This is a genomic window from Modestobacter sp. SYSU DS0904, from assembly GCF_054051115.1.
The window spans coordinates 1-49,962 of the sequence record NZ_JBJHAQ010000030.1; the positions used below are offsets into that span (position 1 = coordinate 1).

The 49,962-nt window shown below is 74.4% G+C and carries 48 protein-coding genes; 33 read left to right on the forward strand and 15 right to left on the reverse strand.

All coding sequences use genetic code 11. From position 1 onward, the window contains the following. Nucleotides 1-184: 184 nt before the first annotated feature. From fliG to ACI79U_RS16710, 23 genes are all read left to right on the forward strand, one after another. A complete protein-coding gene (gene fliG, locus ACI79U_RS16600; RefSeq protein WP_457069477.1) occupies nt 185-1,258 on the forward strand; it encodes a flagellar motor switch protein FliG in 1,074 nt (357 codons plus the stop codon). A gap of 118 nt (nt 1,259-1,376) precedes the next feature. Next, a complete protein-coding gene (locus ACI79U_RS16605) occupies nt 1,377-2,273 on the forward strand; it encodes a FliH/SctL family protein (protein ID WP_457069475.1) in 897 nt (298 codons plus the stop codon). A 56-nt stretch (nt 2,274-2,329) separates the two neighbouring features. Then, nucleotides 2,330-3,646 carry a FliI/YscN family ATPase gene (locus ACI79U_RS16610; protein WP_457069473.1) on the forward strand — a complete coding sequence of 439 codons (1,317 nt, stop codon included), beginning with the start codon at nt 2,330-2,332 and terminating at the stop codon, nt 3,644-3,646. Continuing rightward, complete coding sequence (locus ACI79U_RS16615) at nt 3,643-4,092, forward strand: flagellar FliJ family protein (protein WP_457069471.1); 450 nt, start codon at nt 3,643-3,645, stop codon at nt 4,090-4,092. The genes ACI79U_RS16610 and ACI79U_RS16615 overlap by 4 nt, the downstream gene beginning before the upstream one ends. Further along, complete coding sequence (locus ACI79U_RS16620) at nt 4,080-5,045, forward strand: NlpC/P60 family protein (protein ID WP_457069469.1); 966 nt, start codon at nt 4,080-4,082, stop codon at nt 5,043-5,045. Before ACI79U_RS16615 ends, ACI79U_RS16620 begins: the two co-directional genes overlap by 13 nt. Further along, nucleotides 5,042-6,394 carry a flagellar hook-length control protein FliK gene (locus ACI79U_RS16625; RefSeq protein WP_457069467.1) on the forward strand — a complete coding sequence of 451 codons (1,353 nt, stop codon included), beginning with the start codon at nt 5,042-5,044 and terminating at the stop codon, nt 6,392-6,394. The genes ACI79U_RS16620 and ACI79U_RS16625 overlap by 4 nt, the downstream gene beginning before the upstream one ends. A 13-nt stretch (nt 6,395-6,407) precedes the next feature. Next, entirely contained in the window at nt 6,408-6,917 is a 510-nt protein-coding gene (locus ACI79U_RS16630) for a flagellar hook capping FlgD N-terminal domain-containing protein (protein ID WP_457069465.1), read from the forward strand. A 27-nt stretch (nt 6,918-6,944) separates the two neighbouring features. Then, on the forward strand, nt 6,945-8,231 hold the full coding sequence (locus ACI79U_RS16635; protein WP_457069463.1) for a flagellar hook protein FlgE: 1,287 nt from the start codon (nt 6,945-6,947) through the stop codon (nt 8,229-8,231). Between the two features lie 177 nt (nt 8,232-8,408). After that, the gene (locus ACI79U_RS16640; RefSeq protein WP_457069461.1) at nt 8,409-8,696 is read left to right on the forward strand and encodes a flagellar FlbD family protein; all 288 of its coding nucleotides are present in this window, start codon (nt 8,409-8,411) and stop codon (nt 8,694-8,696) included. 3 nt (nt 8,697-8,699) lie between these two features. Then, nucleotides 8,700-9,470, forward strand: a complete 771-nt coding sequence (locus ACI79U_RS16645; RefSeq protein ID WP_457069459.1) for a motility protein A — start codon at nt 8,700-8,702, stop codon at nt 9,468-9,470. Next, nucleotides 9,467-10,441 carry a flagellar motor protein MotB gene (locus ACI79U_RS16650; protein ID WP_457069457.1) on the forward strand — a complete coding sequence of 325 codons (975 nt, stop codon included), beginning with the start codon at nt 9,467-9,469 and terminating at the stop codon, nt 10,439-10,441. Before ACI79U_RS16645 ends, ACI79U_RS16650 begins: the two co-directional genes overlap by 4 nt. A gap of 23 nt (nt 10,442-10,464) precedes the next feature. Beyond that, the gene (locus tag ACI79U_RS16655) at nt 10,465-10,938 is read left to right on the forward strand and encodes a flagellar basal body-associated FliL family protein (protein WP_457069455.1); all 474 of its coding nucleotides are present in this window, start codon (nt 10,465-10,467) and stop codon (nt 10,936-10,938) included. A gap of 182 nt (nt 10,939-11,120) precedes the next feature. After that, entirely contained in the window at nt 11,121-12,092 is a 972-nt protein-coding gene (locus ACI79U_RS16660) for a flagellar motor switch protein FliM (RefSeq protein ID WP_457069453.1), read from the forward strand. Then, nucleotides 12,089-12,832 carry a flagellar motor switch protein FliN gene (fliN, locus tag ACI79U_RS16665; RefSeq protein ID WP_457069451.1) on the forward strand — a complete coding sequence of 248 codons (744 nt, stop codon included), beginning with the start codon at nt 12,089-12,091 and terminating at the stop codon, nt 12,830-12,832. The genes ACI79U_RS16660 and fliN overlap by 4 nt, the downstream gene beginning before the upstream one ends. A gap of 5 nt (nt 12,833-12,837) precedes the next feature. Further along, nucleotides 12,838-13,266 carry a flagellar biosynthetic protein FliO gene (locus ACI79U_RS16670; protein WP_457069481.1) on the forward strand — a complete coding sequence of 143 codons (429 nt, stop codon included), beginning with the start codon at nt 12,838-12,840 and terminating at the stop codon, nt 13,264-13,266. After that, the gene (fliP, locus tag ACI79U_RS16675) at nt 13,263-14,090 is read left to right on the forward strand and encodes a flagellar type III secretion system pore protein FliP (RefSeq protein ID WP_457069449.1); all 828 of its coding nucleotides are present in this window, start codon (nt 13,263-13,265) and stop codon (nt 14,088-14,090) included. The genes ACI79U_RS16670 and fliP overlap by 4 nt, the downstream gene beginning before the upstream one ends. A gap of 24 nt (nt 14,091-14,114) precedes the next feature. Beyond that, entirely contained in the window at nt 14,115-14,390 is a 276-nt protein-coding gene (gene fliQ / locus ACI79U_RS16680) for a flagellar biosynthesis protein FliQ (protein WP_457069447.1), read from the forward strand. 7 nt (nt 14,391-14,397) lie between these two features. Beyond that, the gene (gene fliR, locus ACI79U_RS16685; protein WP_457069445.1) at nt 14,398-15,162 is read left to right on the forward strand and encodes a flagellar biosynthetic protein FliR; all 765 of its coding nucleotides are present in this window, start codon (nt 14,398-14,400) and stop codon (nt 15,160-15,162) included. A 25-nt stretch (nt 15,163-15,187) separates the two neighbouring features. Further along, nucleotides 15,188-16,321: an EscU/YscU/HrcU family type III secretion system export apparatus switch protein gene (locus ACI79U_RS16690; protein WP_457069443.1), complete on the forward strand. Its 1,134-nt coding sequence runs from the start codon at nt 15,188-15,190 to the stop codon at nt 16,319-16,321. Nucleotides 16,322-16,524: 203 nt separating this feature from the next. Continuing rightward, nucleotides 16,525-18,570: a flagellar biosynthesis protein FlhA gene (flhA, locus tag ACI79U_RS16695; RefSeq protein ID WP_457069441.1), complete on the forward strand. Its 2,046-nt coding sequence runs from the start codon at nt 16,525-16,527 to the stop codon at nt 18,568-18,570. Further along, complete coding sequence (locus ACI79U_RS16700; RefSeq protein ID WP_457069439.1) at nt 18,551-21,385, forward strand: hypothetical protein; 2,835 nt, start codon at nt 18,551-18,553, stop codon at nt 21,383-21,385. Before flhA ends, ACI79U_RS16700 begins: the two co-directional genes overlap by 20 nt. Beyond that, the gene (locus ACI79U_RS16705) at nt 21,382-21,627 is read left to right on the forward strand and encodes a hypothetical protein (protein ID WP_457069437.1); all 246 of its coding nucleotides are present in this window, start codon (nt 21,382-21,384) and stop codon (nt 21,625-21,627) included. The genes ACI79U_RS16700 and ACI79U_RS16705 overlap by 4 nt, the downstream gene beginning before the upstream one ends. A 195-nt stretch (nt 21,628-21,822) precedes the next feature. Then, nucleotides 21,823-22,749, forward strand: a complete 927-nt coding sequence (locus tag ACI79U_RS16710) for a hypothetical protein (RefSeq protein WP_457069435.1) — start codon at nt 21,823-21,825, stop codon at nt 22,747-22,749. A gap of 128 nt (nt 22,750-22,877) precedes the next feature. Here the strand turns inward: ACI79U_RS16710 and ACI79U_RS16715 are convergent, their stop codons facing one another. The 4 genes from ACI79U_RS16715 to ACI79U_RS16730 form a co-directional block, all read right to left on the reverse strand. After that, nucleotides 22,878-24,176, reverse strand: a complete 1,299-nt coding sequence (locus ACI79U_RS16715; RefSeq protein WP_457069433.1) for a PhoH family protein — start codon at nt 24,174-24,176, stop codon at nt 22,878-22,880. Nucleotides 24,177-24,517: 341 nt separating this feature from the next. Then, nucleotides 24,518-24,697 carry a hypothetical protein gene (locus ACI79U_RS16720; protein ID WP_457069431.1) on the reverse strand — a complete coding sequence of 60 codons (180 nt, stop codon included), beginning with the start codon at nt 24,695-24,697 and terminating at the stop codon, nt 24,518-24,520. 2 nt (nt 24,698-24,699) lie between these two features. Next, nucleotides 24,700-25,917 (reverse strand): DUF885 domain-containing protein, encoded by a 1,218-nt coding sequence (locus ACI79U_RS16725; protein ID WP_457069429.1) that lies wholly within the window; start codon nt 25,915-25,917, stop codon nt 24,700-24,702. A 26-nt stretch (nt 25,918-25,943) separates the two neighbouring features. Further along, nucleotides 25,944-26,723: an isoprenyl transferase gene (locus ACI79U_RS16730; RefSeq protein WP_457069427.1), complete on the reverse strand. Its 780-nt coding sequence runs from the start codon at nt 26,721-26,723 to the stop codon at nt 25,944-25,946. 114 nt (nt 26,724-26,837) lie between these two features. Between ACI79U_RS16730 and trhA the strand changes: the two genes are divergently transcribed. After that, a complete protein-coding gene (gene trhA, locus ACI79U_RS16735) occupies nt 26,838-27,668 on the forward strand; it encodes a PAQR family membrane homeostasis protein TrhA (protein ID WP_457069425.1) in 831 nt (276 codons plus the stop codon). 225 nt (nt 27,669-27,893) lie between these two features. Here the strand turns inward: trhA and ACI79U_RS16740 are convergent, their stop codons facing one another. From ACI79U_RS16740 to ACI79U_RS16750, 3 genes are read right to left on the reverse strand one after another with little or no spacing between them, the layout of a single operon-like run. After that, nucleotides 27,894-29,144, reverse strand: a complete 1,251-nt coding sequence (locus ACI79U_RS16740; RefSeq protein WP_457069423.1) for a geranylgeranyl reductase family protein — start codon at nt 29,142-29,144, stop codon at nt 27,894-27,896. A gap of 35 nt (nt 29,145-29,179) precedes the next feature. Beyond that, the gene (locus ACI79U_RS16745) at nt 29,180-29,764 is read right to left on the reverse strand and encodes a hypothetical protein (protein ID WP_457069421.1); all 585 of its coding nucleotides are present in this window, start codon (nt 29,762-29,764) and stop codon (nt 29,180-29,182) included. Between the two features lie 46 nt (nt 29,765-29,810). Then, nucleotides 29,811-31,817: a thioredoxin domain-containing protein gene (locus ACI79U_RS16750; RefSeq protein ID WP_457069419.1), complete on the reverse strand. Its 2,007-nt coding sequence runs from the start codon at nt 31,815-31,817 to the stop codon at nt 29,811-29,813. Nucleotides 31,818-31,947: 130 nt separating this feature from the next. Here ACI79U_RS16750 and ACI79U_RS16755 point away from each other — a divergent pair, with 130 nt between their 5' ends. Together ACI79U_RS16755 and ACI79U_RS16760 are read left to right on the forward strand one after the other, a co-directional pair. Further along, nucleotides 31,948-32,523, forward strand: a complete 576-nt coding sequence (locus ACI79U_RS16755; RefSeq protein ID WP_457069417.1) for an AMIN-like domain-containing (lipo)protein — start codon at nt 31,948-31,950, stop codon at nt 32,521-32,523. A 211-nt stretch (nt 32,524-32,734) separates the two neighbouring features. Next, nucleotides 32,735-33,304 carry an AMIN-like domain-containing (lipo)protein gene (locus ACI79U_RS16760; protein ID WP_457069415.1) on the forward strand — a complete coding sequence of 190 codons (570 nt, stop codon included), beginning with the start codon at nt 32,735-32,737 and terminating at the stop codon, nt 33,302-33,304. Nucleotides 33,305-33,308: 4 nt separating this feature from the next. On the opposite strand, the gene ACI79U_RS16765 is transcribed toward ACI79U_RS16760, so the two are convergent. The 3 genes from ACI79U_RS16765 to mca form a co-directional block, all read right to left on the reverse strand. Continuing rightward, nucleotides 33,309-33,812, reverse strand: a complete 504-nt coding sequence (locus ACI79U_RS16765) for a phosphate-starvation-inducible PsiE family protein (protein WP_457069413.1) — start codon at nt 33,810-33,812, stop codon at nt 33,309-33,311. A 66-nt stretch (nt 33,813-33,878) separates the two neighbouring features. Beyond that, the gene (locus ACI79U_RS16770) at nt 33,879-34,202 is read right to left on the reverse strand and encodes a hypothetical protein (RefSeq protein ID WP_457069411.1); all 324 of its coding nucleotides are present in this window, start codon (nt 34,200-34,202) and stop codon (nt 33,879-33,881) included. Further along, the gene (gene mca, locus ACI79U_RS16775; RefSeq protein ID WP_457069409.1) at nt 34,199-35,086 is read right to left on the reverse strand and encodes a mycothiol conjugate amidase Mca; all 888 of its coding nucleotides are present in this window, start codon (nt 35,084-35,086) and stop codon (nt 34,199-34,201) included. The genes ACI79U_RS16770 and mca overlap by 4 nt, the downstream gene beginning before the upstream one ends. A 150-nt stretch (nt 35,087-35,236) precedes the next feature. On the opposite strand from mca, the gene greA reads away from it, so the two are divergent. Further along, complete coding sequence (greA, locus tag ACI79U_RS16780; RefSeq protein WP_457069407.1) at nt 35,237-35,743, forward strand: transcription elongation factor GreA; 507 nt, start codon at nt 35,237-35,239, stop codon at nt 35,741-35,743. A 4-nt stretch (nt 35,744-35,747) separates the two neighbouring features. Then, nucleotides 35,748-36,095: an RNHCP domain-containing protein gene (locus ACI79U_RS16785; RefSeq protein WP_457069405.1), complete on the forward strand. Its 348-nt coding sequence runs from the start codon at nt 35,748-35,750 to the stop codon at nt 36,093-36,095. A gap of 151 nt (nt 36,096-36,246) precedes the next feature. Here ACI79U_RS16785 and ACI79U_RS16790 read toward each other — a convergent pair whose 3' ends face one another. The 4 genes from ACI79U_RS16790 to ilvA all read right to left on the reverse strand — a co-directional run bounded on the left by ACI79U_RS16790 (nt 36,247) and on the right by ilvA (nt 41,653). Continuing rightward, nucleotides 36,247-38,334 carry a M3 family metallopeptidase gene (locus tag ACI79U_RS16790; protein WP_457069403.1) on the reverse strand — a complete coding sequence of 696 codons (2,088 nt, stop codon included), beginning with the start codon at nt 38,332-38,334 and terminating at the stop codon, nt 36,247-36,249. A gap of 87 nt (nt 38,335-38,421) precedes the next feature. Then, entirely contained in the window at nt 38,422-39,234 is an 813-nt protein-coding gene (locus ACI79U_RS16795; protein ID WP_457069401.1) for an ABC transporter permease, read from the reverse strand. Next, nucleotides 39,231-40,247 carry an ATP-binding cassette domain-containing protein gene (locus ACI79U_RS16800; RefSeq protein ID WP_457069399.1) on the reverse strand — a complete coding sequence of 339 codons (1,017 nt, stop codon included), beginning with the start codon at nt 40,245-40,247 and terminating at the stop codon, nt 39,231-39,233. Before ACI79U_RS16800 ends, ACI79U_RS16795 begins: the two co-directional genes overlap by 4 nt. 179 nt (nt 40,248-40,426) lie before the next feature. Then, complete coding sequence (gene ilvA, locus ACI79U_RS16805; protein WP_457069397.1) at nt 40,427-41,653, reverse strand: threonine ammonia-lyase; 1,227 nt, start codon at nt 41,651-41,653, stop codon at nt 40,427-40,429. 75 nt (nt 41,654-41,728) lie between these two features. On the opposite strand from ilvA, the gene ACI79U_RS16810 reads away from it, so the two are divergent. The 3 genes from ACI79U_RS16810 to ACI79U_RS16820 all read left to right on the forward strand — a co-directional run bounded on the left by ACI79U_RS16810 (nt 41,729) and on the right by ACI79U_RS16820 (nt 45,971). Beyond that, nucleotides 41,729-43,216 (forward strand): sigma 54-interacting transcriptional regulator, encoded by a 1,488-nt coding sequence (locus ACI79U_RS16810; protein ID WP_457069395.1) that lies wholly within the window; start codon nt 41,729-41,731, stop codon nt 43,214-43,216. Between the two features lie 3 nt (nt 43,217-43,219). After that, nucleotides 43,220-45,214, forward strand: a complete 1,995-nt coding sequence (locus ACI79U_RS16815) for a VWA domain-containing protein (RefSeq protein WP_457069393.1) — start codon at nt 43,220-43,222, stop codon at nt 45,212-45,214. A gap of 292 nt (nt 45,215-45,506) precedes the next feature. Further along, nucleotides 45,507-45,971, forward strand: coding sequence for a GNAT family N-acetyltransferase (locus tag ACI79U_RS16820; RefSeq protein ID WP_457069391.1), 465 nt, complete (start codon nt 45,507-45,509; stop codon nt 45,969-45,971). Nucleotides 45,972-45,980: 9 nt separating this feature from the next. Here the strand turns inward: ACI79U_RS16820 and ACI79U_RS16825 are convergent, their stop codons facing one another. Further along, entirely contained in the window at nt 45,981-47,333 is a 1,353-nt protein-coding gene (locus ACI79U_RS16825) for a DUF2252 domain-containing protein (protein ID WP_457069389.1), read from the reverse strand. Nucleotides 47,334-47,419: 86 nt separating this feature from the next. Here ACI79U_RS16825 and ACI79U_RS16830 point away from each other — a divergent pair, with 86 nt between their 5' ends. Together ACI79U_RS16830 and ACI79U_RS16835 are read left to right on the forward strand one after the other, a co-directional pair. Then, nucleotides 47,420-48,436 (forward strand): SGNH/GDSL hydrolase family protein, encoded by a 1,017-nt coding sequence (locus ACI79U_RS16830; protein ID WP_457069387.1) that lies wholly within the window; start codon nt 47,420-47,422, stop codon nt 48,434-48,436. 110 nt (nt 48,437-48,546) lie between these two features. After that, entirely contained in the window at nt 48,547-49,767 is a 1,221-nt protein-coding gene (locus ACI79U_RS16835) for an acetyl-CoA C-acetyltransferase (RefSeq protein ID WP_457069385.1), read from the forward strand. The last annotated feature ends 195 nt before the right edge of the window (nt 49,768-49,962 follow it).

Below are 49,962 nucleotides of genomic sequence, written 5' to 3' on the forward strand. Positions count from 1 at the left end.
AGATTATAGATCGCCAGGCGCGCCCCCCCGCCCCCGCCGCCCCCCCCCCCCCCCCGCGCCCCCCCCCCCCCCCCCCCCCCCCCCCCCCCCCCCCCCCCCCCCCCCCCCCCCCCCCCCCCCCGGGGACTGCCGATGACGGGAGCGGGCGCCAGCGGGCGCTCGAGAGCACCGGGGAGAACCGACAGTGAGCATCGCGAGCGTGGAGCAGATGGCCGGCATGCCGCCGGCCGTCCGGACCGGGGCGGCCGTGACCCGCAAGGAGATGCCCGGGCTGCGCAAGGCGGCGCTCTTCCTGGCCCAGCTGAGCAAGGAGGAGGCCGGCACCGTGCTGGCCCAGCTGCGCCCCTCCGAGGTGGAGAAGCTCACCGGTGAGCTGATGCGCCTGACGGGGGTGGACGGCACCGACGTCGACGACGTGCTCACCGAGTTCCACACCCTGATGCAGGCCCGCCGGTTCGTCGGCACCGGCGGCGTCGACTTCGCCCGCGAGGTGCTCGCCGCCGGCCTCGGCGAGGAGAAGGCCGACGGCATCCTGTCCCGGCTCAACGTCGTCTACACGGAGCTGCCCTTCGCCTCGCTGCGCAACAGCGACGTGCGCCAGCTGGTCACCTTCCTCAAGGACGAGCACCCGCAGGTCATCGCCCTGGTGCTCGCCCACCTGCCCGCGCCGCAGTCCGCGGAGGTCCTGTCCGGCTTCCCGCCGGACCAGCAGGCCGACGTGGCCTACCGGATCGCGCTGATGGACCGCACCGCCCCGGAGATGGTCCGGATGGTCGAGGAGGAGCTCGGCCGCCGGATGGGCTCCCTGCTGGCCTACCAGGACATGGCCACCGTCGGTGGCGTGGACACCCTGGTCGAGATCATCAACCGCTCCCCCCGCCCGACCGAGCGCTCCATCCTGGAGTGGCTGGACAACAGCGACCCGGAGCTCGCCGAGCGGATCCGCTCGCAGATGTTCGTCTTCGAGGACATCGTCACCATCGACGACCGCTCCCTGCAGCTGGTGCTGCGCGACGTGGAGGCCAACGACCTGGCCACCGCGCTCAAGGGCGTCAAGCAGGACGTCCGGGACAAGGTGGTCCGCAACCTCTCCGAGCGCGCCGGCGAGAACCTGCTCGAGGAGATGGAGCTGCTCGGCCCGGTCCGCCAGCGCACCGTCGAGGAGGCGCAGGCCAAGGTCGTCGCGGTCATCCGCACGCTCGAGGAGCAGGGCGTGCTGACCATCACGCGGGGCGGTGAGGACGATTTCGTCGCGTGATGAAGGCCCCCGTCCCCCCCATGAAGGACCCTCCTCCCCCCCACCACTCGCAAGCTCGCGGCGGGCCCCTGCAGGAGGGCCGATCGACGCTCGGGGCGGGCCCCTGGACGGGGCCACCATGAGCGTTGCACCGAGCTCTCGGGAGTCGCTGCTGCTGCGCGGGTCGTCGGCGGCCGACGCCGTCCCGTACCAGCGCGCCACCGACGGAGCGCCCTGGGGGCGCCGCGCCCGCGACCAGCGGGCCGGCGCGCGCCCGGTCGTGCCCGCCCCGGCAGCACCGGCCGACGCCCTGCCGACCGACACCCTGGCGGCCGGTCGCACCGCGACCGTGGACGCCGGCCCACCGTTGACCGTCGACCCGGCGCAGGCACGCCCCTGGGCGCCGGCCGTCACCCCGGCCGACACCGTCGCGCAGCAGGCCGCGGCCCGCAGCGGCCCCCGCCTGGGCGAGGTCTACGCCGAGCAGCTCGCACGGCTGCGCGAGGAGGCCCGCCGCGAGGGCTGGGCCGCCGGGCACGCCGAGGGCCTGGTCGCCGCCGAGCAGGTCGTCGCCGCCGCCGAGCGCGCGGCCGAGGAGCGGCTGGCCGACGTGCAGGCCCGGTGGGAGCGGCGCCTGGCCTCGGCCACCGCGGCGCTGGGCGCGGCGGTGGAGCGGCTGGACGCCATCGCCGCCCCGGTGGTCGACGAGCTCCGGGACGACGTCCTGGACACCGTGGTCACGCTGGTCGGCGACCTGCTGGGCCGCGAGGTCGCCACCGCCGACGCCGCCGGGCTGGACGCACTGCGCCGGGCGCTGACGCTGTGCCCGACCGACGTGCCCGTCGTCGTCCGGCTGCACCCCGACGACCTCGCCGAGGTGCCCCCGGCCGCGCTGGCCGACCTGCCCCCGGCGGTCCGGGTCATCGGTGACCCGGACGTCGAGCGGGCCGGCGCGCTGGCCCAGGCCGGCACCCTGCGGGTGGACGCCCAGCTCAGCGCCGCCGTCGAGCGGGTCCGGGCGGTGCTGCGCTCGTGAGCCTGCTCACCGGCGGTACGGCCCCCTCGCAGGGGCCCGCCGCGAGCTCGCGAGGGGTGGGGGGCGAGGGGGTCCTTTCGCTGGTCGCCCGGGCCAGGGCCGCCGCCCGCCCGGAGACCTCCGGCGTGGTGACCGGCGCGATGGGCCTCACCCTCAGCGTCGAGGGCGTGCCGGCCGCCGTCGGGGACCTGGTGGAGGTCAGCTGCGGCCGGCGGCCGCTGCTGGCCGAGGTGGTGGCGGTGCAGCGGGAGCGGATGACCTGCATGCCCCTGGGCGACCTCTCCGGCGTGCACGCCGGTGCCCGGGTCCGCCCCACCGGGCGGCCGCTGCAGGTGCCGGTCGGCGAGTCGCTGCTGGGCCGGGTGCTGGACGGGCTGGGCCGGCCGATGGACGGCGGTCCCCCGCTGGGCTCGCTGGTGTCCTGGGTCGACCTGACCAGCGAGACGCCCAACGCGCTCACCCGGGAGCGGGTGCGCCGGCCGCTGGCCACCGGGGTGCGCGCGCTGGACACGATGGCGCCCGTCGGCCGCGGTCAGCGGCTGGGCATCTTCGCCGGCTCCGGCGTCGGCAAGTCGACCCTGCTGTCGCAGATCACCCGGGGCACCGACGCCGACATCCGGGTCATCGGGCTGATCGGCGAACGTGGCCGCGAGGTGCGGGAGTTCATCGAGGAGGACCTCGGCCCCGAGGGCCTGGCCAACAGCGTCGTCGTCGTCGCGACCTCCGACGAGCCGCCGCTGGTCCGGCTGAAGGCGGCCTTCGTCGCCACCCGGATCGCCGAGGCCTTCCGCGACCAGGGCCGCGACGTGCTGCTGATGATGGACTCGATCACCCGCACCGCGATGGCCCAGCGCGAGGTCGGCCTGTCCGCCGGCGAGCCGCCGGCGACCCGCGGCTACCCGCCGAGCGTCTTCGCGATGCTGCCCAAGCTGCTGGAGAAGGCCGGCACCAGCACCACCGGCTCGATCACCGGGCTGTACACGGTGCTGGTCGACGGCGACGACCACAACGAGCCGATCGCCGACACCGCCCGTTCGATCCTCGACGGCCACGTCGTGCTCAGCCGCCGGCTGGCCACCGCCGGCCACTTCCCGGCCATCGACGTGCTCGAGTCGATCTCCCGGGTGGCCACCGCGGTCGTCCCGCCGCCGCAGATGACCGACGCGCGGGAGCTGCGCCGGATGCTCGGGGCGCTGCGGGACGTCCGGGAGCTCATCGAGATCGGTGCCTACCAGCCCGGCACCGACCCGCTGGTCGACCGGGCCCGCCGGCTGCTGCCGGACATCGACGCGTTCCTGCGCCAGGCGACGTCGGACTCCACCCCTCCCCCTGAGGCGTGGGCCCGGCTGCACGGCCTGGTGTCCGCCGCGTGAAGCAGCCCGCCTTCCGGCTGGAGCCGGTGCTGCGCCTGCGCCGCATCGAGGAGCGCACCGCGGCGCTGGCCGCGGCCGCCGCCGCCCGCGACGCGGCCGAGGCGGCCCGGCGGGCCGAGGACGACGCCGAGGCGCTGTCCGCCCGCCGGCTGCCCGCGGCCGTCCCGGGCGCGGCCTTCATCGCCGCGATGGTCGCATCGTCGGCCGCGGCTGCCGATGTGTCTGCTGCACGGGCTCTCGCCGTCGCCCACGCGGAACAGGCCGAGCTGGTCCGGGCCCGCTGGACGGCGGCCGCCCAGCGCACCAAGGGCCTGGAGAAGCTGCGCGAGCGGCACCTGACGGCCGCCCGCACCGCCGCCGAGGCGGTCGAGGAGCGCGCGGTCGACGACCTGGTCACCGGCCGCCACACGACGAGGACGAGGGAGGAGGAGACGTGGAGGGACTGACCGCGGTCCACAGCCGCATCAGCGAGATCCATGCGCGGTTCCTGCGCACCCCGCCCAGCCAGGAGGCCGCGTGGGCCGGCGCCGCGTCGGCGGCCGGCCTCACCGGCACCTCCTCGACGGCCACCACGGGCCTCCCCGGATCGAGCGGCTTCGCCGCCACCGGCACCGGCGCGGAGGTCGTGGGCGCGGCGCAGAAGTACCTCGGCGTCCCCTACCGCTGGGGTGGCACCGACCCGAAGAGCGGGCTGGACTGCTCCGGGTTCACCCAGCGGGTCTACGCCGACCTGGGCGTCAGCATTCCGCGCACCTCGTCCCAGCAGGCCACCGCCGGCCGACCGGTCGCCTCGCTCGCCGAGGCCCAGCCCGGTGACCTGGTGTTCTTCGACAACTCCTCCTCCCGCGCCGGCATCGACCACGTCGGGCTCTACATCGGCGGCGGCAAGATGATCGCCGCGCCGCAGGAGGGCGACGTCGTCAAGGTGCAGGACGTCGGGAAGCCGACGGTGATCCGCCGGGTCCTGCCCGACGGCACCGCGCCCGCCACGACGGCGGCCGCCCGCACCACCGGCCTGGGCGGTGTCCCCTACGCCGACCTGTTCAGCGCCGCGGGCAGCCGGCACGGCGTCGACCCGGCCGTGCTGGCCGCGATGGCGAAGACCGAGTCGGGCTTCGACACCGCCGCGGTCTCCTCCGCCGGCGCCACCGGGCTGATGCAGTTCATGCCGGCCACCGCGCGCGGGCTGGGCGTCGACCCCAGCGACCCGGCGTCCGCCATCGACGGCGCGGCCCGCTACCTGGCCAGCCTGACCAAGCAGTTCGGCTCGACGGAGCTGGCCCTGGCGGCCTACAACGCCGGGCCGGGCACGGTGCAGCGCGCCGGTGGCATGCCGGCGATCGGCGAGACCCGGAACTACGTCCAGAAGGTGACCAGCGCCGCGGAGGCCTACCGATGACAGCGCCCACGTCCGCCCTGCCGATCACGCCGGCCGCCGGCCGCGCGGGCGGCGCCACCGGCGGGTCGGGCAGCGGCTCCGCCGAGCACGCCGCCGGCTTCGCCAGTGCCCTGGACGACGTCCTGCACGGCAGCGGCAACCCCACCCGCCGACCCGGTGACGGTGCCGGCGACGCATCCGGCGACGCGTCCGGCGACGCCCCCGGCGAAGGGACCGACGGCGAGCTCCCGGCGACGCCGGCCGCCGTCCCGATGGACGTGCCCCCGGGCCTGTGGGTGCTGCTCACCGCCATGGCGCCGCTGGCCACCACACCGGGCACCCAGCCCGAGGCCGCCGCTGCCGCCGCCGCGCTCATCGGTGCGGTCACCGGCACGGCTGCCACCTCGACGGTCCCGACCGGTGCCCAGCCGGCCGGCGGCCCGGCGATCGGTGCCCCGGGAACCGGTGCCCAGCCGATCGGTGCCCAGCCGGCCGGCGTCGACCCGACCGCCGCCGGGCCGGCCCTGCCGCTGCCCACCGGCGCCGACCCGCTCCCCGCGACCGCTGCGCCGTCGGCACCCGCCCCCGGCACGCCGGCCGCGCTGCTGTCCGCCCTCGGCCTGGCCGGTCCGGTCGCCGCGCAGCCGGGCAACGTCCCCGGCAATGCCCCGGGCCCCGGCGAGCTCCCGGCCGACCTGCCCGTCGTCGTCCTCCCGACCGCGGCGGGCGACACCCCCGACGCCGCCACCGACAGCGGCTCCGGGGCGGCCGGTGGCGACGACGCCCCGGCCGGGCCCGACGTGCTCGGCCTGGTCGGCGGTACGACCGCCGCGCCGACGGCGGCCCGCACCGACGCCCTCGGCGCCGGCACCGTGGCCCCCGCAGCCGAGCCGCCGGTCGCCCAGCAACTGGGCCGTCAGCTCGCGGTGCTCAGCAACGCACCCGACGGCAGCTCGACGATGACGCTGGTCATCACCCCGGACGAGCTGGGCCCGGTCTCCATCCAGGTGACGGTGACCGACGGCAGCCTCGACCTGGTGCTGCAGGGCGGCTCGGACGCCGGACGGCACGCTCTCACCGACGCGCTGCCCGACCTGCGGCGGGAGCTGGAGGCCGCGGGGCTGACCCTGGGCCGCCTCGCCGTCGACGCCACCACGGCCGACCTGGACAGCACGCTGCGCTCGGCGCAGCAGCAGCTGCTCGACGCCCGCGCCGGCCAGCAGGGCCAGACCACCGGGCAGCAGGGCCAGCCCGGTCAGCAGGACCCCCGACCCCGCGGCTGGGACTCTTCCGCCGACCAGCGCGGTGAGGCCTCCCCGGCCCCCGCCACCGACCAGTCCGCGTCCGCCGGCGTGGACGTCCGCGTCTGACGACGGAGGAACCATGACCACGCCGATCCCCGGGGTCACCGCCCAGACGACCCCCACCGCGACGACCTCGGTCAACCGCGGTGACCAGATGGGCAAGGACACCTTCCTCAAGCTCCTGGTCGCGCAGATGCGCTACCAGGACCCGAGCAACCCGACCAGCAGCAGCGAGTTCATGGCGCAGACCGCGACCTTCTCCCAGGTGGAGAAGCTCGAGGAGATCGCCAAGCAGAACGCCGCGCTGGTCGGACTCCAGCGGTCGCTCAGCGCCGGTGCGCTGGTCGGCCACGAGGTGACCTACACCGACACCACCGGTGAGACCAAGACCGGCACGGTCAGCGCCGTCCGGATCGCCGGCAGCGGCACGGAGACCGAGCCGCAGGCGGTCATCGGCGGCGTCACCGTCGGCCTCGGCCGGGTCACCGCGGTCACCCTGCCGACCCCCGCCGTGACGCCGGCCGACACCGCCACGCCGGCCACCGACCCCGCCACGCCGGCCACCGGCGCCACCCAGCCGACCGCCTGACCACCCCCCGATCCCAGGAGTTCCCCGATGCTGCGTTCCATGTTCTCGGCCATCTCCGGCCTCAAGGCGCACCAGACCAAGCTCGACGTGGCGGGCAACAACATCGCCAACGTCAACACCGTCGGCTTCAAGAGCAGCCAGACCGTCTTCCAGGACACCCTGTCCCAGATCGTCCGCAACGGCGCGGCCCCCAACGGCGACGTCGCCGGCAGCAACCCGGCTGCCGTGGGCCTCGGGGTCAAGGTCGCCGGCATCACCACCAACTGGACCCAGGGCTCCGCGCAGAGCACCGGTCGGTCCAGCGACTTCATGATCACCGGCGACGGCTTCTTCATCACCAAGTCGGGCAACGAGAACCTCTACACCCGGGCCGGCTCGTTCGACACCGACGCCGTCGGCAACCTGGTCACCCCCGACGGCCTGGTGCTGCAGGGCTGGATGGCCGACGGCACCGGCACGGTCGACCCCAACGGCCCGCTGGAGTCGCTGCGGATCCCGCAGGGCAAGGTGCTGGCGCCGGTCCCCACCACCAGCGCGACGATCCAGGGCAACCTGTCCGCCGGCGCGGTCGTGGGCGGCACTCCGGTGACCTCCCAGATCACCATGTACGACGACCTCGGCAACGCCCACCAGATGTCGGTCTCGCTGCAGAAGTTGGCCGACAACCAGTGGGAGCTCACCCTGGCCGAGACCAAGGACGGGGTGACCACCTCGTGGCCCCCCCAGACGCTGGACTTCGGCGACACGGCACCGGAGACCGGCAAGCTCGAGGTGGGCGGCGCCGTCACCACGGACCCGGACACCGGTGCACCGGTGGTCACCTTCAGCCCGGGCGGTGCCACCCCCGCGTACCCCAGCTGGGCCGAGGACTTCACCCTGGACCTGAGCGGCCTCACCCAGTTCGGCGGCGCGAGCACCGCGGCGGGCAAGTCGAACGAGCTCACCGGCTCGGCGCTGGGCACGCTGGAGAGCTACTCGCTCAGCAACGACGGCACGATCGTCGGACTGTACTCCAACGGCCTGCGGCAGCCGCTCGGGCAGCTGGCGCTGGCCAGCTTCGTCAACCCCGGCGGCCTGGAGAAGGCCGGCAACAGCTCGTTCCGCGCCGGCGACAACTCCGGCAACCCGGTGGTCGGCCAGGCCGGCACCGGCGGCCGCGGCCAGCTCTCCGCCGGCTCGCTGGAGATGTCCAACGTCGACCTGGCCGAGGAGTTCACCGGCCTGATCGTCGCCCAGCGCGGCTTCCAGGCGAACAGCCGGGTGATCAGCACCTCCGACGAGATCCTGCAGGACCTGGTCCAGCTCAAGCGCTGATCCCTCTTCGCCAAAGTGGCCACTTTGGCGAAGAGGAGAGGGCCGAACGGCCCGGTCCCCCTGAGGGGGTGGCCGGGCCGTTCGGCTCAAGCAGTCCCGCCGGGACGCCGAAGACACCGGTGCAGCGCCGTGCGCGCACCGGTGGGCACCGCCACCGCCGACCCCTGGAGTTCCCCCGTGATCCGACTGACGCGCCTGAACGGCGAGCACTTCGTGCTCAACGCCGATCTCATCCAGCGCGCCGAGGGCCACCCCGACACCGTGGTCACCCTCGCCGACGACACCAAGTACGTCGTCACCGAGAGCGTCGACACCGTCGTCCGGGAGATCCGCGACTGGCGGGCCAGCATCCAGGCGGTCGCCTTCCGGATGGACCGCGGCGAGTACCGCCTCCCCACCCACGACCACAGCCAGGGTGCCGACGACTCCTCGGTCCTGCCCTTCCCGAGCCGAGACGAGCGCTGAGCCATGGACCCCGCCACCCTGATCGGGTTCGTCATCTCGCTGATCGCCCTCGTCGTCTTCATGATCCTCGAGGGCGCCGACCCGACGTCGCTGATCTTCCTCCCGGCGATCGTCCTGGTCGTCGTCGCGACGTTCGGCGCGGCGCTGGCCAGCCAGACGATGAGCGACCTCAAGAAGATCCCCACCTGGTTCAAGATGGCCGTGATGCCGGCCAAGGTGCCCCCGGCCACCGAGCAGATCCAGACCCTGGTCAGCCTCGCCGAGAAGGCCCGCAAGGAGGGCCTGCTCGCGCTGGAGGCGCAGGTGAAGTCCATCGACGACCCGTTCCTCAAGCGCGGGCTGCAGATGAGCATCGACGGCACCGACCCCGAGGACCTGCGCGCCATCCTGGAGGGCGAGATCTCGGCCAAGAAGACCGAGGACAAGGTCGCGGCCAAGTTCATGAACAACATGGGCGGCTACGCGCCGACCATCGGCATCCTCGGCTGCATCGTCGGCCTGATGAACGTGATGGGGAACCTCAGCAACCCCGAGCTGCTGGGCCCGATGGTCTCCGCGGCGTTCATCGCCACCCTGTGGGGCGTCATGGCCGCCAACTTCTGGTTCCTGCCGATGGGCGCGAAGATCCTGCGGGTCAGCGCCCTGCAGGCGGCGCAGATGGAGCTGCTCGTCGAGGGCATCGCCGAGATCCAGGCCGGCACCAGCCCGCGCACCGTGCGCGCCAAGCTCACCTCCCTCGTGCCGCCCAGTGAGCAGGAGCGCGAGGCGGCATGAGCAAGGGCGGCGGGCACGGCGGCCACGGTGGCCGCCGGGCCAAGAAGCACGAGGAGCACGAGGAGCACGAGAACCACGAACGGTGGCTGGTGTCCGGCTTCGACATGATGACGCTGCTGTTCGTGCTGTTCGTGGTGCTCTACGCGATGAGCTCGATCGACCTGGCCAAGTTCACCGCCTTCGCCGACGGCGCCCGCCAGGGGGCCGGCGCCCCCGTCACCATCCTCAACGACGGTGCCGCCATCGACGCGCCGGTCGAGAACGACAGCCCGCTCAAGCCCGTCCAGGTCGCCGAGGAGGCGGCCATCGACGGCACCGAGCAGACGGCGGCGGAGAAGGCCGCCGCCGCGGCGCTGGCCGAGCAGCAGGCGCGGCAGACCGCGGCCGAGGCGCAGGCGGCCTACGACCAGCTCGCCGCCGCACGAGCGGCGCTCCAGCAGGCGCTGGCCGCCGCCGGCATGGCCGGCGCGGCCGAGTTCGTCATCGACGAGCGCGGCCTGGTGGTGCACGTGGTCTCCGACCCGGTGCTCTTCGGCCCGGAGTCGGCAGTGCTGCAGCCCCAGGGGGTGGTCGTGCTCGACGCGATGGCACCGACCCTCACCGCGCTGCCCAACCCCGTCCGGATCGAGGGGCACGCCAACTCGCTGCCGGTCACCCGGGGCGGGCCCTGGCCGTCGAACTGGGAGCTGTCGGCCATCCGGGCCACCACGGTGCTGCGGCACCTGATCGGCCGCGGCATGCCCGAGGACCGCCTGGAGTCCGCGGGCCTGAGCGACACCGAGCCGCTGGTGCCCGACACCGACCCGAGCTACGTGACCGTCAACCGGCGGGTGGACATCGTCGTCCTCTCCACCGCCTCGGCCAGGGCCAACGCCCTGCTCCCCGGGATCGAGGCGGCCGCCCAGGCCGCCGCCCAGGCGTTGGTCAGCAGCACCACCACCACCGGCGCCGCCGGCAGCACCACCGACTAGATCAGCACCGGAGGGAGTCACCCGTGAGCAAGAAGAAGAAGGCCGACGCCGAGGACGAGGAAGCCTCCTCCGGCGGCAAGACGAAGTTGATGATCATCGCCCTGGTCGCCGTGCTGGCGATCGGCGGTGGCGCGTACTTCTTCCTGTTCAGCGGCTCCGGTGAGGCCGTGGCCGAGCCGGCGCCCGAGGCCGGCAGCGTGGTGCTCTCCATCGACCCGGTGGCGATCAACCTCGCCGGCGGGAGCTACCTGAAGCTGGGCTTCGCGCTGCAGTTCACCCTCGCCTACGACGAGAGCGCCGGCGGTGGGCACGGCGCCGGCGCAACGCCCGACGGCTCCAAGGCGACCGACATCGCCATCGCCCACTTCTCCGGGGCTGCGCTCACCGACGTGCAGACCAACCGCGAGGCGATGAAGGCGGCGCTGCAGGAGAAGATCGTCGAGGCGTACCACGGTGACGTCTACGAGATCAACTACACGGAGTACGTCACCCAGTAACGCCGGAGGGACGCCCCCAGCACCCGCTCGCTCGTGCCGGGACCCTGCGAAGGGCCGTTCCAGCACCTCACGAGGGCGTTCCTCCCCCACCCCACCCTGGGGTCACACCCGTGCCAGCCGGTGCCGGAGCTCCCGGCACCGGCTGGTCAGGGTCCGGCGGTCCCCCGCCGATGAGGACATGCGTGAGCCTGTCCGACATCGTGGCCGACGCCCCCAGCGCGGCCCCCCGGAACCCCGAGGGGCAGGGCCGCACGCGTCGTCGTGAGCCCCGCACCTACGACTTCCGGCGGCCGACGAAGCTCTCGCGCGAGCACGTCCGCATCCTGCAGATCACCCAGGAGTCCTTCGCCCGCCAGGCGACCACCACGCTGACGTCGCTGCTGCGCACCGGCGTCCGGGTGGAGCTGGTCGGCATCGAGCAGTTCTCCTACGACGACTACATCGCCACGCTGCCCGCCTCCTACTTCGTGGCGACCTTCACCCTGGAGCCGCTGGCCGGCAAGGGCGTGCTGGCCTGGCCGCTGGACACCGCCATGGCGATGGTCGACCACATGCTCGGCGGCTCCGGTGGCGGTGAGCAGCCCGCCCGGCCGATGACCGGCATGGAGACCGCGATCACCGGCCACCTGCTGGACCGGCTGCTCGACGAGCTCGGCGAGGCGTTCGCCCCGGTGACCGCGCTCACCCCGGCGCTGGACGGCGTCGAGTACAACCCGCAGCTGGCCCAGGCGGCCTCCGGTTCGGAGACCGTCATGGTCGCCACCTACAGCATGCGGGTGGGCAGCCGCGAGCCCGACGTCACGCTGGTGCTCCCCTTCGCCTCCTTCGCCGGACCGCTGAACAACGCCTCCTCCCCGCAGTTGTCGGAGTCCGCGCGGCACAAGCGGCAGCGGGCGTTCGAGGCGCTGACCGCGCGGCTCTTCGACGTCCCGGTCGACGTGAGCGTCCGGTTCAACCCGATCGAGGTGCCCTCCGGCGACCTGCTGTCCCTGGCGGTGGGCGACGTCCTGCTGCTGCGGCACGCCCAGGACAGCCCGCTGCAGGTCACCACCAACGACGTCACGTTCGCGCACGCCCTGCCCAGCAACCACCGGCGCCGCCTGGCTGCCGAGATCGTCCCCGACACCGCGACCGGCGGAAAGGACACAGCATGACCACCGCCTTCGGCACCGACCGCTCGTCGGACTCCGAGACCATCGCCGCAGCGGTCGCCGCCGCGGCCCAGGCCGCTGCCGCCGCACTCCCCACCGAGCTGGACCTGCGCGCCGGGGACCCGGTCGGCGACCCGGAATCCGTCCCCCTGCCGGCCGAGCCGGGCGTCGCGGTCACCGCGGCCCTGGGCGGTGAGGTCAGCGGCGACATCGTCCTGGTGCTCTCCGCCGAGATCGTCGCCGCGCTGACCAACTCCCCGGTCGGGCCGATGGACGTGCCCACCGCGCTGCGCCCTGCCCTGGAGGCCGCCGCCGCCGCGCTCGGCCGGGTGCGGGTCGCCGCCGAGCGCACCGAGGACGTCGTCGCGGCGCTGGACGGGCTGCGGGACAAGGGGGTCTTCCTCGCCGTCCCGCTGGCCGCCGGTGGGGAGGTCGTGGCCACCCTCGCGCTGCAGGTCACCCTGCCCCAGCCGCGCGAGCGGCGCGGCAGCCTGGACCTGCTGCGCAACGTGGCCATGGAGGTCACCGTCGAGATCGGCCGCACCCGGATGACCGTCTCCGAGCTGCTCTCGCTGCACCCCGGTGAGGTCATCGAGCTCGACCGCGCCGCCGGTGCGCCCGCGGACCTGCTGGTCAACGGCACCCTGATCGCCCGCGGCGAGATCGTCGTCGTCGACGAGGACTTCGGTCTGCGGATCAGCGAGATCGTGACCGATGCCGCGGAGTACGGGCGGCCCCAGTGACGTGGATGGTCGTGCGGCTGGTGCTGTCGCTGGCCTTCGTCGCCGGGGTGCTGCTGTTCGCCGCCCGGATCGCCAAGAAGAAGGGCCTGGGCCAGAGCACCGGCGTCATCGAGGTGGTGAGCCGGCAGCGGATGGGCCGGGCCAGCAGCGTCTCGGTGCTGCGCGTCGCCGGCCGGGTGCTGGTGATCGGGTCGACCGAGGAGCAGGTGACCCTGCTCGCCGAACTGGAGGACGAGGAGCTGCAGACCGCCCTGGCGGCGCAGCCCCGGGCGCACGCGGTGACCGCCGACGCCGAGACCGGCGCGCTGCCCACCACGCGGATGCCCGCGCTGGCGCGCAGCAGCTCCGGACCGCTGGCCGGCTCGGTGCTCGACCGCGGGACCTGGACGACGGTGGTGCAGGAGCTGCGTGACCGAACGGTGCGCCGGTCGTGAGCGCACTCGCCGTGCCGGCCACCCGCGCCTGGGTCCGGCGGGCCGGCTGGGTCGCGCTGCTGGGCGCGCTGGCGGTGGTCGCGCTGGTGCTGCTGGCCGGCCCCGCGCTGGCCGCCCCGACCGCGCCCACCGAGCCCATCGCCCCGGTCGCCCCGGTGGTCGACAACGGCGGGCTGGACATCAACATCGGGGGCAACAGCCCCAGCACCGCGGTGACCCTGCTGCTGGCGATCACCGCGCTGTCGATCGCGCCGTCGGCGCTGCTGCTGGTCACCTCGTTCACCAAGATCCTGGTGGTCCTGGCGTTGACCCGGAACGCGCTGGGGCTGCCCACCTCCCCGCCGAACCAGGTGCTGACCGGGATCGCGCTGTTCCTGACGATCTTCGTGATGGGCCCGGTGTTCAGCGACATCAACGACGTCGCCGTCCAGCCGTACCTGGACGGCCAGATGACCGCATCGGTGGCCTACGACACCGGCGTCGAGCCGCTCAAGGCCTTCCTGCTGGACAACACCCGCGACGACGAGCTCAAGCTGATGGTCGGGCTGTCCGGCGAGGAGCGGCCGGCCGATGCCGCGGCGGTCAGCATGATGACCCTGGTCCCGGCGTTCGTGCTCTCCGAGCTCAAGAGCGCCTTCATCATCGGGCTGGTCGTGTTCATCCCGTTCCTGGTGCTGGACATGCTGGTCAGCGCCACCCTGATGGCGATGGGCATGATGATGGTGCCGCCCACGGTGGTGTCCCTGCCGTTCAAGCTGCTGCTGTTCGTCATCGTCGACGGCTGGGCGCTGATCACGACGGCCCTCGTGGGCAGTTACACGTGAGCGCCCCCGTGAACGGGAACCGCGATGAGTGACGCCGACGTCACCGAGATCGCCACGCAGACGATGATGATCGCGGCGAAGGTCGCGGCGCCGATCCTGCTGACCGCCCTGCTGGTGGGCTTCATGATCTCGCTGTTCCAGGCGGCGACCCAGATCCAGGAACCGACGCTGTCGTTCGTGCCGAAGATGATCGCGGTGGCGATCGCGATGCTGGTGACCGGCAACTGGGTGCTCGCGGAGCTGGTCTCGTTCACCGAGCACCTGTTCGAGTCGCTGCCGCGGTTCCTCGGCAAGGGCTGAGGCCGCGGTGGACCTCCAGGTCCCCTCGGCGACGCTGGCCGCGCTCCTGCTGGCCACCGTGCGCGCCGCTGGGTTCATCGTGCTGGCGCCGCCGTTCAACTCCAACGGCATCCCGCTGGCGGTCAAGGGCGCCCTCGCCCTGGCGTTGTCGCTGGTCGTGTTCCCCCAGCTGTCGGGCACGCTGCCGGAGATCACCGCGGGGTTCCTCGTCGTCTCGGCGATCACCGAGGCGGTCATCGGGGCGGCGCTCGGCTTCGTCGTCCAGGTGCTGTTCACCGCCGTCCAGCTGGCCGGCGACCTCATCGACCTGGCCGGCGGGTTCTCGCTGCAACCGGCCTACGACCCGCTCGCGCTGACCACCAACTCCGCGATCGGCAAGCTGCACTACCTGCTGGCGATCACCCTGCTGTTCACCAGCGGCGGGCACCTGCTGCTGGTGCGCGGCTTCGTCACCTCCTACCAGGGGCTCCCGGTGGGCGGCTCGCTGCCCACCGACCAGCTGGGGTCGACGCTGGTCACCGCGTTCTCGATGATGTTCCTGGCCGCGCTGCAGATCGCCGGGCCGATGGTGGCAGTGCTGCTGCTCGCCGACGTCGCGCTGGCGCTGCTGTCCCGCGCCGCCCCGGCGCTGAACATCTTCGCCATCGGCTTCCCGGTGAAGATCATGATCACCCTGGCCCTGCTCGGGCTCACCTTCCCGCTGCTCCCACCGGCGCTGGACTCCCTCATGGAGACGGCGGTCCGGGCGATGACCTCGTTGCGGAGCGGCTAGTGGACGCCGCGGGAGGTGAGGACTGATGGCCAAGGACGGGCCCGGCGGTGAGAAGACAGAGAAGCCGACACCGCAGAAGCTCAAGCAGGCCCGCAAGGAAGGGCAGATCCCGCGGACCCAGGAGCTCGGCACGTGGCTGGGCGCAGCCGCGGCGAGCGTGCTGCTGCCGATGCTGGTCGGCAGTGCGTTCGACTCCGTGCAGGAGCTGTTCGTGCAGGTCGGTGCCGTGGCGAACAACCCGGAGCCGGCCGCGCTGTCGGAGCTGCTGGGGCGGGCGCTGAGCGCCTTCCTGACCACCGTGCTGCCGATGGCGCTGGGCATGATGCTGATCGGCACGCTGGCCTCCGCGTCCCAGGGCGGGGTCACCATCGCCACCAAGGGCATGAAGCCGACGCTGAAGAAGATCAACCCGTTGCCCGGGATGAAGCGGATGTTCGGCACGCACGGCCTCTGGGAGGCGATGAAGGCGATCATCAAGACGGTCGCGCTCGCCACGGTGATCGTGCTGACCTCCGACGACGCCCAGCAGCTGGTCTCCGCCTCCGGCTCGCTGCCGCTGTCGGAGATCACCCGGGTGTTCACCGACTCGGCGGTGCTGATGTTCCGCGTCGTCGGGTTCACCGGCCTGGCGATCGCGCTCGCGGACTACCTCGTCGTCCGCAAGCAGACGATGACCAAGCTCAAGATGAGCGTCTACGAGATCAAGCAGGAGCACAAGCAGTCCGAGGGCGACCCGCACATGAAGGCCCAGCGCCGGGCCACCCAGCTGTCGATGTCCCGCAACCGGATGATGTCGGAGATGGCCGACGCCGACGTGCTGCTGGTCAACCCCACCCACGTGGCGGTCGCCCTGAAGTACGACCCGATGAAGGGCGCTCCCCGGGTGGTCGCCAAGGGCGCCGGCGAGGTCGCCGCCCGGCTGCGCGCCCGGGCCGAGGAGTGCCGGGTGCCGATGGTCCAGGACATCCCGCTGGCCCGCGCGCTGCACGGGTCGTGCGAGCTCGGCCAGGAGGTGCCGCCCCAGCTGTTCACCGCGGTCGCCCGGGTGCTGGCGTTCGTCATGCACCTGTCCGCGCGGGGAGTGCAGGGCGGCATGCACCGGCCGGGGTTCGAGGCGCCCCCGGTCGAGGGGCTGCCCAGGGCCGGCCGACGCCGCTGATGAAGGACCCTCCTGCCCCCCACCGCTCGCAAGCTCGCGGCGGGCCCCTGCAGGAGGGCCGCCGCTGAGGCTCGCGACGCGGATGTGACCCACGGTGCAGTGCGGTACCGGCCGTTCCCGGGACTGCCGAGAACGGCGGTGGAGGGGGCGCTGCGGCGTCCCCGGTCACCGCCGGCACCGCACAGCACAGGAGAAGAGGTCTCGTGGGCAAGCTGACGAAGGCGGCCGTCCCCATCGGGGTCGTCTCCATCGTCCTGATGCTCGTCGTGCCGCTGCCGGCCGCCGTGCTGGACCTGCTCCTGGCGCTGAACATCGTCGGGTCGCTGCTGATCCTGCTGGTGTCGATGAACATCAAGCGGCCCCTGGACTTCGCGATCTTCCCGTCGCTGGTGCTGATCGCGACGCTGATGCGCCTGGCTCTCAACGTCTCCTCGACCCGGCTGGTGCTCACCGACGGCTACGCCGGCAAGGTCATCGAGGCCTTCGGCCACTTCGTGATCGGCGGCTCGCTGATCGTCGGCCTGGTGATCTTCGTGATCCTCACGATCATCCAGTTCGTCGTCATCACCAACGGTGCCGGCCGCGTCGCCGAGGTCGGTGCCCGCTTCACCCTCGACGCGATGCCCGGCAAGCAGATGGCGATCGACGCCGACCTGAACGCCGGCCTGATCAACGAGAAGCAGGCCCGCAAGCGGCGCAGCGAGGTCACCTCCGAGGCCGACTTCTACGGCTCGATGGACGGCGCCAGCAAGTTCGTCAAGGGCGACGCCATCGCCGCCATCATCGTCACGTTGATCAACCTGATCGGCGGCTTCGCCATCGGGATCATGCAGAAGGGCATGGCCCCCGGCGAGGCCATCTCGACCTACTCGCTGCTGAGCGTGGGCGACGGGCTGGTCTCCCAGATCCCGGCGCTGCTGATCTCCACCGCCACCGGCCTGATCGTCACCCGCTCGGCCTCCCAGGGCGACATGGGGTCGGACCTGATCAGCCAGCTCAGCCGCAACAAGCAGCCGGTGCGCATCGCCGGCATCGCCGCGATCGCCCTGTGCCTGATCCCCGGTCTGCCCAAGCTGCCGTTCCTGGTGATCGGTGGCGTGGTCCTGTTCATCTCCACCCGGCTGACCGACAGGGTCGACGAGGACGACGACGAGAGCACCCCCGCGGACGCCGCGGCGGCCGAGCCGCAGCCGGACTCCCCGGAGTCGATCGCCGACCGGATGCGGGTCGACCCGCTGGAGCTCGAGGTCGCCTTCGACCTGGTCGAGCTGGTCGACACCGCCCGCGGCGGCGACCTGCTGGACCGGGTGAAGGCGCTGCGCCGCAAGGTCGCGATGGAGACCGGGCTGGTCATCCCGCTGGTCCGCACCCGGGACAACCTGGACCTGCCCGCCTCGCAGTACGTCATCTGGCTCAACGGCGTCCCCGCGGCCAAGGGCACCTCGCCGGCCGGCACCGTGCTCGCCATCGGCGACCACCTCGACGGGCTGCCCGGCAAGGCCACCCGCGAGCCGGTGTTCGGCCTGGCCGCCAAGTGGGTGCCCGCCGAGCTGCAGCGGCAGGCCGAGATGGCCGGGGCGACCGTCGTCGACCGCTCCTCGGTGATCACCACCCACCTGGCCGAGGTCGTCCGGCAGAACGCCTCGTCGCTGCTGGGCCGGGAGGACGTCAAGGTGCTGGTGGAGATGGTCCGCCGCACCCACCCGGCGGTCGTGGAGGAGCTCACGCCCGGGCTGCTCAGCCTGGGCGAGGTGCAGCGCGTGCTGCAGGCCCTGCTGGACGAGGGCGTCTCCATCCGCGACCTGGTCCGGATCTTCGAGGCCCTCTCGATGCGGGCCCGGGTCTCCACCGACCTGGACGGCCTGGTCGAGGCGGTCCGCACGGCGCTGGGGGCCGCGATCAGCCACCCGTACGTCACCCCGGACGAGCGGCTGCACGTGATCACCCTGGACCCGACCTTCGAGCAGCGACTGCTGGAGGCCGTCCGGCCGACCGAGGGCGGTCAGGTGCTCGCACTCGACGGCAACACCGTCGACGCGCTGGTCCGCGGCTGCGCCGACCTCCTCGAGGAGGCCGACCGGATGAACCTCTCCCCTGTCCTCGTGTGCTCGCCGCAGGTGCGAGCCGCGCTGTCCCGCCTGGTCCGCCAGGTCCTGCCCCGGCTGTCGGTCATCTCCTACAACGAGGTGTCCCGCACGGCCCAGATCGAGTCACTGGGAGTGGTGAGCGGTGCCGTCGCGATCCGTTGAGGCCGCCACGCGGGACGAGGCGATCGCCGCGGCGCGTGCGGAGTTCGGGCCCACCGCCCGCGTCGTCGGGGTCCGCAGGATCCGCTCCGGCGGGATGCTCGGCTTCTTCGCCTCCGAGCGCTACATCGCCGAGGTGGAGCTGCCGAAGGCCGTCGACACCCCTCAGCCGGCTGCCGCGCCCGCCGCGCCGCGGGTGGCCCGGGCCTCGCTGGCGGACCGGATGGAGGAGCTCTCCGACCTGTTCGGTGACGACCCCGCCGCCGAGCCGGCCGTGGGGCTGTACTCCCGCACCGGTGTGCCCCGGCCCGCGGAGTCCCCCGCCGCGACCCCGGCCGCCGCGCCCCGGCCCGCCGCCGGGCTGTTCGGCACCAGCGTGCGCGAGCAGCCGGCCGCACCGGAGGGCACCCCGGCCTCGCCGTCCCGCGCCACGTCGTCCCGCGCCACGTCGTCCCGCGCCGCGTCGTCCCGCCCTGCGTCGTCTGGCGTTGCGTCGTCGAGCCGTGCCCCGGCGTCGGCCGGCAGCTCGACGGCGGGCCCGCGCCGGTCCGGCGCGGGTGCGCGACCGGCGGCTCCGGCCGCCAGGCCGTTCACCCCGGCCCGCGCCACCCTCATGCTGTCGCCCGACGAGCTCGCCGCGCCCCCGGAGCACGAGGAGGAGCCGGTGACCACCGGGGCCGCCCCGTCGCCGTTCGCCGCGGCGCTGACCCGGATGGTGTCCAGCGACGCGCAGGTGCAGTCGGCCGTCGCCGACGTCGCGGAGGCCGAGGCGGCCGCCGCGGAGGCCGCCCGGCTGGAGTCCGATGCGGCCGACGCCGCGCGCCGCCAGGCCGCCGCCGCCGAAGCAGCCCGGATCGAGGCCGCCGCGGCCGAGGCCGTGGCCGCCGAGGCCGCCCGGCTGCAGGCGGCGCGGCTGGAGGCCGCCGCCGCCGAGGCAGCCCGGCTGGAAGCGGCGCGGATCACCGCCGAGGCCGAGGCCGCCGCCGCGGCCCAGGCCGCCCGGATCAAGGCCGAGGCCGAGGCCCAGGCCGCCGCCGAGGCCGCCCGGATCAAGGCCGAGGCCGAGGCCCAGGCCGCCGCCGAGGCAGCCCGGATCGAGGCCGAGGCGGAGGCCGCAGCTGCCGAGGCCGCCGCGGAGGCGGCCCGGATCGAGGCCGAGGCGGAGGCCGCAGCTGCCGAGGCCGCCGCGGAGGCAGCCCGGCTGGAGGCCGCGCGCGTCGAGGCCGCCCAGCTGGAGGCGGCCCGGCTCGAGGCCGCGCGGGTCCAGGAGGAGGCAGCAGCCGCCGAGGCGGCCGCCCGGGCCGCAGCCGAGGCCGCTCGTGCTGAAGAGGCCGCCGAGGCCGGTCGCCGCGCAGCCCCCCTCTCCATGGTCGAGTCGGTGCGCAGCGCCGACGACGAGCTGGCCGACCTGCTCGAGCAGGTGCTCGCCGCCAACGGCTCGGGCCGTGGCCGGCACCGTTTCCCCGAGCCGGTCACCGAGGACACCGCACCCACCGGGGCGCCGGCCACCACCGAGTTCGCGCTCCCCGGGCCGGCCGGCTCCCGCCCTGCCGTGCCCCCGGTCCGCGACGTCCCGCGGCCCTGGGCCTACGCCCCCGTCGACGACCTCGACACCGGCGACCTCGACACCGACGACACCGGCGCCTACGACACCGGCGCCTACCGGGCCGACGGCCGCTACGAGTGGACCACCGCCGCGACCGGCCCGCAGCGGGTCGTCGACGCCGTCCTGGTCGAGGAGGCGCCGCGGCGCACCGCAGCGTGGGAGCCCGAGCCCGTCCAGGCGCACCGGATGACCGCGCCGGTGCTGTCCACGGCGCTGGCCCGCACCGCGAGCGACCCGGCTCCGCTGCCGCTGGACGCCACGACCGTGCTCCCCCCGCTGTCCCTGCTGCCCCCGCAGCGGTTCTCCGGTTCCGACGGCGCCCCGCCGCTGCTGCGGTCCCGGCCGCCGGTGCCCCCGGCCCGCCCCGCGGGCAGCCGGCTCCCGCTGGTCACCCGACCGGTGCGCATCGAGCTGCCCGCCGCGCCGACCCCGCCGGCCGCCCCCACGGCCGAGGCGGAGTCCGAAGGCCGGCTGGCCACGGTCACCCGGCTGGTGCCGGTGCGGTCGGCCGAGATCGAGCCCTACGCGGTCAGCCTCGCCGAGGAGTTCGTCATCCGGCTGCTCACCCTCGGCGTGCCGCACACGCTGCTGGGCCCCGACTTCCTCGCCGACGTCGCCGCCCGCGGGGTGTACGCGGCACTCACCCGGAGCCTCACCGACCACCTGCCGCCGGCACCGCGCTTCCCGGTCGAGCCGGGCGAGGTGCTGCTGGTCGTCGGACCGGGCGCGGAGACCTTCGCGACGGCCCGCGCCCTGGCGCTGACGCTGCGGCTGGACCCCGAGGCCGTGCAGTGGGCCAGCTCCGGCGCGCTCGCGCACCTCGCCCCGCAGTCCAGCCGGATCAGCTCCCTGGAGACCGCGCTCGAGCGCCGCCGGACCAGCGCCTCGGCCGGCACGGTCACGATCGTCGCCGTGGACGCGCCGCTTCGCACCGCCGGCGGACCGTGGCTGGAGCACATGCTGGCCGTCTGGTCGCCCACGGCGGTCTGGGCCGTGCTCGACTCGACCCGCAAGCCCGAGGACCTGGTCCCGTGGCTCGACGGGCTGCCCCGGCTCGACGCGGTGGTCGTGCAGGACACCGACGCGACCGCCGACCCGGCCGCCGTGCTCGGCCACCTCCGGGTGCCGGTGGCGCTGATCGACGGCGTCCGGGCCACCGCCCACCGCTGGGCCTCGCTGCTGTGCGAGCGGCTGGAGGAGCTGGAGGGGTGATCGACCCGTTGCGCAAGGACGTCCTGCTGACCGGCTTCGTGCTGGCCATCCCCGTCCTGGCGATGGGCTTCCGGGGCGACTTCACCACCGACGAGGTGCTCATCCGGGTGCTGTGGTGCCTGGGCGCGGCGTGGGTGGCCGTCGGGCTGGTGGTCTGGGCCACCGCCCCGGCCCGCATGGCCCCGCGGAGGCCGGCCACCGCCCCGGCCGACCCGGCCCCGGAGCAGCCGCCGGCGCCCTGAGCGCGACTCCTGACGGACCCGCCTTCCACGCCCATCGCGTGCCTGCCACGCGCAGCAGCCCGTGGGATGCGCGCGAAGAGCGTGAAAGCGTGACGGGTCCGGGGCTCGGCGGGCCCGCCGTCCACAACCCGCGGCCGTGTCCACAGGCGACCCGGGGCTGGTCACCGGTGCCCCGGGCGGCGGCACCGTGGGCGCATGGATCCCACGGAGCGCCCGCCGACTGTGGTCCTGCGATCTCGAGCACTCGCCGCCGGCCTGGCCGACGACGAGATCCGCCGGCTCCGCCGCCGCGGGGAGTGGACGACGCTGCAGCGCGGCGCCTACCTGGTGGGGCCGGGTGACGTCGCCCCTCGGCACCGTCATCTCCTCCGGGTGCGGGCCACCGTGTCCGGCCTGCGCACCCCGGCGGTGGTGAGTCATGCCTCGGCCGCGGCCGTGCACGGGCTCCCGCTGTGGGGCGTCCCACTGCACCACGTCCACGTCACCAGGCAGCCGCCTGCGCGCGCCGTCCGGGAGAGCCGCCTGCATTCCCATGCCGCACGCCTGGCGGTGGATGACGTGGTGGTGGTCGACGGGCTGACGGTCACCGGTGTGGCCCGCACGGTGGTCGACCTCGCGCGGTCGCTGCCCTTCGCGCCCGCGCTCGCCGTGGCCGATGCCGCGCTGCACCACGGGCTGACGACGCCCGCCGAGCTCGTCGACGTGGCGGCGGCAGCCGCCGGCAACCGGGGCAGTCGTGGGGCCCGGCGGGTGGTGACCGCGGCGGATCGGCGCAGCGAGAGCGTCGGGGAGAGCCGGAGCCGCGCGGTCATGATCGAGGCGGGGCTGCCCGTGCCCGACCTGCAGGTCGCGGTCCACCGGTTCGACGGTGCGTTCGTCGGCCGCAGTGACTTCGGCTGGCGGCAGCAGCGACTGCTCGGTGAGTTCGACGGTCGGATCAAGTACGGCCGGTTACTCCGCCCGGGGCAGTCACCCGGGGACGCCGTGTTCGAGGAGAAGCGGCGGGAGGACGCCCTCCGCGACGAGCGGTGGGGCGTGGTGCGCTGGGTCTGGGTCGAGCTGGACACCCCGCAGGTCGTCGTCGACCGGGTCGCACGAGCCCTCGCCCGACCGGTCCGGTGACCGCGTCACACGCTCTCCGGCCGCTTCCCACGCGTTGGAGCACGAGGAGAGCGACCCGAGAACGTGGGAGGCACCCTGCGCCGGCGCCCGGCCGGGTGGCTCCTGGGCGGGCGACGGCGCTGGCCGGGTCAGTGCGGGAGGTCCTCCAGCATCTCGGTGACCAGGGCGGCGATCGGCGAGCGCTCCGAGCGGGTCAGCGTCACGTGCGCGAACAGCGGGTGCCCCTTGAGCGCCTCGATCACCGCGGTGACGCCGTCGTGCCGGCCGACCCGCAGGTTGTCCCGCTGCGCCACGTCGTGGGTGAGCACGACGCGGGAGTTGGTGCCCAGCCGGGACAGCACGGTCAGCAGCACCCCACGCTCCAGCGACTGCGCCTCGTCGACGATCACGAACGAGTCGTGCAGCGAGCGGCCGCGGATGTGGGTCAGCGGCAGCACCTCGATCAGCCCCCGCGCGAGGATCTCCTCGACGACGTCACCGGAGACCAGCGCCCCCAGGGTGTCGAAGACCGCCTGCGCCCAGGGCGCCATCTTCTCGCCCTCGCTGCCGGGCAGGTAGCCCAGCTCCTGCCCGCCGACGGCGTACAGCGGGCGGAAGATGACCACCTTCTTGTGCGCCCGCCGCTCCATCACCGAGTCCAGGCCCGCGCAGAGCGCCAGCGCCGACTTGCCGGTGCCGGCGCGCCCACCCATCGACACGATCCCGATCTCGGGGTCCAGCAGCAGGTCCAGCGCGATCCGCTGCTCCGCCGAGCGCCCGTGCAGCCCGAACGCCTCCCGGTCACCGCGCACCAGGCGCACCTGCTTGTCCGGGGTGACCCGGCCCAGCGCCGAACCGCGGGAGGACAGCAGCACCAGCCCGGTGTGCGTGGGCAGCTCGGCGGCGGCCGGCAGGAACACCGATCCGGCGTCGTAGAGCTCGCTGATCTCCGCGTCGTCCAGCGACAGCTCGGTCATGCCGGTCCACCCGGCGTCCACGATGCCCAGCCCGCGGTACTCCTCGGCGGGCAGCCCCACGGCGGCCGCCTTCACCCGCAGCGGGACGTCCTTGGTCACCAGGCAGACGTCCCGGCCCTCCGCCCGCAGGTTCAGCGCGACCACCATGATCCGGGAGTCGTTGCTGTCGTTGCGGAAGCCGGCGGGCAGCGACGAGGGGTCGCTGTGGTTGAGCTCGACGTGCAGCGTGCCGCCGTCCTCCCCCACCGGGACCGGGGCGTCGAGCCGGCCGTGCTGGACGCGCAGGTCGTCCAGCCGGCGCAGCGTCTGCCGGGCGAACCAGCCCAGCTCCGGGTGGTCGCGCTTGTCCTCCAGCTCCCCGATGACCACCAGCGGGAGCACCACCTCGTGCTCGGCGAAGCGCAGCAGCGCTCCCGGATCGGAGAGCAGGACGGAGGTGTCGAGGACGTACGTGCGGCGGCGAGTGCTCACGCGGCCACCTCGCTGGCGCTCGGCACCGCGTTCGCGGGGCTGCTGTGCTGCTGGGACCTCGCAAGCTCGGTCATGACGACTCCCGAGGGACGCCACCCTGGTGACAAGGCGCGCCCCGGCTCGAAGGTGACCGGGTCCCGGCGCAGGGGCCGGGACTCGGCCCCTCTGGTCGACGATCGCTGTCGCACCAACCGGGCCTCCCGAGGACGGTGAGGCGGGCTCCCCGTCCACTGCGGACGTTAGGCCCTCACCCCGACAGAAGCGCCGGCGTGACACGCGAAGGGGTGACACGCGAAGCGATCGCCATCGGCTGTTCTCCTGCCCGAAACACAGGCCCCGGGTCAGCTCCCGCGGCGCGGGCGGACGGCGACGGCGGCCCACAGCACGGGCACGAGCAGCACCGGCCACTGCAACGACAGGTCACCCAGCCACAGCAGCCCCGCCACCAGCAGCACGAACAGCCACCCCGCCGTCCAGAGCCCCAGCGTCCGCCGCTCGGCCGCGGTCGTCCCCGTCGACACGGTCAGGCGACCGCGAGCTCGGCGGTGACCGCCGCCGGTGTCAGCGGCTCGTCCAGCAACCGGACGAAGCGGTCGGCCACGGGCTGCTCGGCCGGCCGCGCCGCCAGCCACCGCGCCAGCAGGTCGTAGCCCTCGACGTAGGTGGTGATGTAGGCCCGCCACAGCGGATCGGTGAGGAAGCGCAACTGCTGGACCGCCCGGTCGTGGCTGACCAGCGCCCACTGCTGCAGGTGGCGGATCACCTCGTCGGGGTCCGCCCCCCGGTCGTGCAGCAGGATCGCGGCGTCCTGCCGCACCCGGTTCAGCGGTGCCGCGGCCGCCGCGACCCGCTCGGCCAGCCCGCCGTCGAACCGCAGCCCCAGGTCGCCGAGCACCTCGGCGGACCAGGCTCCCCAGCCCTCGCCCACCGCGGCCTCCAGGCCCAGGTCGGCGAGGCCCTCCGCCATCAGGCACTCGGGGGTGTTCACCAGAAACACGGTGTGCTCCACGTGCTCGTCCCGCTCGACCAGGCCCCGCTCCTTGCGGCAGTGCTCGGTGTGGTGGCCGGGGTAGGACTCGTGGGCCACCAGGTGCGGCAGCTGCGCCATCCGGTGCGGCAGGTCGGCGTTGATCGCCACCCGCGAGCGGTAGTCGCCCTCGTAGTAGTTGAACCCCGACCACGGCTTGTCGGTGACCACCTCGTACCGCACCGTCTCGGCCTCGGGCAGGCCGTACCGGCCGCGCACCCGGTCACGCAGCGCCGAGGAGAGCGCGTGGACGGCCGCCTCCAGCCGCTGCGGTGGGCACTCCTCCCGGCGGCGGTGCGCCGCGTACCGCTCGGCGAGCGTGCCGCTGCCCGGCAGCAGCTCGCCCAGCGCCTCGTGGGCCGCGGCGTACTCGGCCGGGTCGCCGAGGGCGACGTCGACCTGGAAGTAGGCGCGCACCTCGGCCAGGTAGCCGACCGGCTCCGCACCCATCTTCCGGGCCGAGCACTCCAGCCCGGTGAGCTGACCGCGGAGGAACTCGGCGCGGGCGGCGGGCAGCGCCGCGGAGTCCAGCTCGGCCAGCAGCGCCCGGGCCTGGTCCCGCAGGCCGGCCGGGGTGGGCGCCGGCTCGTCGGCGACCTGGGCGCGCAGCCGGGGGTCGCCGGTGTAGGCGTCGACGAAGCCCGGCTCCAGCCGGTCGAAGCGCAGCCCCAGTCGCACGTACTCGAGCGGGAGGTCCAGGGCGCCGGCGGTCATGTCCCGCAGTCTCGCAGCCGCTGCGGTCAGCCCCCGAAGCGGCGGTGCCGGGCCGCGTAGGCGCGCAGCGCCCGCAGCAGGTCGACGCGGCGGAACTCCGGCCAGTAGACGTCGGTGAAGTGGAACTCCGAGTGGGCGGTCTGCCACAGCAGGAAGCCCGACAGCCGCTGCTCCCCGCTGGTCCGGATCACCAGGTCCGGGTCGGGCTGCCCGCGGGTGTACAGGTGCTCGGCGATGTGGTCGACGTCGAGCACCTCGACCAGCTCGTCCAGCGACGTCCCGCGCGCGGCGTGCTCGGCCAGCAACGACCGGACGGCGTCGGCGATCTCCCGCCGCCCGCCGTAGCCGACCGCCAGGTTGACCGAGGCCCCCGGCCGGTCGCGGGTGTCCTCCTCGGCCTGCTTCAGCACCGCCACCGTCTCCGCCGGCAGCAGCTCCAGCGCACCGACCGCCCGCAGGTGCCAGCGGCGGTCCGGGCCGGCCAGGTCGCAGGCCACCCCCTCGATGATCCGCAGCAGCGGGGTCAGCTCCGGCTCGGGACGCTGCAGGTTGTCGGTGGAGAGGAGGAAGAGGGTGACCACCTCCACGCCCGCCTCGTCGCACCAGCGCAGCAGGTCGGCGATCTTGTCCGCACCGCGGCGATGGCCCTCGCTGACGTCCTCCAGACCGATCGCCCGGGCCCAGCGGCGGTTCCCGTCGATGATCACGCCGACGTGGCGGGGGGTGTCCGCGCCGATCAGGCCGCGCGCCAGCCGGCGCTCGTACACGGCGGTGAGCAGGTTCCGGACCTTCGCTCTCACCCCCACGGCGCTCACCCTAGGACCCGCGGCCCCCCGCGGCTGGACGCACACCCGGGACCGACAGCGAGGTCACAGCCGCCAGGAGATGACGACGGACCTACGGCTTCGTAACCTCGGCCCATGAGCGCACCATCCGACCGCCGCGAACCCGCGCGGGTCCAGGCCGACGGCGCCGAGGTGGAGGGCCCGATCGACCAGGCCCTCGACACCGTCCAGCGCGAGGGTGAACGCGTCGAGGCGGTCGAGCAGGACGGCCGCTGGACCGTCGCCGACTACGGCGACAAGGACTTCGACCACCCCGACACCCGGCCCCGGCTGCGCGGCTGGCTGCACCTGTTCGCCTTCTTCGGGTCGATCATCGCCGCCGCCGTGCTCATCCCGCTGGCCGCCGTCCAGAGCGCCCGCGCCGGCTGGTCGGTCGCGCTCTACTGCGTCACCATCCTCGGGCTGTTCGGCACCAGCGCGCTGTACCACCGCCGCCGGTGGTCCCCGCGCGGCTGGAAGCTGATGAAACGCGCCGACCACTCGATGATCTTCGTGTTCATCGCCGGCACCTACACCCCCTTCGCCCTGCTGGCCGTCCCCGAACCCACCGGCCGGTGGCTGCTCACCCTCGTGTGGTCCGGGGCCGCCCTGGGGGTGGCGCTGAAGGTGGCCTGGCCGACCTCCCCCCGCTGGCTGGGCGTGCCGATCTACCTGGCGCTGGGCTGGGCGGCGGTGTTCGTGCTGGTCGACATCCTGCAGCTGGCCGGCGTCACCGCGCTGGTGCTGCTCGCCGCCGGGGGTCTGCTCTACAGCGCCGGCGCGATCGCCTACGCGAGCAAGTGGCCCAACCCCTGGCCGGGCACCTTCGGCTACCACGAGGTCTTCCACGCGATGACGATCGTGGCCGCCGCCTGCCACTACATCGCCATCTACTTCGTCATCTACAACAGCCCGATTGCTTCGTGATCCTCCGGATCACACCGCGGCCGGTGTCACCGCGATCCTGCCGGATCGCACCGCGGCCAGGTGCCGTGCCCGGCCTGCGCTGAGCCGTTTCGAGCCCCGCAGCCGGGAGCCTCCGGCCCCGCGGCCGCAAGCCTCTGCGAGCTCCGCTCGCGGGTCCGTCCGGGCCGGCTCGCGTCGTGCGACGGCGGCGGACGGCCTCCGGCCGCCACACCGCCGTCCCACCGCTCAGGTGAACGGGGGCCGGGCGTCGAGCTTCAGGGACAGCTTGCCGGCGGTGCGCCAGGCGCGGGCGACGACGTCGCGGTCGGCCTCGGTGACCAGGTTTCCCATCACCCGCAGCGCCACGGTCATCAGCACCCGCGACCGCATCCCCACCGGCCCGGCGGCCGGCAAGAACCGGGGCACGGTGAGCAGCCCCGCCAGCCGGCGGGCGATGGAGAACGCCTCGCCGTAGTGCCGCCGCAGCGTCGCCGGCCAGGCCCGCGACCAGTCCGCCTCGTCGAACAGCTCGACCAGGCTGCGCCCGGTCTCCAGGCCGTAGTCGATGCCCTCGCCGTTGAGCGGGTTCACGCAGCCCGCGGCGTCCCCGATCAGCGCCCAGTTGCGCCCGGCCACCCCCGAGACCGCACCACCCATCGGCAGCAGCGCGCTCGCCGGCGCGCGGACGGCGCCCTCGATCTGCCACTCCTCGCGCCGCTGGTCGGTGTAGAGCTCCAGCAGGCTGCGCAACCGGACGTCGGCCGGGCGCTTCTCGGTGGCCAGCGTGCCCACCCCGACGTTCACCTCGCCGGCCTCCGCCCCCAGCGGGAACACCCAGCCGTAGCCGGACAGCAGCTCGCCCCCGGCGCCGCGCAGCTCCAGGTGCGAGGAGATCCACTCGTCGTCGCTGCGGCCCGACCGCACGTACCCCCGGGCGGCCACGCCGTAGGCGGTCTCCCGGTGCCACTCCCGGCCCAGCACCTTGCCCAGCGGGGAGCGCACCCCGTCGGCGACCACCAGCCGCCGGCAGGCGACCGTCGTCGTCGAGTCGTCGGGACGGCGGAAGACCACCGCAGCCACCCGGTCGCCGTCCCGCTCGACGTCCACCGCCCGGGCGCCGTCCAGCGGGACCGCGCCGGCGTCGACGGCGACGCCGCGGATCCGGGCGTCCAGCTCGGTGCGGGGCACCGCACCGCCGTGGTCGGGCAGCGCGCCGCCGGGCCAGGGCAGCAGCAGCTCCTGGCCGAACCCGGCGGCGCGCAGGCCGCGGTTGCGGCCGCGGGCGCGGACCCAGTCCCCGAGGCCGAGCCTGTCGAGCTCACCCATCGCGCGGGGGGTCAGCCCGTCGCCGCAGGTCTTGTCACGCGGGAAGACGGCGGCGTCGGCGAGGACGACCTCGGCGCCCGACCGCGCGGCCCAGGCGGCCGCCGCCGAGCCCGCCGGCCCCGCTCCCACCACGAGGACGTCGGTCTCGGCGGGCTCCGCGGTGGTCGGCACCAACCCAGTGTCCCCGATGCCGGGACGGCGCCCTGCTACTGCGGGCCGCGGGCCCGGACCTCCTCCACCGACGCCATCGCCGCCCGCAGCTCGGCCAGCCACTCGTCGGCGTGCTGCCCGACCAGCCGCACCGCCCAGACCAGGGCCTCCGAGCGGGACCGGGCGACACCGGCGTCGACCAGCGTGTCGAGCACCAGGCGCTCGGGCTGGCGCAGCCGGGTCATCACCGGCACCGAGACGGTGGTGAAGACCTCGCGGACGTCACCGCAGGTGGCGCCCCAGGCCACCGAGCGGCCGTAGCGCGCCTGCGCGGCATCGGCGATCGCCATCCGCTGCTGGCGGGTCTGCTCGCGGAAGCGGGCGATCCGCCCGGCGCGGGCCGCCGTCGGGTCGCCGTCCCCGGCGTCGGGCTCCGGGACGGCGCCGACGACGGTGATCTCGTCCCGGTCGATGGTCAGCTCGACGGGCGCGGTGAACCAGTCGTCGGGCAGCCGGCCGGCGAACCAGCCGGCCACCTCGGCCCGCTCGACCGGCGGCGGGGCGTCGACCCCCCGGCCGCGGGCCCGGCCACGGCCGGGAAAGCCCTCGGGCGGGAAGCGGTGGTGGTGGTGTGCGTGCACGGTGCCCTCCTCGGGAACGACGACACACACAAATGTAATCGTGTAATCAGTCGCGCGATGGGGTCATCGCTTCGCTCAGAGCGGACACGTCGACGACCGGCGCCGAGCAGACGAACCCGCGGCAGACGTAGGCCGCTGGGCGGCCGCCCAGCGGGGGCCGGTCGGCCAGCAGGGGCACCCCGGGCGCATCCGGCTCGCCCGCCACCACGACGGCGCCGGGGCTGGTGCTGGCCCGGGCCGCGGCCGCCAGCGCGTCCCGCTCGGGGCCGGCCGGGCCGCTCACCGCCACCTCCAGCGGTCCGGCGAGCAGCGCCTCCCCCACCGCGGCCGCCCAGCCGGCGGCCTGCGGCGCGTGTTCCACGAGCCGGGCGAGCGTCGCCAACGCCGCCTCGCCGCGCGCCCGGTCCCCGGGTGCGCCGGCCAGCGCGGCGTGGGTGACCAGCGCACCGGCGGCCGCGGCGATGCCGGCCGGCGTGGGCCCGTCGGCGGGGTCGAACGGGCGGTGCACCAGCGCCTCGGCGTCGGCCGCGGTGTCGTGCCACGCGCCGTCCGCGTCGACGAACTGGTCGGCGACGACGGCGAGCAGCTCCCCGGCCCACGCCAGCCACCGCCCCTCTGCGCTGGCCGCGTGCAACGCCAGCAGCCCCTCGGCCAGGTCGCCGTAGTCCTCCAGCACCCCGGCGTGGGCGCCGACGACGCCGTCCCGGGAGGCGCGCCGCAGCCGCCCGGCCACCCAGTGGGTGCGGTGCAGCAGCTCGGCGGCGCGACGGGCGGCGCCCACCAGCCGCTCGTCGCCGGTGAGCGCCCCGTGGTCGGCCAGCGCGGCGATCGCCAGCCCGTTCCAGGCGGTCACCACCTTGTCGTCGCGCGCCGGTTGCGGGCGGCCGGCACGCGCATCGGTCAGCGCGGCCCGCACCCGGGCGTAGCGGACCGGGTCGTCGGGGTCGTCCAGCAGCTGCAGCGTGGAGGTGCCGTGCTCGAAGGTGCCCTCGGCGGTCACGGAGAACAGGTCGGCGGCCCAGGCGCCGTCGTCCTCGCCCAGCACCTCGGCCAGCTGGGCCGGGGTCCAGACGTAGGTCAGCCCCTCGACGCCCTCGGTGTCGGCGTCCAGCGCCGAGGCGAAGCCACCCTCGGCGGTGCCCAGGTCGCGCAGCAGGAACGCGGCGGCCTCGTCGGCCACCCGCCGGGCCCAGCCCAGGCCGGTGGTCCGCCAGAGGTGCGAGTACACGCGCAGCAGCAGGGCGTTGTCGTAGAGCATCTTCTCGAAGTGCGGCACCACCCAGCGGTCGTCGACGGCGTACCGGGCGAACCCGCCGGCCAGCTGGTCGTGGATGCCCCCGCGGGCCATCGCCTCCGCCGTCCCGACGGCCATCCGCAGCGTCTGCTCGTCTCCCCGCCGGGCGTGCGCCCGGAGCAGGAACTCCAGCAGCATCGCCGGCGGGAACTTCGGCGCCGCACCGAAGCCCCCGGCCGCCCGGTCGTAGGAGTCGGCGAGGGTGGCGACCGCGCCGTCCAGCAGGTCGGCCGACAGCGGGGCCGGGTCGCCGAGGTCCAGCCGGCCGGAGATGCCGGCGACGATCTCGCCACCCGCGTGCTCCAGTTCGTCCCGGCGCGTCGCCCACGCGTCGCTGACCGCCGCGAGCACCCGCCGGAAGGCCGGCAGCTGCGGGTGCGGCCGGGGTGGGAAGTAGGTGCCGCAGTAGAACGGTGCGCCGTCGGGGGTGGTGAAGACGGTCATCGGCCACCCGCCCTGCCCGGTGAGCGCCTGGGTGGCGGCCATGTAGACGCTGTCGACGTCCGGCCGCTCCTCCCGGTCGACCTTCACGCAGACGAACCCGGCGTTCATCTGCGCCGCGGTCGCGGGGTCCTCGAACGACTCGTGGGCCATCACGTGGCACCAGTGGCAGGCGGCGTAGCCGACCGAGACGAGCACCGGGACCCCGCGCTCCCGCGCCTCGGCGAACGCCTCGGGCCCCCACTCGCGCCAGTCGACGGGGTTGTCGGCGTGCTGGAGCAGGTACGGCGAGGTCGCGGAGGCCAGTCGGTTCGACATCCCGCAGGGCTACCCGTTCTTCCGCCACCATGCGCGGCCCGGGCCCGCCCGGGACATGACGATCCGGTGTCGTGGGGTTGGCGGACCACCGGACGGCGCACCCCTGGGGGACCGACGGAGGAGGTCGAGCATGACACCGACCCGAGCACGCAGCGCACTGGTGACAGCCGCCGCCACGGCTCTCGTGGTGCTGGGCGCCCCGCTGCCCGCGTCCGCGACGCAGGGCCCCTGGTGCGGCCTCCACTGGGGCTCGCTGCCGGAGGCCACGGCCGTCGTGGAGCGGCCCGCCGGCCAGGTCACCGACGTCCGGGCGGGCCAGCACCCCTGCTTCGACCGGCTGGTGGTCGACCTCGAGGCGGGGCGCGCGGGCGGCTACGACGTGCGGTACGTCGACCAGGTCAGCGCCCAGGGGTCCGGCACGCCGGTGCCGGTCGACGGTGGCGCCGTCCTGCAGGTGGTCGTGCGGGCGCCGGCCTACGACGCCTCCCGGGGCGCCACCCACCTGCCCGCCGACCCGGCTCACGTCGTCGACGTCCGGGGCGCGCGCACGCTGGAGCAGGTGGCCTGGGCCGGCTCCTTCGAGGGGCAGACGTCGCTGGCCGTCGGCACCCGCGCCCGGCTGCCGTTCCGGGTGCTCGTGCTCGACGGCGCCCCGGGTTCGCCCGACGGCGCCCGGGTGGTCGTGGACGTCGCCCACCACTGGTGACCGGACCCGCCGACGGGTGATCGGTGGCGCCCGACCGGCCCTGCCCTCAGCCACCTCGCGGCTCTGATCAGCGACGACGCCCCGCCGGCTCGACGAGATCTGCCAGCCGGCCGGAGCACGGTTCATCCGTTGTGACGTACCGGTCCGCCTGGTGGTCGATCGGCGTGTCCGAGGACGCTTCCGGTGTCGCCCATCACCCCCGGAGGCAGCCGTGAACCGTCCCCGTCCCCTGTCCCTCGTCCTCGTCGTCGCGGCTGCGATCGGCAGCCTGCTCGGGCTCGCCGGCCCGGCCGCAGCCGCCCCCTGGTGCGGCATCACCTGGGGCTCGCTGCCCAAGGCGGCCGAGGCCCACGACCGCGAGAGCCTCAACGGCGTCCGTGCCGGCCGGCACGAGTGCTTCGACCGCCTGGTGTTCGACGTCGGCGGTCAGGACGCCTGGTTCGGGTCCTACGACGTGCGCTACGTCCCGCAGGTCACCGCCGAGGGGACCGGTGCACTGGTCCCCCTCCGCGGCGGCGCGGCCCTGCAGGTCGTCGTCGGGGCCCCGGCCCACGACGAGCACGGCAACCCGACGTTCGTCCCGGCCGACCGCGGCGAGGTGGTGGACGTCTCCTCCTTCACCACCTTCCGACAGGTGGCGTGGGCCGGGTCCTACGAGGGCCGGAGCACCCTGGGGCTCGGCGTCCGCGCCCGGCTGCCCTTCCGGGTCTTCGTCCTGGCGGGCACCCCGAACACCGGCCACACCCCGCGGCTGGTGATCGACGTGGCGCACCGGTGGTGACGCGCTACCCCTCACCCTCGTCGGGCTCGCGTTCCTTGCGCCGCAGCATCCAGGCGGTGGCACCGAGCAGCACGACGAGGACGCCCAGGACGGCGATCTCGGTGATCCGGTCGTCGAACTCCGCGCCCCGGCCCAGCGCGCTCGCCGCCTCGACGGAGAGCACCACGATCTCCTTGATCGAGGCGATCACCCCGACCAGCAGGAACGGCTCGGCGACCAGCTGACGCTGCTCGACGGTCGTCCGGACGGCGAAGAGGAGCTCGACGACGATGAACACCAGCAGCAGGACGTCGAGCAGCTCCAGGATCGGCGTCTGGGAGAAGTCGCTGGTCAGCTGCCAGGTGGTGCGGCCGGCCAGGACGAGCAGCACCAGGGCGGTGAGCACCGGGAACAGCGCGATCCCGGCGTAGACGACGTTCTCCGCCCACTCCAGCAGTCGCGTGCCCCAGCGCCCGAGGCCGGAGGCGGGGTCGCGCTGCTCGGGGTCGCGGGTCCGCGCGGAGGCCATCCGGTGATCCTGGCCGACCGGTGTCCCGGCGGTGGGCCGGGACACCGGTGCACTCCCCCGTCCGGGTCAGCCCCGGTCGGGGTTCCCGGGCCGGGGTGGCTCGATCGCCCGCGGGGCGCGCCGCAGGGTCTCCAGCAGCTCCTCCCCGGACTCCCGCGCGGGCCGGTCGTCGACGAGCCCGGCCGGGCTGTCCGGCACCTGGTCGGCCGGGTCGAAGCTCGTCGGCAGCCGCTTGAGGTGCTTGGTCATCGACCGGACGAGGAAGAGGATCGCGATCAGCAGCACGACGATGAGCAGCAGGCCCAGCGGGCCGGACTTGCCGACGTCCTCCGGCAGCTGCTCCGGCCCCTGGTCGACGAAGGCCAGGACCTCCACGAACGCGGCGTTCACGCGGCACGCTCCGAGGTGCGCACGCCGGCGAAGAGGTCGTCCTCCGGCAGCCGGGAGTCGACCACCGAGCGGGCCAGCTCGTAGTCCTCGGTGGGCCAGGTGTCGGTCTGCACGTCGATCGGGACCGAGAACCAGCGCCCGGTGGGGTCGATCTGGGTGGCGTGCGCGATCAGCGCGGCGTCCCGGACCGGGAAGTACTCCGCGCAGGGCACCCGGGTGGTGACCCGGTGGGACATGTCCCGGCTCTCGTCCCAGGTCTCCAGCCACTCCGTGTACGGCGACTCCGCGCCGGTGGCGAGCATCGCCTCGTGCAGGGCCTTGTACCGGGGCAGCGTGAAGCTCATGTGGTAGTAGAGCTTGCTCGGCTGCCACGGGTCGCCCAGCTCGGGGTACCGGTCCGGGTCGCCGGCGGCCTCGAAGGCGTGCACCGAGATCTCGTGGGTCTTGATGTGGTCGGGGTGGGGGTACCCGCCGCGCTCGTCGTAGGTGGTGATCACCTGGGGCCGGAACCGGCGGATCAGCGCCACCAGCGGGGCGGCGGCCTCCTCGATCGGCACCAGCGCGAAGCAGCCGTCCGGCAGCGGCGGCAGCGGGTCGCCCTCCGGCAGGCCGGAGTCGACGAAGCCGAGGAACTCCTGCTCCACCCCGAGGATCTCGCGCGCCCGGGCCATCTCCTCCATCCGCAGCTCGGTGATCCGCTCCCAGACCTCGGGGCGGTCCATGGCGGGGTTGAGCACGGACCCGCGCTCCCCCCCGGTGCAGGTGGCCACCATGACGCGGACACCCTCGGCGACGTACTTGGCCATGGTCGCGGCGCCCTTGCTCGACTCGTCGTCGGGATGGGCGTGCACCGCGAGCAGGCGCAGCTGATCCGGTTCGCTCACGCCGACCATCATCCCCCGTCGACGCGCGTCGTCACGCGCCCCCTCGGCTCCAGGACCGTGCGTGCGGTCACGTTCCGGTGTTACGTTGCTCGGATTGACCGCACGGTGACCCCTGACTGGGGGTCGCAATTCGAGCACCGGGAGTCATCCTTGTCCACCCCGACCGACGAGCAGGACCAGGGCGTCTGGCTGACGCAGGAGGCCCACGACCGGCTGCGCGCCGAGCTCGACCAGCTGGTGGCGAACCGTCCGGCCATGGCCAAGGAGATCAACGACCGCCGCGAGGAGGGTGACCTCAAGGAGAACGGCGGCTACCACGCGGCCCGCGAGGAGCAGGGCAAGCAGGAGGGCCGGATCCGCCAGCTCACCGACCTGCTGCGCAAGGCCCGGGTCGGCGAGCCGCCCACGACGGCGACCAAGGCCGCCGTCGGCACCGTGATCACCATCGCCTTCGACGGCGACGAGGACGACACCGAGAAGTTCCTGCTCGGCTCACGCGAGATCGCCGGCACCACGGACCTGACCGTCTACTCGCCCGAGTCCGCGCTCGGCGCGGCCATCGTGGGCGCGAAGCCCGGGTCGACGGTCACCTACACCGCGCCGAACGGCAACGACATCTCGGTGAAGGTCCTGGCCGTCGAGCCGTTCGTCCCCTGACCCCGTGGTGACCAGCACGGTGGACGACGGGCGCGCACGGTCCCGACGGGCGGAGAACACCTCGTTCGACTGCGTGCACTGCGCGACGCCGGTGCCGGCCAACTCCGACGGCCACTACCGCAACCACTGCCCGTGGTGTCTGTGGTCGTTGCACGTCGACGACCGGCCCGGTGACCGCGCGAGCGAGTGCCGGGCGCCGATGGAGCCGGTCGGCCTGGTGGAGAAGTCCGGGAAGGGCTGGCAGGTGGTGCACCGCTGCACGCGGTGCGGCCACCACCAGCCCAACCGGCTGGTCCGCGACGGCGCGGCCCCCGACGACCTCGACCTGGTGCTCCGACTCCCGTGGTTGTGAGTCCGGGAGGACGGTCTCCAGAACGACCGGCGGTACGGATCCGTCGCGCCAGCGACTGAGGGACCCCGGGTGGGGGCCGGAGGCCTCCGATCGGGGTCCCTCGCAACGGCTCAGCGCCCCTGGCACCGGGCAGTGGCCGCGGTGCGGTCCGTCAGGACCGCGATGAGCTGAGCCCCCGGCGGCGGAGCAGCGGGCCGGTGTCGGCATCGCGACCGCGGACGGCGCGGAAGGCGCCGAGCGGGTCGACCGAGCCGCCGCGGGAGAGCAGCCGATCGCGGAAGACGTCGCCGTTCTCCCGGCGCAGGCCCCCGTTCTCCTTGAACCACTCCACGGTGTCGGCGTCGAGCACCTCCGACCAGATGTAGGAGTAGTACCCGGCCGAGTAGCCGCCGGCGAAGACGTGCTGGAAGTACGTCGTCCGGTAGCGCGGCGGCACCAGGTCGTAGGCCACCCCGGCGTCGGCCAGTGCCTGCGCCTCGAACGCCTGCGGGTCGCTGACGTCGGTGTCCGGGGCGATCCGGTGCCAGGCCTGGTCGAGCAGGGTGGCGGCCAGGTACTCCAGGGTGGCGAAGCCCTCGCCCCACAGCGCCGCGGCCTCGAGCGCCTCGACGACCTCCTGGCCCAGCGGCTCACCGGTCTCGACGTGGCGGGCGTAGGAGGCCAGCACCTCGGGCCACAGCGCCCACATCTCGTTGACCTGGCTGGGGTACTCGACGAAGTCCCGCGGCACGCTGGTGCCGGAGAACCGCGGGTAGGTGACGTCGGAGAACAGGCCGTGCAGCGCGTGGCCGAACTCGTGGAAGAGGGTGTTCACCTCGTCCAGCGTCAGCAGCGTGGGCTCGCCGGCCGCGGGCTTGGTGACGTTGAGGTTGTTGAAGACCACCGGCCGGGTGCCCAGCAGCCGCGACTGGGTGACGAAGGCGCTCATCCAGGCCCCACCGCGCTTGCCCTCGCGGGCGTGGAAGTCGCCCAGGTACAGGCCCACCGGCTCGCCGTCGGCGCCGAAGACCTCCCAGACCCGGGTGTCGGGGTGGTAGCCGACGAGGTCCGGCCGCGGGGCGAACGTGTAGCCGTAGACCAGTTCGGCGGCCCGGAAGACGCCGTCGACCAGCACCCGGTCCAGCTCGAACCACGGCCGCAGCGCGGCGCTGTCGACGGCGTAGCGCTCGGCGCGGATCCGCTCGGAGTAGTACCCCCAGTCCCAGGGGGCGAGCTCGATCCCGTCGGCGGCGGCCAGCTCGGCGAGCACCCCGGCCTCGGCGTGGGCGTTGGCCACCGCGGGGGCGACCAGCTCGCCGAGCAGCCCGTCGACCGCGGCTGAGGTCTGCGCGGTCTGGTCGGCGGCGACCAGGTCGGCGTGGGTGCCGAAGCCGAGCAGCCGGGCACGCACCGCGCGGACGGTGGCGATCTCCGCGGCCACCGGGCCGTTGTCGTGCTCGCCCCCCGAGGCCCGGGTCACCGACGCCTCGTACAGCCGGCGCCGCAGGTCGCGGTTGCGCAGCCGGGCCAGCGCGGGCTGTCCGCTGGGCAGCACCAGGGTGAGCAGGAAGGCGCCCTCGTGGCCGCGTTCGGCGGCCGCGCCGGCCGCCGCGGCGACCTGCGCCGGGGACAGCCCGTCGAGCTCGGCGGGGTCGGTGACCAGCACGGCGGCGGCCTCGGTGGCCAGCTGCAGGTTCTGGTCGAAGCGGGTGTTCAGGCCGGCGAGCCGCTGGTTGAGCTCGCGCAGCTGGTCGCGGCCGGCGTCGTCGAGGGCGGCGCCGGAGAGGACGAAGTCGAGGTGGTACCGCTCGACCAGCCGCAGCGACTCGGGGTCCAGACCTGCGTCGTGGCGGCCGGCGTGGACGGCGTCGACCCGGGCGAACAGCGCCGGGTCGAGCAGGAGCGCGTCGGCGTGCGCCGCGGCGAGCGGGGCGATCTCCCGCTCGATCTCGCGGACCCGGTCGGAGGAGACCGCCGAGGTCAGGTTGGCGAACACCCGCTCGGCGCGGGCCAGCAGCTGCCCGGACCGCTCGAGCGCCACGACGGTGTTGTCGAAGGTCGGCCCGGCGGGGTCGGCCACGATCGCCGCGACCTCGGCCCGCTGCTCGGCCATGCCGGCCAGCAGCGCCTCCCGCACCTGCTCGACGGTGAGCTCGGCGAAGGGCGGCAGCTGGTAGGGCAGCGTCGAGGGCGCCGCCAGCGGGTGGGACTCGGGCAGGGGTGCGGAGGCCGGCGAGGTGGCCGGGTCAACGGTGCTCATCGCCGACCATCCTCACCCCCGTCCCCCGGCCTCTCTGCAGGGGCCCGCCGCGAGCCTGCGAGCGGTGGGGAGCAGAGAGGTCCTTCCTCAGCGGGTGGAGGTGCGCAGGTACTGCCGCACGGCCAGCGGCACGAACACCGCCAGCAGCGCGACCATCCAGAGGAGCGTGTAGACCACCGGGTGCTGCAGCGACCAGGCGTCGGTGGCCGGGAAGCCCGGGATGGAGTTGCCGAACAGCTCGCGGGAGGCCTGCACGACCGCCGACACCGGGTTCCACTCGGCGATCGGGCGGAGCACCGAGGGGAACGCCTCCAGCGGCACGAAGGTGATCGCCACGAACGTCGCCGGGAAGATCACGATGAAGCTGGCGTTGTTGACCACCTCGGGCGTGCGCACCAGCAGCCCGACCAGCGCCATCACCCAGGAGATCGCGAAGGCGAACAGCAGGAGCAGCAGGAAGCCGGCGATCGCCTCGCCCACCGAGGTGTTGATCCGCCAGCCGACCACCAGCCCGGTCAGCGCCATCACCGCGATGGAGATGGCGTTGAGGCCCAGGTCGGCGACGGTGCGGCCGATGAGCACCGCCGAGCGGGACATCGGCAGCGAGCGGAACCGGTCGATCAGCCCCTTCTGCAGGTCCTCGGCGATGCTGGCGCCGGTGACCGTGGCGCCGAACACCACGGTCTGGGCGAAGATCCCGGGCAGCAGGAACTCCGCGTAGCTGATCTCCGACGGCAGGCTGCCGCCGATCGCGCCGCCGAAGACGTAGCGGAACAGCAGCACGAACATGATCGGCGAGAGCGTGGCGAAGACGATCAGGTCGGGCACCCGCTTGACCTTGATCAGGTTCCGCTTGGTGATCGTCCAGCTGTCGGAGGCGGTCGCGGCCAGCGCGCTCATCGGGGTGCTCCTCCGCTGCGGGCCAGCGGACGGTCGCCGTCGGCCTCGGTCGGGTCGTCGGGCGGCACGCCGTCCTCGGTGGCGTGCCCGGTCAGGGTGAGGAAGACGTCGTCCAGGTCGGGGCGGCGCAGGCCGACGTCGAGGACGTGGACGTCGCCGGCGTCGAGCCGGCGCAGCGCCTCGGCGAGCGTGCCGGTGCCACCGGTGACCGGCACGGTGAGCCGGCGGGTCTGCTCGTCGCGGCGCAGCTCGCCGGCCGCCAGCGGGGCCAGGCAGTCGGCGGCGGTGCCCAGCTGCTCGGCCGTGGCGACGGTGAGCTCCAGCCGCTCACCACCCACCTGCGCCTTCAGCTCGTCGGCCGTGCCGCGGGCGATCACCTGCCCGCGGTCGATGACCACCATCCGGTCGGCGAGCCGGTCGGCCTCCTCCAGGTACTGGGTGGTGAGCAGGATCGTCGTCCCCTCGCCGACCAGGTCGCCGATGAACTCCCACATGCCGAGCCGGCTGCGCGGGTCGAGGCCGGTGGTCGGCTCGTCGAGGAAGAGCACCCGCGGCCGGGCGATCAGCGAGGCCGCGATGTCCAGCCGCCGGCGCATGCCGCCGGAGTAGGTCTTCGCCGGCCGGTTCGCCGCGTCGGTCAGGTCGAAGCGCTCCAGCAGCTCACCGGCGCGGGAGCGGGCCTGGGCGCCCTTGAGCCGGTAGAGCCGCCCCACCATCTCCAGGTTCTCCCGGCCGGTGAGGTACTCGTCGACCGCGGCGTACTGACCGGTGAGCCCGATCGTGGCGCGGACCTGGTCGGCCTGGGTGACGACGTCGAGCCCGGCCACCTCCGCGCGGCCGCCGTCGGGCCGCAGCAGCGTGCTGAGCACCCGGACGACGGTGGTCTTGCCGGCCCCGTTGGGCCCGAGCAGCCCGAGGACGGTGCCCTCGGGCACGGTGAGGTCGACCCCACCGAGCGCGGTCTGCTCGCCGAACCGCTTGACGAGCCCGTCGACGACGATGGCGTTGCTCATGCCCGCGACCGTAGGGCGGGGGTACGACAGGACCGAGCGGTTTTCGCTCCGGGCTCAGCGGCGTGCACGTGGGTCCCTCCAGACGACGACGGTCCGTGACGGGACGCCGGGTGGCGGCCCACCGGTCAGACCCGCCCCGCCCCGCGAACTCATCGGTGCGCGGGCGGGTGGGCGCCGGTTCAGTCGGTGCGCGGCGCGTACCCGGCCGCGGTGAGCGCGGCGAGCACCTCGGTGGCGTGGTCGGGACCCCGGGTCTCCAGGTGCACCGCGACCTCCACCTCGCCCAGGTCCAGCCGCGCCGTCGTCCGCTCGTGCTCGACCGACAACACGTTGGCCGCGAGCTCCGCCAGCTCGTGCAGCAGGGCGGCGAGCGACCCCGGCCGGTCGGGCACCTGCACCCGCAGCGACAGGTAGCGGCCGGCGGCGGCCATGCCGTGCTGGACCACCTTCATCATCAGCACCGGGTCGATGTTGCCGCCGGAGACCACCGCGACCACCGGCGCCCGGAAGGCCGCCGGGTCGGCCAGCAGCGCGGCCACCGCCGCCACCCCGGCCGGCTCGACGACGAGCTTGGCCCGCTCCAGGCAGAACAGCAGCGCCCGGGACAGGTCGCCCTCGGTGACCGTGCGCACCTCGTCGACCAGGCCGGCGACGTGCGCCAGGGTGAGGTCCCCGGGTGCGCCGACGGCGATGCCGTCGGCCATGGTGCTCATCGTGGTCAGCGGCACCGGCTCCCCGGCCGCCAGCGAAGCGGGGAACGCGGCGGCGCCGGCGGCCTGGACGGCGACCACCCGGACGTCGGGACGGCGGGCCCGCACCGCGGCGGCGATGCCCGAGACGAGCCCGCCCCCGCCGGTGCAGACCACCACGGTGGCCACCTCCGGGCACTGGTCGAGCAGCTCGAGCCCGACGGTGCCCTGACCGGCGATCACGTCGGCGTGGTCGAAGGGGTGGATGAAGACCTTGCCGGTCTCCTCGGCGTGGGCGAGGGCCGCGGCGATCGCCTCGGTCAGGGTGGCACCGCCGAGCCGGGCGTCGGCCCCGTAGCCACGCGTGGCGGCGACCTTGGGCAGCGGCGCGGACACCGGCATGAACACCGTGGCCGTCGTCCCCAGCTCCCGGGCGGCCAGCGCCACGCCCTGGGCGTGGTTGCCGGCGCTGGCGGCGACCACGCCGCGGGTCCGCTCGGCCTCGCTCAGCCGGGAGATCCGGGTGTAGGCGCCGCGGATCTTGAAGGACCCGCCGCGCTGCAGGTTCTCGCACTTGAGCCAGACCGGACCGCCGACCTGCTCGGCCAGCGCGCGGGAGTGCTCCAGCGGCGTGCGCCGGACGACGCCGTCCAGCAGCCGGGCGGCCGCCTCGACGTCGGCTCCGCTGACCAGGGGCACTGCACCGGGGACCGCCACGGCGACGATCCTCGCAGCCGGCGCCCGGGACGCGGAACGCCCCGGCGGTCGCATCCCCGTCGTACCGTGGTCGAGGTGACGGACGCCGCACCGCTGGGGACCGCTCAGGTCCCGACTCCCCCCGCTCCCACGACTCTCGGGGCGCTCCGCGCCCAGGGCGCCACCGCCAAGCCGGTCAAGGCCGAGCTGCGCGACAACCTGCTCGCCCGGCTGGGCGCCGGGCAGCCCACCCTCCCCGGCATCGTCGGGTTCGAGGACACCGTCGTCCCCGAGGTCGAACGGGCGCTGATCGCCGGCCACGACCTGGTGCTGCTCGGTGAGCGCGGCCAGGGCAAGACCCGGCTGATCCGCACCCTGGTCGGACTCCTCGACGAGTGGACCCCGGTGCTGGTCGGCAGCGAGCTCAACGAGCACCCGCTGCAGCCGATCAGCGTCTGGGGGCACCGGCAGGTCGCCGAGCACGGCGACGCCACCCCGGTCGGCTGGCTGCACCGCAGCGAGCGGTTCGGCGAGAAGCTGGCCACCCCGGACACCAGCGTCGGCGACCTGATCGGCGACGTCGACCCGATCAAGGTCGCCGAGGGCCGCACGCTGGGCGACCCGGAGACGGTGCACTACGGGCTGGTGCCCCGCACCAACCGCGGCATCTTCAGCGTCAACGAGCTGCCCGACCTGGCCGAGCGGATCCAGGTGGCGCTGCTCAACGTGCTGGAGGAGCGCGACATCCAGATCCGCGGCTACCGGGTGCGGCTGCCGCTGGACCTGTTGCTGGTGGCCAGCGCCAACCCCGAGGACTACACCAACCGCGGCCGGATCATCACCCCGCTCAAGGACCGGTTCGGCGCCGAGGTGCGCACCCACTACCCGATCGAGCTCGCCGACGAGATCCGGCTGCTGCACCAGGAGGCGCACACCAGCTGGCTCGGGGCTGGGCCGGGCGGGGACGGGGGCAACGGGTTCGACGCCCCGGTCGTCCCCGAGCACCTGGTCGAGATCGTCGCCCGGTTCACCCGGCTGGTCCGCGAGTCCAGCCACGTCGACCAGCGGTCCGGGGTGAGCGCCCGGTTCGCCATCGCCGGGCTGGAGACCGTCGCCGCCTCCGCCGTCCGCCGGGCCGCGGTGGCCGGGGAGACCCGGCCGGTGGCCCGGGTGGTCGACCTGCCCAGCATCGTGCCGGCCAGCCGGGGCAAGGTCGAGTTCGCCGACGCCGGCAGCGACCCCGACGACGAGCGCGACCTGGAGGTGCTCGAGCACCTGCTGCGGCAGGCCACGGCGCAGACGTTCCGGGCCCGCTGCGGCGGGCTGGACCTCACCGGGCTGCAGGAGCACTTCACCGGCGGGGACACCGTCGAGTCCGGCGACCTGGTGCCGGCTGCGGCGCTGCTGGGCCAGCTGGGCACCGTGCCGAACCTGGCGCAGCTGCTGGGCCGGGTCGGGGTGCCCGAGGGCGAGGAGTCGGCCGAGCAGGCGGCGGCCGCGGTCGAGTTCGCCCTCGAGGGGCTCTACCTGACCCGCCGGCTGGCCAAGGACACCGACGGCGGCCGCACCGTGTACGGGGCCTGACCCGTGGCGGGGCGTCGCCCGAGGGGCTACCGGTACGGACCGTGGCGCGGCGGCCCCGACCCGCTCGCGCCGCCCTACGACGTCGCGGCGGCGGTCGACGAGATCGGTGACCAGGTGCTGGCCGGCAGCGGCGTCCGCGAGGCGCTGCGCGACCTGCTGCGCCGGGGCGCCGACGGCCGCCGTGGGCTGGACGCGCTGCGCCGCACCGTCCGCGACCGGCTGCGCCAGGCGCGGCAGGCCGGGCGGATGGACGGCACGCTGGAGCAGGTCCGCGAGCTGCTCGACCAGGCGGTCGAGGCCGAGCGGCAGGCCCTCTTCCCCGACCCGGACGACGCCGCCCGGCTGGCCGAGGCCGAGCTCGACGCCCTGCCGCCGGACACCGCCGGGGCGGTCCGCGCGCTCAAGGACCACCAGTGGCGCTCCCCCGAGGCGGCCCAGGCGTACCAGCAGATCGAGGACCTGCTCCGGCAGGAGGTGCTCGACAGCTCGTTCCAGGGGATGAAGCAGGCCCTGCAGCAGATGCAGGACGGCGACGGCGCCGCGATGCAGGCGGTCAAGGACATGGTCGCCGACCTGTCCGCGCTGGTCGACGCGCACAACCGCGGGGAGGACACCGACCAGCAGTTCGCCGACTTCATGAGCAGGCACGGCCAGTTCTTCCCCGACGACCCGCAGTCGGTGGAGGAGCTGATCGACTCCCTCGCCCGCCGCGCCGCCGCCCAGGAGCGGATGATGGCCGGCCTCTCCCCCGAGCAGCGCGCCGAGCTGCAGGACCTGATGGCCCAGGCGATGGGCGACCTGGGGCTGCAGAGCGAGATGGCGCACCTCAACGACGCGCTGCGCCAGGCCCGGCCGGACCTGCCGTGGGGGCAGCGCGGCCCGGTGCCCGACGGCGAGCAGGGGCTGGGCATGGGCGACGCGACCACGGCGGTCGCCGAGCTGGCCGACCTCGAGTCGCTGTCCCAGCAGCTGTCCCAGGGGTACGCCGGCGCGTCGCTGGCCGACGTCGACGAGGAGCTGCTGGAGCAGGCCCTGGGCCGCTCCGCCGTCGACGACCTGCAGGCGCTGCGGCAACTGGAGCGCGAGCTCGAGCGGCAGGGCTACCTCAACCGCAGCGAGGGGCGGCTGGAGCTCTCCGCCAAGGCGGTGCGCCGGCTGGGCGCCACGGCGCTGCGCCGGGTGTTCACCCAGCTGTCGGCGACCGGCCGCGGCGAGCACGACGTCGCCGACGCGGGCGCCGCCGGCGAGCTCACCGGCAGTTCGCGGGAGTGGCGCTTCGGCGACGAGCAGCCGCTCGACGTCGTCCGCACCGTGCGCAACGCGGTGCTGCGCAGCGCCGGCAGCCCCCGGGAGGAGGGTCAGCGGCGGGTGCAGATCGCCGTCGAGGACTTCGCGGTGGTGGAGACCGAGCGCCGCACCGGCGCCGCGGTCGCGCTGCTGGTCGACCTCTCCTACTCGATGGCGCTGCGGGGCACCTGGGGCGCGGCCAAGTCGACCGCGATGGCGCTGCACTCCCTGGTGACCACCCAGTTCCCGCAGGACGCCATCGAGATCATCGGCTTCTCCTCCACCGCCCAGGTGCTCCGCCCGGAGACCCTCGCGGAGCTGAGCGTGGACACCCTGCAGGGCACCAACCTGCAGCACGGGCTGATGCTGGCCCGCCGGTTCCTGGCCCGGCACCGGGACGCCGAACCGGTCGTGCTGGTGGTCACCGACGGCGAGCCGACCGCGCACCTGGAGGACGACGGCACGCCGTACTTCTGCTGGCCGCCGATGCCGGAGACGATCGCCCGCACCGTCGCCGAGGTGGAACGGGTGGCCCGCTCGGGGGCGACGCTGAACGTCTTCGCCCTGGACCCCGAGCCCGGGCTGGTGGAGTTCGTGCACGACATCACCGCCCGGGCCGGCGGGCGGGTCTTCCAGCCCGACAGCGAGCGGCTCGGGGAGTACGTCGTCGCCGATTATCTGCGCGCCCGGAGGGGGCGGCGCGGCCGGTGAGCTGAAGGACCCCACTGCCCCCCACGCCTCGCAGGCTCGGCGCGGGCCCCTGCAGCGGGGCCGACGGCCGGGGCCCGGCCCGAGCTTGCGAGGGTCGGGGAGGAGCAGGTCCTCCCACTGCGCGCCCGGAGGGAGCGACGCGGCCGGTGACCGGCAGTGATCAGGTGACCCGATCACTGCCGGTCCCCGCCGCACCACCGTTGGTGCAGGAGGAGCGTGTTCGATCAGGTCACCTGACCCAGGAGGGTGGACAACGGCGCCGGACCGGCCCGGCATCGGGGAGACTGTTGTCGTGACCACCGAGGCGGCTTCCGGGACGATCACCATCGAGCAGGTCGACGCAGCGGCCACCTACCCGCTGCGCGCCCAGGAGCTCCGTGAGGGCCGACCGGTGGAGATCGACGAGGACGACGCCCCGTACACGATCCACCTGGCCGCGCGGCTCGACGACGGCACGATCGTCGGCGTGGTCCGCTTCCACCCCCGGGACTGCCCGTGGCGCGAGGGCGAGGGCTCCTGGCAGCTGCGCGGCATGGCCACCGACCCGCGGGTGCGCGGGCTCGGGGTGGGCCGGGCGCTGGTCGCCGAGGGGCTGGTGCGGGTCTCCGCCCACGGTGGCGACCTGGTGTGGTGCGACGCCCGCGCGGCCGCCGTCGGCTTCTACGAGCGGATCGGCTTCACCACGGTCACCGAGGAGTACGAGCTGCGGCCGGTCGGCCCGCACCGCGGCATGGTCATCGAGCTGCCGATCCGCTGATCCGCGGGGTCAGCGGAGCGGGTGTGCTCCGCTGGAGCTGATCCCCGGGATCAGCCCGGCGCGGAAGGCGTCGACGAACAACCGGTGGTCCTCCTGGGTGCGCCGCGCGTACCCGTGGGCGAACTCGATCAGGTCGGCGACGAACTCCTCCCGCCGTCCGCCGATCAGCGCGGTGATCGCCTCCTCGGTCTGGAACGGCACCAGGGTGTGGTCGCTGTCGGCGTCGCCGACGCAGTGCAGCTTCGCCGTCGCGCGGCCCAGCTGGTCGAGCACCGGGGCGATCTCCTCGGGCTCGGTCAGCTCCTCCCACTCCAGGTCGGTCTCGTAGGGCGACAGCTCCTGGACGACGAAGCCCACCCCGCCGATCTCGGTGTGCCCCAGGAACTGCGAGGCGTTGGCCTGCAACGCCCGCTGGCTCACCGCCGTGCGGTGGCCGTGGTGCTCGAAGTAGCCGCCGACCTCCGGGTCGCGGACCACCCGGCTGGGTGCGGCCACGTTGCCCTGCTTGACCGACAGCACGACGTCGTTCTCCAGCGCCTCGTCGTAGCCCTCGAGGAGCACGTTGTAGGCGGGCAGCCCCGCGCTGCCGATCCCGAAGCCGCCGGTGCCGACCAGGTCCTTCACCTCGTAGGCCACGTCCCGCCGGCGGCGCGGCGGGTGCACCGTCTGCTGCCAGCGGTCCAGGGCGCGCAGCACCTCGGCGCGCTCGTCGTCGTCGAGCCGGCGGTTGCGCGGCAGGTCGGCGAAGCGCCGCTCGTAACCCTCGACCACGGTCAGCCGGTCGAGCAGCCCGATCCGGGTGCGCGTCGTCGTGCGCAGGATGACCTCCCGCACCGCCCCGCGGGTGTTCTGCCGGGTCAGCGCGAACAACCGGTCGGCGTCGGAGTGGGTGAACGCCACGACCTGGTCCAGCCAGCTGCCGAGGTACCCGGCCAGCAGCTCGCCGATGACGTCGTCGGCCAGGGCCTTGCGCCAGGACAGCAGGGCGAAGCTGGCCGCGAATCGGCGCAGGTCCCAGCTGACGTGCCCGAGGTAGGCCTCGTCGAAGTCGTTGACGTCGAACACGATTCGACCGGATCCATCCATGTACGTGCCGAAGTTCTCTGCGTGCAGGTCACCCTGGATCCACACGCGCGACGTCCGCTCGTCACACCAGCGGTCCTCCAGGGTCGCCATGTCCGCGTAGAACAGGCATGCCGAGCCGCGGTAGAACGCGAAGGGGTCGGCCGCCATCTTCCGGAACTTGGTCCGGAAGGCGTCCGCGTCAGCCGTCATGAGCGGGGCGAAGGCATCGACCAGGACGTCGACGATCTGCTGCTGCCGGGTCTGGTCAGCTCGGGTGAGGTCAGCTCGGGCGGCCACGGAACCCACCGTAGGGGGTGGTTAGCCTGCTGATCAGTGCTCCGGTGCAGGACGCGACCGCGGGGCGGGACGAGAGGACGGGCCAGGTGACGCGAGCGAACCGGGCGCGGCGACTGGCGACCGGCGCGGTGTACGGCGGCGGCGGCCTCGGGCTGGCCGGCGCCGGCCTGGTCACGCTGCTGCGCCAGGAGGCCCGCTCGGCCCGCAGGCGGGTCGTCGCCCGGACGGCGAAGGCCGACCCTCCCACCGGCAACGGGGTGTACGGCCACGGCCGCGGCAAGCCGCTGGTCTTCGCCGTGCTCGGCGACTCCAGCGCCGTCGGCCTGGGCGTGCACCGGGCGGCGGAGACCCCCGGGGTGCTGGTCGCCGCGGCGCTGGTCGAGCTGGCGGAGCGGCCGGTCCGGCTGGTGCGGGTCGCCGTCTCCGGCGCCGTCTCCCGGGACCTTGCCGCCCAGGTCGAGCAGGCGCTCGCCGAGAAGCCCGACGTCGCACTGATCATGATCGGCGCGAACGACGTGACCAGCCGGGCGAAGCCGGCCCTCTCGGTCCGGCACCTGGCGGAGGCGGTGCGGGCGCTGGTCGGCGCCGGCTGCCAGGTCGTCGTCGCCACCTGCCCGGACCTGGGCACCATCCGGCCGATCCGGCAGCCGCTGCGGCTGCTCGCCCGGCGCTGGAGCCGGCAGCTGGCCGCGGCGCAGACGATCGCCGTCGTCGCCGAGGGCGGGCGCACGGTCTCCCTCGGCTCGGTCCTCGGCCCGTCGTTCGCCAGCGACCGGACGCTGTTCAGCGTCGACGAGTTCCACCCGTCGGCCGCCGGGTACGCCGCCGCGGCCTCGGTGATCCTGCCCTCGGTCGCCGACGCGGTGGGCGTCTGGCCGGCCGCGGCCGACCGGCGCCTGCGGCTGCGCCGCGACAGCGTCCGCCCGATCGCCCAGGCCGCCGCGCGAGCTGCCGGCCGTCCCGGCACCGAGGTCCAGCCGACCGAGGTGCGCGGCGAGGAGACCGGGCCGCGTGGGCCGTGGGCCCGGCTGCGCCGTCGGCGCCCGCCGGCGATGCCCACCTCCGCGCAGGCCGACGAGGCCCGCGAGACGGTTCCCCGCTGACCGCCGGCCGGCGCCCGGTGCGGGCGGTCGGCTGGGCTACCCGGGAGTAGGTTCGGGGGCGACCGACGTCCGTCGCCGCCCGTGGTGGCGATCCTCATCGTGGAGGACCCATGCCCGAAGCCGTCATCGTCGCCGCCACCCGATCCCCGATCGGCCGCGCGTTCAAGGGGTCGCTGAAGGACCTGCGCCCGGACAACCTCACCGCCACCATCGTCCGTGCCGCGCTGGACCAGGTGCCGCAGCTGGACCCGACCGACATCGACGACCTCATGCTCGGCTGCGGCCTGCCCGGCGGCGAGCAGGGGTTCAACATGGGCCGGATCGTCGCCGTCCTGATGGGCATGGACCACCTGCCCGGGACGACGGTCACCCGGTACTGCTCCTCCTCGCTGCAGACCACCCGGATGGCGCTGCACGCGATCCGGGCCGGCGAGGGCGACGTGTTCATCTCCGCCGGGGTGGAGATGGTCTCCCGCTTCACCAAGGGCAGCTCCGACGCCCTCCCGGACACCGAGAACCCGGCGTTCGCCGACGCCAAGGCCCGGGTCGCCAAGGCCGCCGAGAGCGGCGCGGACTCCTGGCGCGACCCCCGGGAGGACGGCGAGCTGCCCGACGCCTACATCGCGATGGGGCAGACCGCGGAGAACCTGGCGCTGCTCAAGGACGTCTCCCGGGCCGAGATGGACGAGTTCGCCGTCCGCAGCCAGAACCTCGCCGAGCAGGCGATCGCCGACGGGTTCTGGAGCCGGGAGATCACCCCGGTGACGCTGCCCGACGGCACGGTGGTCTCCGCCGACGACGGCCCCCGCGCCGGCACCACGCTGGAGGGCATCAGCTCGCTGAAGCCGGTGTTCCGCCCCGACGGCCGGGTCACCGCCGGGAACGCCTGCCCGCTCAACGACGGCGCCGCCGCCCTGGTGATCATGAGCGACCGCAAGGCGCAGGACCTGGGCATCACCCCGCTGGCCCGGATCGTCTCCACCGGGGTCACCGGGCTCTCGCCGGAGATCATGGGCTACGGCCCGGTGGAGGCCACGCAGCAGGCGCTGACCCGGGCGGGCATGTCGATCTCTGACATGGACCTGGTGGAGATCAACGAGGCGTTCGCCGCGCAGGTCATCCCCAGCTACCGCGACCTGGGCATCGACATCGACCGGCTCAACGTGCACGGCGGCGCGATCGCCGTCGGCCACCCCTTCGGCATGACCGGCGCCCGGATCACCACCACGCTGCTCAACGGGCTGCGCGCCCGCGACGGCCAGTTCGGGCTGGAGACGATGTGCGTGGGCGGCGGCCAGGGCATGGCGATGGTGGTCGAGCGCCTCTCCTAGCAGTCCCCCGTTGATCATCGGCGTGTGGCTGCCCGGCACGCCGCCGGCCCCAGCCACATGCCGATGATCAACCCAGACGTGGGGCCGAGCGGCCCTCGAACGCACCGTGGGGCGGGCCCCCCGCGGGGGCCCGGGCGCCGGCGGGGTGGGGGGGGGGGGTGGCCACCCCCGGGCGCGGGTATCCCCGCATAAAAT

Coding starts and splice junctions, on each gene's coding strand:
- ACI79U_RS16645 (WP_457069459.1), top strand. CDS start 8,700: ATGGACCCCGCCACCCTGATCGGGTTCGTCATCTCGCTGATCGCCCTC.
- ACI79U_RS16710 (WP_457069435.1), top strand. CDS start 21,823: ATGGATCCCACGGAGCGCCCGCCGACTGTGGTCCTGCGATCTCGAGCA.
- ACI79U_RS16650 (WP_457069457.1), top strand. CDS start 9,467: ATGAGCAAGGGCGGCGGGCACGGCGGCCACGGTGGCCGCCGGGCCAAG.
- ACI79U_RS16670 (WP_457069481.1), top strand. CDS start 12,838: ATGGTCGTGCGGCTGGTGCTGTCGCTGGCCTTCGTCGCCGGGGTGCTG.
- ACI79U_RS16835 (WP_457069385.1), top strand. CDS start 48,547: ATGCCCGAAGCCGTCATCGTCGCCGCCACCCGATCCCCGATCGGCCGC.
- ACI79U_RS16605 (WP_457069475.1), top strand. CDS start 1,377: ATGAGCGTTGCACCGAGCTCTCGGGAGTCGCTGCTGCTGCGCGGGTCG.
- ACI79U_RS16690 (WP_457069443.1), top strand. CDS start 15,188: ATGGCCAAGGACGGGCCCGGCGGTGAGAAGACAGAGAAGCCGACACCG.
- ACI79U_RS16750 (WP_457069419.1), bottom strand. CDS start 31,817: ATGTCGAACCGACTGGCCTCCGCGACCTCGCCGTACCTGCTCCAGCAC.
- ACI79U_RS16635 (WP_457069463.1), top strand. CDS start 6,945: ATGCTGCGTTCCATGTTCTCGGCCATCTCCGGCCTCAAGGCGCACCAG.
- ACI79U_RS16800 (WP_457069399.1), bottom strand. CDS start 40,247: ATGAGCAACGCCATCGTCGTCGACGGGCTCGTCAAGCGGTTCGGCGAG.
- ACI79U_RS16765 (WP_457069413.1), bottom strand. CDS start 33,812: ATGGCCTCCGCGCGGACCCGCGACCCCGAGCAGCGCGACCCCGCCTCC.
- ACI79U_RS16725 (WP_457069429.1), bottom strand. CDS start 25,917: ATGACCGCCGGCGCCCTGGACCTCCCGCTCGAGTACGTGCGACTGGGG.
- fliN (WP_457069451.1), top strand. CDS start 12,089: ATGACCACCGCCTTCGGCACCGACCGCTCGTCGGACTCCGAGACCATC.
- trhA (WP_457069425.1), top strand. CDS start 26,838: ATGAGCGCACCATCCGACCGCCGCGAACCCGCGCGGGTCCAGGCCGAC.
- ACI79U_RS16625 (WP_457069467.1), top strand. CDS start 5,042: ATGACAGCGCCCACGTCCGCCCTGCCGATCACGCCGGCCGCCGGCCGC.
- ACI79U_RS16795 (WP_457069401.1), bottom strand. CDS start 39,234: ATGAGCGCGCTGGCCGCGACCGCCTCCGACAGCTGGACGATCACCAAG.
- ACI79U_RS16630 (WP_457069465.1), top strand. CDS start 6,408: ATGACCACGCCGATCCCCGGGGTCACCGCCCAGACGACCCCCACCGCG.
- fliQ (WP_457069447.1), top strand. CDS start 14,115: ATGAGTGACGCCGACGTCACCGAGATCGCCACGCAGACGATGATGATC.
- ACI79U_RS16790 (WP_457069403.1), bottom strand. CDS start 38,334: ATGAGCACCGTTGACCCGGCCACCTCGCCGGCCTCCGCACCCCTGCCC.
- ACI79U_RS16755 (WP_457069417.1), top strand. CDS start 31,948: ATGACACCGACCCGAGCACGCAGCGCACTGGTGACAGCCGCCGCCACG.